The sequence below is a fragment of the Ramlibacter sp. WS9 genome (assembly GCF_003797765.1).
In the GTDB taxonomy this organism is placed as follows: domain Bacteria; phylum Pseudomonadota; class Gammaproteobacteria; order Burkholderiales; family Burkholderiaceae_C; genus Ramlibacter.
Genome location: NZ_RKMB01000005.1, coordinates 111633 through 167785 on the forward strand (window position 1 = coordinate 111633; position 56153 = coordinate 167785).

A 56153-nucleotide genomic window follows, 5' to 3' on the forward strand; every position below is an offset into this window, starting at 1 on the left:
CTGTGCATCGCCCGCGGCATCGCCATCAAACCCGAGGTGTTGCTGCTGGACGAGCCGTGTTCCGCGCTCGACCCGATCTCCACTGCCAAGATTGAGGAGCTGATCGCGGAGCTCAAGGCCGACTACACGGTGGTGATCGTCACCCACAACATGCAGCAGGCCGCCCGTTGCAGCGACTACACGGCCTACATGTACCTGGGCGACCTGGTGGAAGTGGGCGAGACCGAACAGATCTTCTTCAAGCCCAAGCGCAAAGAGACGGAAGACTACATTACCGGCCGCTTCGGCTAAGCCCGACTAGGAAACGAGATGCCAGACAAACACCTTTCCTCCCAGTTCGACAGCGAAATGAACGCGGTGTCTTCGCGCGTCATGGAACTGGGCGGCCTGGTCGAATCGCAGTTGCGCCATGCCATGTACGCGTTGTCGCAGTTCAGTCCCGAATCGGCCGCCAAGGTGGTCGAGATAGAGGCAATGGTCAATGCGATGGAAGTCGAGATCGACCGCGACATCTCCTCCATCATCGGCCGCCGCCAGCCGACGGCGCGTGACCTGCGCCTGCTGATGGCGATGTCCAAGACCACGGCCAACCTCGAGCGCGTCGGCGACGAGACGCGCAAGATCGCCCGCATGGTGCTGTCCATCATCGAGAAGAGCGGTACCGTCCGGGCGCTGCCCGCCTCCGAACTGCGGGTCGCGGCCGAGCTGGCCACCGGCCTGCTGCGCAAGGCGCTGGACGCCTTCGCCCGCCTGGACACCGCCACCGCCGTCGCCATCCTCAAGGAAGACGACCTCATCGACCGCGAATTCGATGGCTTCGTGCGCAAGCTCATCACTTACATGATGGAAGACCCGCGCACCATTTCCGCCAGCCTGGACCTGCTGTTCCTGGCCAAGGCCATCGAGCGCATCGGGGACCACGCCAAGAACATCGCCGAATTCATCATCTACATCGTCAAGGGTGAGGACGTGCGCCATACTTCGATGGAAGAGATCGAATCCGCAGTCAAGTGATGCAGCCCCCACGCTCCGCACTACGTGTCGTCGCTGCCCCCCGAGGGGGCTGGCCTCCCTTGGGGCGGCCCAGCGGGAGTCCGGCATGAAGAACCAGCCACGCGTCCTGATTGTCGAAGACGAACCGTCGATCGCCGAGCTGATCGCGGTGAACCTGCGCCACAACGGCTTCCAGCCGGTCTGGGCCGAGGACGGCACGGCTGCGCAGCGGGAGTTGGACGCGGTGCTGCCCGACGTGATCCTGCTGGACTGGATGCTGCCCGGCCAGAGCGGCCTGGCGCTGGCGCGCAAATGGCGCGCCGATGCGCGCGCCAAGGCCATCCCCATCCTCATGCTCACCGCACGCGGCGATGAGCCCGACAAGGTCGCCGGCCTCGATGCCGGTGCCGACGACTACATCACCAAGCCCTTTTCCACGCAGGAACTGCTGGCGCGCATCCGCGCCGTGCTGCGGCGGCGCGCGCCGGAGCAGAGCCATGAGACGGTGACGATCAGCGGCCTGGCCCTCGACGCCGCCACGCACCGCGTCACTTGGAAAGACAAGGCGCTGAAGATCGGCCCCACCGAGTTCAAGCTGCTCCACTACCTGATGAAGCACCCGGAACGCGTGCACAGCCGTTCGCAGCTCCTGGACAAGGTCTGGGGCGACCACGTCTTCATCGAAGAGCGCACGGTCGACGTCCACGTCAAGCGCCTTCGCGAATCGCTAGGCCCGGCGGGTGCGATGGTCGAGACCGTGCGCGGTGCGGGCTATCGCCTCACGGGGCAGGTGTCCACGGCCAGCGCCGCCTGAAAGGCCCGGCCGCGCGGCCCGGACGCACAATCACCTCATGTTCCTGCGAATAGGTATCTTTTTCGCCTGCCAGCTGGCGGGTGCGGCAGTGGGCTGGTGGTTCGGCGCAGAGCGCGGGGCTGTTGCCGGCATCGCTGCGGGCGGCTTGGCCTGGTTTGCCGTGGACCTGTTGCGCGGCTTGCGGGTGGTGCGGTGGCTGCGCCGCGGCTCGCCCGCACCTGCGCCGGAAATGCTGGGTCCTTGGGGTGAAGCGGTGGACCGCATGCGCCGGGGCTTGCGTGCGCGCGACCAGCAGGTCGAAGACGCCCAGCAGCGCCTGCAGGACTTCCTGGCGGCGATCCAGGCCTCGCCCAACGGCGTGGTGTTGCTGGACGCCCAGGGCCGCATCGAATGGAGCAACCAGACGGCGTCGCAGCACCTGGGCATCGATCCGCAGCGTGACATGCTGCAGCTGATCGGAAACCTGGTGCGAGATCCGGCCTTCACCGTCTACTACGCCGGGAACGATTTCTCGCATGAGATCACCATCCAGGGCCGGGACAGCACGCCGTCACGGCCGATGCGCATCTCGGTGCACCTGCATCCCTACGGACAGGGCCGGCGCCTGCTGCTGTCGCGCGACATCACCGGCGTCGAGCAGGCCGAGGCGATGCGCCGCGACTTCGTGGCCAACGTTTCGCACGAGATCCGTACGCCGCTCACGGTGCTCACTGGGTTCATCGAGACCTTGCAAAACCTGCCGCTGCCGGAAGAAGACCGCGCCCGCTACCTCGGGTTGATGGCGCAGCAGGCCCAGCGCATGCAGACGCTGGTGAATGACCTGTTGACGCTCTCGCGCCTGGAAGGCAGTCCGCTGCCGGGCGCGGGCGAATGGACGTCGCTGCCCCTGTTGATGACGCAATGCGAAGAGGAAGCCCGTGCGCTGTCCGGCTTGCTGGGCAAGGCGCAGCAACTGCGCTTTGGCGACGCACCTGCGCTGGAAATCGGCGGGGCGGGCAGCGAGCTGCTCAGTGCCATGTCCAACCTCGTGAGCAACGCCGTGCGGTACACGCCCGCCAGCGGTTCGATCCAGGTCCAGTGGCGCTCCCTGGAGGGTGGACGCGGCGAGTTCTCGGTGCGCGACAGCGGCCCAGGCGTGGCGCCGGAACATATCTCACGGCTGACCGAGCGCTTCTACCGGGTCGACCGCAGCCGCTCGCGCGAAACGGGCGGCACGGGCCTGGGGCTGGCGATCGTCAAGCACGTCGTGCAGCGCCATGGCGCTGAGCTGAAGATCGACAGCACGCCCGGCGTGGGCTCGACGTTCGCGATCCAGTTCCCTACTAGCCGGCTGCGTACGGCAAAGGCGGGCGCCACGCATGCACAGCACGCCACAGAATCAGCGGCAGCACGCTAGCCAGCAGCACCAACGCCAGGGCGCCCATGATCCAGAACGCTGCCGGGGAGTTCATCGGCGCAAAGGGGCCGATGCCGCGATACGCGAGCAGGTAGCCGCCGCCCAGGCCCGCGCCCCACAGCAACACGCAGTACGCGATCAGCGGCGCGACCGCCACGCGATAGCAGCGCAGCACGAAAACGCAAACCCCTTGGACGGCGTCACCGACGTGGTACAGCGCAACCCAACCCAGCAAGCCTCCGGCAACGGCCACGACTTCCGGGTTGCCGGCGTACACGGCGGCGATCTCATGGCGCGCCAGGCCGAGCAGTACGCAGATGCCCAGGGCGGCCGCCAGGGCGAGCTTGAAGCCGCTGCGGATCGAATGCCGGGCCTTGCGGGCATCGCCGGCGCCCAGCCAAAAGCTTACCCGGGCAGAAGTTGCGATGGCGATCGACAGCGGCGACATGAAGAAGACAGCGGCGAGGTTGGCGGCGATCTGGTGCGCGGCCGATGCCAGCGCGCCCTGGCGGGCGATGAAGAGCGCCATCAGGGTGAACGACGTCACCTCGACCATCACGGCCAGCCCCGCAGGCACGCCCAGGCGCAGGTGGTGGCCGATCACGCGCCAATTCGGCGGCTCGATGCGCCGCCACAGCGCGAACGGCGCGTACAGCGGCTGCGTGCGCAGCAGCCAGAAGGCCCCGCCGACGAGCAGGTAGTTGACGACGACAGTGGCCCAGGCACAGCCCACGGCGCCATGCGCGTCCAGCCCGAGCCCGCCAAAGCAGAACCAGATCGAGAGCGGTACCTTGAGGCCGAGCGCCGCGATCTGCAGCCACGTGACCAGCAATGGCTTGTGCAGCGCCTGGTTGAGCGAGCTGTACATGCGAAACAGCAGCGTGGCAGGCAGCGCCAGGGCCAGCGCCGCAAGGTAGGCCTGCACGTCGCCTCGCATGGCAGGGGGAACGTCGGTCCAGTGGAGCAGGGGCGCCGAGAGGAAAAGGCCCAGGAAACCGGCGACGGTGGCCAGCGCGAACAGGTAAAGCGACTGGCGCACCGATTGGCCCAGGTCCTCGTGGCGTCCCGCACCGTACAGCTCGGCCCACGCGGGCAGCAGCACCTGCATCACGCCGATCAACGCCACGAACACGCTGATGAACACGGCCGAGCCCACCGACAGGGCGGCCAGCGCCTCGGGCGAGTAACGGCCGGCGACGATGGTGTCGGTCACGCCGAATGCCATCACGGCGAGCTGGCCGACCAGCACGGTGCCCGCGTGGCGCGCCAGGGTGCGCAGCTCGGTCACTTGGTGGCGGCTCTCCGATAGAGGAGTACGTTGTCGTGCGCGTCGACGGGGCGCCGGACGGTGGCGACAAGCTGCCAGCGGTGCATGTCCAGCGCCACCGGCATGGCCGCTTGCAGGTCGACAGTGGCGATCAGCCAGGGGCAGGCGGGCTGCTTGGAAGCCTTCCGCAGGTCCATGTTGCCGTGGTAGCGGAAAGCCGCCGCTTGCGCGCGGCTGAGGCCGAACGCCTCGACGCAGCCCGGCTGGTCGATGCGCATCGCCACACCCCGCACCACGGTGGTGTAGCTGCGCGCGAAGTCCAGCACCGGCAGCCACAGCGTCATCAGCAGCAGCCAGCAGAGCGCGGCACCGCTGGCGGGCAGCACGAGGCTTTTCCAGATCACCTGGCGGTGCCGGCCCGTGCGCCACTTCACCAGCCACGCCCAGGCCAGCGTCGCGGCCAGCGCCGCGAGGAACGCCACCAGCGAAAAGCTGGGCTCGAAGCCCGGCGCGAGCTTGGCCACGTTGGCCGCGGGCTTGGCGGGCACGCCGGTCTGCAGCGAGATCCAGATCACCCAGATGACGAAGGCGCAGCCACTGAAGAACAGCAGCGTGAACCAGTCGATCAGCGCGCTCGCGCTGCGGCTGAAAGTAGGAAGCGCGAAGGCGGCGAGTGTCGCCAGCGCCGGCAGCCCGAGCAGCAGTGACCGGTCGGAAGACGGCGTGACGAAGGTGGTCACCACGGACACCAGCACGAACCAAAGGGGCAGGGCGACGTGGCGGCTCGCCAGCTGGCGGCGCCAGCGCCACAGCGTCCACAGCGCCAACGGCCAGACGGGCCAGGTGAACCACAGAAGCAGGCGGCCCAGCGCTCGTGCGTCGCGTGACAGGCCGTCCGGGCTCAGGCGCCACTGCCACAGGCCCAGCCACCAGCTGAGTGCGGCGGTGGCGAGCAGGGCGGCCGCGAGCAGCGCGGCGACCTTCCAGGGCGGGAGCAGGCGCGACTCGGTGTCGACGTCCCGGTCCCGGTCGAAGAAGCCGAGCACCAGTCCGCCACCCGCGAACAGCACCGCCATCGACGGCGCGCCGCTCAGTGCCAATCCTGCAAGGCCGCCGAAGAGGCAGGGTATGGCGATGCCCGGACGCCGGGGCAATGCCGCGATCGCAAAGAAGCTGACCGACGTGAAAGCCACCTGGGCCAGCGCGGGCGTGGTTTCGTGCGAGAGCTGGGCCAGGCCCAGTGTGGCGATCAGCGCCAGCAGGCCGCCGTCAGCCATGGCCCGCGCGTAGTCGGGGGGGCTGGCCTCGCCGCCGAAGGCGAAAGGCACGGGCTGCGCCTGCGGGCTGCGTGCCAGGGAATAGACGCCGTACCAGGTGGCCAGCAAGGTCATGGCCAGCAGCAGCACGAAGGGCAGGCGGGCCGCGAGATCCGCCGGCAGCCACGACGGCGCGGCCTGGATGGCCCAGGCGCCCAGCCAGTAGGGCAGCAGGGCGTCGAACTCGGGGGGCTGGCCAAGCAGCTGAGGCGCAAGCCAGGAGGCTCCGCCGCTCGCCATTTCGAACATGTAGCCAAAAGCCGCGATGTCCGCGTTCTTCCACGGTTCGCGGCCGATGAAACCGGGCAGCACGTACGCCAGGCAGAACAGCAGCAGCGCAACGCGCGGCAGCCGGCGCACGGCATCCTGGGCAACGATCGCGGGGGTCGGCTGGTTCAAGCGCGTGATTATGAAGGGAACAAAAAAGGCAGCGCGGCGAACCGGGCTGCCTTTTCGGGGGCGGAAAAACCGCCTACTGGGCCGCTTACTTGGCGGCGGCCTTTTCGGCTTCTTCGGCCTTGGCGGCAGCGGACTTGCCGAACTTCTTGAAGAACTTGTCGACACGGCCACCCATGTCGTTCACCGACTTCTGCGTGCCGGTGTAGAAGGGATGCGATTCGCTCGAGGTGTCCAGCTTGAACAGCGGCAGCTCGCGGCCGTCCTCGGTCTTGCCCATTTCCTTCGTCTGCACGCAGGAGCGCGTCACAAACTTGAAACCATTGGACAGGTCCACGAACAGCACGTCGCGGTAGTTGGGGTGAATGCCTTCTTTCATGATCTTCCTTTAGGTCGTGTGCGGGAGCCGGGCCAAACGATCTGGACTACTTTCCGCGAAAAAGCCCACGATTATACTCAATCAGCCCCCACGGCGCATCATGTCGAAGAACTCGACGTTGGACTTGGTGGCCTTCATGGACTTCAGCACCATCTCCATCGCCTCGATCTCGTCCATGTTGTACATGAACTGGCGCAGGATGCGGGTCTTTTGCAGGATCTCGGGGGCGAGCAGCAGCTCTTCGCGGCGGGTGCCCGAGCGGTTGAGCTGGATCGAGGGGAACACGCGCTTTTCGTAGAGGCGGCGGTCCAGGTGGATTTCAGAGTTGCCGGTGCCCTTGAACTCTTCGAAGATCACTTCGTCCATGCGCGAGCCGGTGTCGATCAGCGCCGTGGCGATGATGGTCAGCGAGCCGCCTTCTTCGACATTGCGAGCCGCACCCAGGAAACGCTTGGGGCGCTGCAGCGCATTGGAATCAACACCGCCGGTCAGCACCTTGCCCGATGAGGGCACGACGTTGTTGTAGGCGCGGGCGAGGCGGGTGATCGAGTCCAGCAGGATCACCACGTCCTTCTTCAGTTCGACCAGGCGCTTGGCGCGCTCGATCACCATTTCGGCCACGTGCACGTGGCGGGCGGCCGGCTCGTCGAAGGTGGAGGCGATGACTTCGCCCTTCACCGAGCGCTGCATTTCGGTCACTTCTTCCGGCCGCTCGTCGACCAGCAGAACCATCATGTGGCTGTCGGGGTAGTTGGCCGCGATGGCGTGCGCCATGTGCTGCATCATCACCGTCTTGCCGCTCTTGGGCGGCGCCACCAGCAGGGCGCGCTGGCCCTTGCCGATGGGGGCGATGATGTCGATGATGCGGCCGGTGACGTTCTCTTCGCCCTTGAAGCCGTCGCGCTCGAGGCGCATCTGCTCCTTGGGAAACAGCGGCGTCAGGTTCTCGAACATCACCTTGTGCTTGTTCTGCTCCGGTGGGCCGTCGTTGACCTTGTCGAGCTTGGTGAGCGCAAAGTAGCGCTCGCCGTCCTTGGGCGTGCGCACTTCGCCTTCGATCATGTCGCCCGTGTGCAGGTTGAACCGGCGCACTTGGGAAGGCGAGATGTAGATGTCGTCAGTGCTGGCAGTGAAGCTCGTGTCCGGACTGCGCAGGAATCCGAAGCCGTCGGGCAGGATCTCCAGCACGCCATCGGCAAACACCTGCTCGCCGGCACGGGCGCGCTTCTTGATGATGGCGAACATCAGCTCCTGCTTGCGCATGCGGCCGGTGTTTTCGATCTCAAGCTCTTCAGCCTGCTTCAGGACTTCAGAGACGTGCAATGCCTTGAGTTCGTTTAAGTGCATGGAGGTACTCCTTGGCGGAGTTCTTGTTGGATCTGGGGGAGGTAGGCACAAGGCGTGGATGCCTCTGGCCGGGGAACTCGAACCGGCCCGCCTTTGTGTGGCGGGCCGGTGAACTGAGGGAGATTATGCAGGAAAAACCGGGGAACATGTCATTGCGGGTCGGAGCCCGCAATGACAACCTTACGCCAGTTGCTGGTCGATGAAAGCCGTCAACTGAGCCTTGCTCATCGCGCCGACCTTGGTGGCGGCGAGTTCGCCGTTCTTGAACAGCATCAGCGTGGGGATGCCACGGATGCCGAACTTCGCGGGGATGTCGCGGTTTTCGTCGACGTTCATCTTGGCGATCTGCAGCTTGTCCTGGTAGGTGGCCGAGACTTCGTCGAGGATGGGCGCGATCATCTTGCAGGGGCCGCACCATTCCGCCCAATAGTCGACCAGCACCGGCTTGTCCGCTTGCAGGACATCCGCTTCGAAGGTTGCGTCGGAAATGTGCTTGATCAGGTCGCTGGCCATGGTTTGAGTTCCTTTGGGCTGGGGGCGGTGCCGCGGCAAGGTGCTGCGGCTGTGCAAGTACAGTGAGGGAATTGTGACAGAAACCAAGCCCCCTCGCCCCGTATGGACGGCTCCCCGCACGCTATGGTTGCGATAGCGCAAACCCATCACGCCACCAGCGCCATGCGAGCATTGATGAGCCGCGTGCGCGAACTCATGGCTGCGCGCTGCGCGCATCCCGCACGCACTATCGTGCTGCTGCCGTACTTCCAGCTCTTACCGGTCGCTCGCGGTTTCTGGGCCGAGCAGGTGCCCAGCGGGTTTTCGCCGCGCTTCGAGACGACGCAGAGCTGGGCCGGCGAAGCGGGCTTCGAACACGGCGCGAACGACATCTCTTTCGACCGCGGGCGCGACCTGCTGACGGCGCGCACGTGGCTGGAACATGCGGGGCTCGGCGCGCGCGCCGACCTGCTTGCCGCCCGCGTGGTGGAAGCCGCGTCGCAATTGGCGGAGGTGGCGGCCGGCGTGCCTGCGGAACAGCGCGCGGCGTGGGCTGACGAGGCGCGCGCCGCCGTCGCAAGCGGGCTCGATGCCCAGGTCCTGCAGCTGGAGGCGGCCGTGGCGCGCGTGGCGCTCGAATGGGCTGCTGCTTCGTCATACGCCGGTGACGCGCTGTTGGCACCATCGCTTTCCGACGACATCGATCTTCTGGTAGTGGTCGAAGGCTTGCGCAATGAGCCGTTGGTGGAGACGCTCAAGTCGCGGCTCGGGGTCAAGGCCGTATCGCTGCCGTTGGACATCCCGGGCGATGCCGGCGAGGTCAGCGTCTACGAGGCGGCTGACCCGGCGACCGAAGCGGAGATGGCGGCGGCCTGCGTGCTGCGGCACGTGGACGCCGGCCGCATGCCGGTCGCGCTGGCGGCCATCGATCGCGTGCTCACGCGCCGAGTCCGCGCGATGCTTGACGCGCGCAAGGTGGCGATCCGCGACGAGACCGGCTGGAAACTGTCCACCACGCGGGCAGCGGCCGACGTGATGTTGGCTCTGCGTGGCAGCGCATGGAACGCGAGTGCCGACAGCGTGATCGACTGGCTGAAGAACGCGCCCGATGCGCCTTCATGGACCGTGCTGGCGCTGGAACGCCGTGTGCGCCGGGCCGGCGTTCGTGAGTGGCGAACCTTGCGGCGCGAGGACCTGGCCGACGGCCAGCACGAGTTGCTGGACAAGGCCAACCGCTGGCGCGAAGAGCTCCAGGCCGTTCGGCTGCTGCCGCAATGGCTTGCGTCCTTGCGTGCCGTGCTGCAGTCGGCCGGCCAGTGGCCCGGTTTGGAGAGGGACGCTGCCGGCGCAAAGGTGCTGGTGGCCCTGTACCTCGACGAGGAAGCGCACGGCGAGCTGGGCGAGTTGCCGCAAGCCCGCCGGCGCTTCAGCCTGGCCGAATTCACCGCCTGGGCCAACGAGGCGCTGGAGGCCGCGAGCTTCGTGCCCGAGCCGTCCCAAGAGGAACAGGTCGTCATCCTCCCGTTCAACCAACTGCTGGGCCGGCCTTTCGCCGCACTGGTTATGGCGGGCTGCGACGAAGTGCGCCTGCCGCCGTCCCCAGAGCCCCCCGGCCTTTGGACCGCGGCGCAGCGCGAGCGGCTGGGGCTGCCGTCGCGCGAAACCCTCGAAGCAGAACTGCGCGCCGGGTGGCGGCACGCCCTGCAGACGCCGACGTGCGACCTGCTGTTGCGCCGCAGTGACGAAAGCGGCGAGCCACTCCTGCCCAGCGCCCTGGTGCAGGTGCTGCAGCTGGAAGGCCGGGTGCGGCCCGGCCTCGATCCGCGCGAAGAGCGCGAGCTGGAGACGCTGCCCACGCCCAAGCCCCTTCCCGTCGGCCGGCTCCTGCCGTTGCCGCAGCTGTCGGCCAGTGCGTACGAAGACCTTCGCCGCTGCCCTTACCGCTTCTTCGCGCTGCGCCAATTGGGTTTGCAGGAGGCCGACGAGATCGACACCGAACTGGACAAGCGCGACTTCGGAAATTGGCTGCACCAGGTTCTGCGTGCCTTCCACGAGTCCCTGGCCGCGAGCTGGGAACCGCATGGCCCGGCGCGAACGCGGTTGCTCGACATCACGGCCGATGAAGTGACGCGGGCGCAGCGCTTCGACGAAGGCGAGTTCTTGCCGTTCGCGGCCGCATGGCCCCAGGTGCGCGACGGCTACCTCACATGGCTGCAGGCGCACGAGGCCAAGGAAGGCGCCGTGTTCCAGAAGGCCGAGAGCGAGCACGAGATCCAGCTGGGCGACATCAAGCTGGTCGGGCGGATCGACCGCATCGACCGGCTGGCCGACGGCCGTGCGATGGTGATGGACTACAAGACCGAGGCGCGCGCCACGAGCGCGGATCGCGTCAAGCAACCGGTCGAAGACACGCAGCTCGCCTTCTATGCCACGCTACTGCATGACGACACCTTGCGCGCCGCGTACATCAACGTGGGCGAGCGCGGCAAGACGGAGACCGTGGAGCAAGTCCATGTGGTTGAAGCGCGCGACCTGCTGGTGCAAGGCATCCTCGACGAGCTGGCGCGCGTGTCCAGTGGCGAGACGCTGCCGGCGCTCGGTGAAGGCAAGGCGTGCGATTTTTGCGCGGCGCGTGGCCTGTGCCGCAGGGATTTCTGGTCATGAACGCGCCCGCAGTATTGGCTTACGAACACAACGGCGGACGCGTCAGCCGCGAGCGCTTCTACGCCATCGCGTGCGACCCGCGCCGCAGTGTGGCGGTGGAGGCATGTGCCGGCGCGGGCAAGACCTGGATGCTGGTGTCTCGCATCTTGCGGGCACTGCTGGCGGGCGCCAAGCCGCACGAAATCCTCGCGATCACATTCACCAAGAAGGCGGCGGGCGAGATGCGGCAGCGCCTGCACGACTGGCTCGCGGCATTCGCGCATGCCAGCGCGGAAGATCTCGTGCGCGAGCTGGTGATGCGCGGCATCACGGACCCCACCGGCGCACAGGTCGAAGCGCTGAAGGGTCTCTATGCGGGCGTGCTTGCATCGGGCAGGCCGGTGCAGATCCGCACCTTCCACAGCTGGTTCGCCGCGTTGCTGCGCAACGCGCCCCTGGCCGTGCTGGAGGAACTGCGGCTGCCGGCCCACTATGAGCTGCTCGAAGACGACAGCGAGGCCATCGACATGGTGTGGCGGCGGTTTCATGCGGTCGTGGCTGCGCAGCCCGCCGCGCGCGTCGACTTCGAAGCGTCCGTTGCCGCCCATGGTCGCTTCCAGACACAGAAGGCGCTGCTGGCGGCGCTGGCCAAACGCGTCGAGTTTGCACTGGCCGACACGCACGGCGTCATCGAAGGCTCGATCAAGCCGTTCGGCGAGCAGTTTCCCGAGTTCGGCGGGCTGGGCGAGCCCTGCGACGCGTTGACCCGGCTGGCCGGCGTGCAGGCGCAGTTGGCCGATGCCGCGCGTTCGCTGGGTGCGGCGAGCGCACCGACGTTCTCCGCGAAAGGCGTTCAGCTGGAGATGGCACTGGCCGCTGGAGACCTGCAGTCGGCCTTCGATGCGCTGCTTACGCAAAAGGGCGAACCGCGCAAATTCAGCGAGAAGCTGCAAGGGCTGGACCACGTCCGCGCGGCGCAGGAACTGGTGCTGCGGCTTTCGGCTGCGTGCGCGCAACACGACGCCTGGTTGCATCACCATCGCATGGCACGGCTGGCGCGCATCCTGATCGAGCAGTTTGCCGACCTGAAGCGCGAACGCGGTTGGGTCGACATGAACGACGTCGAACGCGCCGCGCAATTCATGCTGGCCGACCCGGTGCTTTCGGGCTGGGTGCAGGAGCGGCTCGACGCGCGCGTCAAGCACCTGCTGATCGACGAGTTCCAGGACACGAACCCGTTGCAATGGCAAGCCCTCAACGCATGGCTGAGCGGTTATGCCGGTGCCGGAGGCGACGCGCCCGGCGTCTTCGTCGTCGGCGACCCGAAGCAGAGCATCTATCGCTTCCGCCGCGCCGAGCCGCAGGTGTTCCGCGCCGCGCAGCAGTTCGTGGTCGAGGGGCTGGGCGGCGACCTGCTGAGTTGCGATCACACCCACCGCAATGCGCCGCGGGTGATCGACGTCGTCAATCAGGTGATGAGTGCGGCGCAGGAGGCTGCGCAGTACGAGGGCTTCCGTCCGCACACGACGCAATCGGCCGAAGTGGGCGCAGTCGCGAGCCTGCCACCCATCGAACGGATGGCGCGGGCGGTGCCGAACGGCGGCTCCGAGGACGAACCCTTGTCCTGGCGCGACAGCCTCACCGTTCCGCGCGAGTTGCCGGAAGAAAAGCTTGTGGCGCTGGAATGCCGGCAGGCGGCCGCATGGGTCGCCAGCGAACTCCAGGCCGGCCGCGAACCGCGCGACATCATGGTGCTGGCCCGCAAGCGCGACCGGCTCGCCGCGATGGAAGACGAATTGCGCGCGCTGCACATCCCGGCCCAGCAGCCCGAGAAAACCGACCTGTGCGAGGCGCCAGAGGTGCAGGACATCGTCGCGCTGCTGGACGTGCTGGTGTCGCCCACCCACGACCTGTCCCTTGCGCGTGCGCTCAAGTCGCCGCTGTTCGGGCTGGGTGACGAGGTGCTGGTAGGCCTTGCGGTGCTTGCGCGGGAAGCCCGCGACGGCAAGCGGCCGACGAGCTGGTTCGAGCTGGTCCAGCAGAAGCCTGATTTGGCACCGGGGTTGGCTGACGCCGCCGCCAAGTTGGCGAAGTGGAAGAAGCTGCTCGACCGGTTGCCCCCCCACGACGTGCTGGACGCGATCTTTCACGAGGGCGAGGTGCTGGCCCGGTATGCGGCCGCCGCGCCGGCGCCCCTGCGGGGCACGGTGTTGTCACGCCTGCGTGCGCTGTTGGGTGCGGCCTTGCAGGTCGACGGGGCGCGCTATTCGACGCCCTACGGTTTCGTGCGTGCGTTGAAGGCCGGCGGCATCCAGGCCCCGGCGTTGTCCGAGGCCCAGGCCGTGCGCTTGCTCACGGTGCACGGTGCCAAAGGCCTCGAAGCGCCGGTGGTGTTGATGCTGGACACGGACGGCGCGCCGGCACGGGCAGAAACCATGGGCGTGGTGGTCGAGTGGCCGGGCGAAGCGCCCGCGCCCTGGCGCTTCGCCTTCATCGCCAGCGAAACGCGCCCGCCGCCCTGCAGCGCCGAAGCGCTGGAAGTGGAAAAGACCGCCCGTCAGCGCGAAGAACTCAACGCGCTGTACGTGGCGATGACGCGGGCTCGCTATTGCCTGGTGATTTCATCGGTGCAGCCGTACATCGCCAGCGAGATGAGTTGGTGGCAGCGCCTGTTGCCATTTGCCGCGACGCTGGGCGCGGCACCTCCCGTGTCGCAAGCCGGCCCTCTGGCGCAACGCGTTGGCGAGCGTTTCCTGTTGCCAGAACTGCCCGTGTTGAACCAGAAGCCGCCGCCAGCCGCCTTGAAGCCACCTGGAATGCAAGGCGCGCCGGATACGGATGAAACGCGCTTCGGCAAAGCCCTGCACCGCCTGCTCGAGCGCTGGGCCACCGGGGCGGTCACGCCTGCCGCCATCCGCCGTGTGGCTCGTGAGTTCGCGTTGGACGAGTCGGTGGCCGCGCAAGCTGCTGCGATGGCGCAGCGTATCCGCGCTGGGGAGGGCGCGTGGGCGTGGGATCGTTCGGCCATCGACTGGCAGGCCAACGAAGTTCCGTTGCACCATGAAGGCGAGCTGCTGCGAATCGACAGGCTCGTGCGGCGCGCCGGATCCGGCGAATGGTGGGTGCTCGACTACAAGTCGAACTCGCGGCCGCAGGCGGACGCCATACTCGTGGACAAGATGAATCTCTATCGAACAGCCGTGGCCAAAGCGTATCCCGGCGCCGTGGTCAAGGCGGCATTTCTCACTGGTGAAGGACGAATGGTGGCAGTCGAATGAATCGTGTTGCAGTGATCGGTGCCGGGCCGGCCGGATTGATGGCCGCCGAAGTGTTGTCGCAGGCGGGGCGCGAAGTGCACGTCTACGATGCCATGCCATCGGCGGGGCGCAAGTTCCTGCTGGCGGGCAAGGGCGGCTTGAACCTCACGCACTCGGAGCCTTTCGAGCCTTTTGCTTCGCGCTATGGTGCGCGTCGCGCGCAGGTCGAGCCGTTGCTGAAGGAGTTCGATGCGCAGGCGCTCCGGACCTGGGCGCAAGGGCTCGGTATCGAGACCTTCGTCGGCACTTCAGGCCGCGTCTTTCCGTCGGAAATGAAGGCCGCGCCGCTGCTCCGCACGTGGCTGCATCGGCTGCGCGCTGCGGGCGTGCAGTTCCACATGCGCCATCGGTTTCGCGGCTGGAACGATGAAGGTGCGCTGCGCTTCGATTCGCCTCAGGGCGAAACGACCGCGCAGGCGGATGCAACGCTCCTCGCGCTCGGTGGCGCGAGCTGGGCACGGCTGGGTTCCGATGGGGCATGGGTGCCGCTGCTGGAGGAACGCGGAGTCGCCGTGGCGCCACTCGCGCCTTCGAACTGCGGCTTCGATGTGCGCGGCGGTTGGAGCGAATACTTCGCGTCACGCTACGCCGGCCAGCCTTTCAAGTCCGTCGCGATCCGCTTCGGGGGGTTCTACCGGCAGGGCGAGTTCGTCGCCACCGCCGGCGGCATCGAAGGCAGCCTGGTCTATGCCGTCTCGGCGCCGTTGCGCGACGAGATACAGGCCCACGGGTCCGCCACATTCGAGTTGGATTTGCTGCCTGCGAAAACGGCAGAGCAGGTTCGTTGCGAAGTCACGCACCCCCGCGGTTCCCGGTCGCTGTCGAACCACCTGAAGAGCCGGTTGAACCTGGACGGCATCAAGCTCGCGTTGCTGCATGAACTTCTCACCAAGGAAGAGGTGCATGACAGCGCGCGCCTGGCTGCTGCCATCAAGGGCCTGCCTGTCACCGTCACGGCGACCCGGCCGCTCGACGAAGCGATCAGCACCGCGGGCGGTGTGCGCTTCGATGCACTCGACGGCAACCTGATGCTGCGCGCGATGCCGGGCGTTTTCTGCGCGGGCGAAATGCTCGACTGGGAAGCGCCGACGGGTGGTTACTTGCTGACGGCCTGCTTCGCCACCGGCGGCGCCGCGGCGCAAGGCGTGCTTGCGTGGAGCGGCGCCGCCGCAACGGATCAGAACTTGGAGCGGTAGTACACCATCGGTTTGCCACCGCTGCGCTTCAAGGTGACGCGGGCGCCGCTTTCCAGCTGCAGGCCGACGAAACCGCGCTCCGCGACGAAGCCGTTTTGCGGCACGCCGCCGCCCAGCCGCATTTCCACCCGTGCGCCGTAGCTGGGTTCCCGCGTCTGCACCAGGGTCAACGCGTCCGCGGGTACCAGCCGGCGCCACGCCGTCACGTCGACGCGGTAATCGCTGTCGAGCGTGTAGCGCCAATGCAGGCCCAGGTCCACGCTGTTGGGCGAAAAGCCGGGCCGGGGTGCGAAGGGCGCAAGGACAGGCCCGTCGAGACTCACCATCCCCACCGACAAGCCCAGCGCAGAGCGACGTGGAGGCAGCCACGTCATGTCGATGCGCGAGGTGCGCGTCGCGCCGTCGGTGTTGTCGAAGCGGGGCAGGGACGAGGACGACACTTCGAGCTGCGGCCGGTTGCGGTCTGCAACTGCCGTGATGTCGGCCTGCGCGGGGACCACGTCAGGCGAGTCGGCCTCCGCCGCGAACGCCGAACAGGCTGCCAGTGAAATCAACGCAAGCGCCGCCACCGCCAGCCGGGATATGGCAACTTCGTTCGACGGACCGCACGCGGCGACGGTGCTCATGGCTCACCTCCAACGATGAACTCACTTTAGGTCCCGCAAAAGGAGGAGTGTGTCGGACGTAGCCGAACGTTACGGTCAGCCGCCGCGAGGCGGTGTGGTCAGGCAACCCAGGGCAAGGCATACCGCTCAAGTAACATGGGCTGCACATCAAGAAGAACGGACCATGGTTCACGTAGCCTATTGCATCGACAAAAACTATCAGCAGCACTTCGGCGCTTCCGCGACATCGCTCTTGCTCAACTTTGCCGGCGACGGATCGGAACTGACGATCCACGTTGTCACCGACGAAGCCGACCCTGTTTTTCGCGCCAGGCTCGATCGACTGAGGTCTGTATTCAAGGCGCGGCTCGAGTTGTACCTGGTGGACTCACAGGCGCTCCAGGCCATGGCTCCGCTGAAAGGCACCAGTGCCGCCCACGTCAGCACAGCCACCTACTTCCGCTTCCTTCTCCCGCGCATCCTGCCCGAGACGGTGAAGAAGCTGCTCTACCTGGACGCCGACACGATTGTTCCGTCAGACATCGGCGAATTGTTCAAGACCGACATGGCGGGCGCCGCGGTGGCCGGGGTATCCGACTATTCCGCGAAGACCATGGCGGCCAAGCAGAACGTCGAGCGATACATCAACTCCGGCGTGATCCTGCTGGATGTGGAGCAGTGGCGGCGAGAAGATCATGGCGCACGCTGCCTTGCGTTTGCATCGGAGAACAAGGCGAAACTCATCTTTGGCGATCAGTGCACGATCAATCTGCTCTTTCAGGACCGCCTGCGGCTGCTGGACGCCCGGTGGAATTGTTATGTGACCCCGACGGCGAGAGCGCTGCCTGAGAACCCGGGCGTATTTCATTTCATTACAGGCGACAAGCCCTGGCACGCCTGGTATGAAAACGACCTGGGTAAGGCCTATTGGAGATATCTCGACGTGTCGCCTTGGGCAGGTGCCCGGCCGGTCCAACCCACGACGGTCGACAAGGCGCATCGACTGGCGCGCCTGTTGCACCGGCAGAACAAGACGGCTGAATCGATGCGTGTTTATGACAGCATCATCGTCAACACGCGAGAGCGCAATCCAAGACCGGGTGCGTGAGTTGATGCGCGCTGAGTTCCTGGTGGTGGGGTCCGGCCTCAGCGGCGCGACCATTGCGCGCATGCTGGCGGATGCCGGGCGAGACGTCCTGGTCCTGGAGCGGCGGCCTCATGTGGGGGGCAATGTGCATGATCATGTTCACCCCAGCGGCATCCGCGTCCACACCTACGGCCCCCACTACTTCCGGACCAACGACGCGGACCTCTGGACCTTCGTGAACCGCTTTTCCCGGTTTCACCCGTTTGAAGCCGTGGTGAAGTCGCAGGTGGAAGGCGGCCTCGAGAACTGGCCCATTGCCGCCAGCTACATTCGCCGGGAGATCGGAACGGAGTGGGAGCCGGGTTTCCGCGGGAAGCCCGCCAACTTCGAGGAAGCATCCCTTGCCCTGATGCCCCGTGTCATCTACGAAGCGTTCGTCAAAGGCTACACGGAGAAACAGTGGGGCTGTGCGGCCACGGCGCTTTCCGCAACGCTGGCGCGCCGGTTCGACGTGCGTGAAGACGACGAACCCCGCCTGATGCGCCACAAGTACCAGGGCATCCCACACGAAGGCTATGCGCATTTCATGGAGAACTTGTTGGACGGCATCCCCCTCTTGAAGGATGTCGATTATTTGCAGGACCGCGAGGCTTTCCGGGCCGGCCGGTGCGTTGTCTTCACCGGGCCGATCGACGAGTACTTCGGATTCGACCTGGGCCGCCTCGGCTACCGGGGCCAGCGCCGCGAACATCAGTACCTGCCCGACGTGGACTGGGCACAGCCCTGCGGCCAGGTCAACAACCCGGGTCTCGCCAGCGGTGCGCACATTCGCACGCTCGAGTGGAAGTACATGATGCCGCTGGAAGAGGCGGCCCGGCTGCGCGGCACCGTTCTCACCCGCGAGTTTCCGTTCACGCCCGAAAATCCGGGTGAATTCGAATACCCGTTCCCGGACGCCGCCAACGCCATGCTCTACGAGGCCTACCGGCAACGGGCGGAAGCGATCCCGCAGCTGCTGGTCTGCGGACGCTTGGGCGAATACCGCTACTACGACATGGACCAGGCGATTGCCCGCGCGATGCTGCACGGCAAAAGGCTGATGAAGGGACTTGGTGGTGGCTACGGCCCCAATGTCGGCGTATAGGTCCACACCCAGTTGCCGGCACCCTTGATCGAAAAGCTCTTTCTGTCCGGCGCAACCGCAATGGGCCCGCCCGGCACGATCGGCATGGCGAGCGCTTCCGGTCCGACTCCGGCCACCCATAGCAGCACATCCTCTTTGCCACCGGGAATGGCCCGCATGGAGCAACTGGCCGGATAGTTGGAAACGCTTGCCGCGGGGAATGTCCGTGTTCCCTTGATCTGGACCTGCTCACTGGAACTCAGGGAATGCGACACGGTCTGGAAGTGCTCGTACCCGTCCTTCAGCTGCGGCGGGGGACAGTTGGTCTTGTCCGACTTGATGTTGCTGAGATCAGACTTCGCGTCTGCGACCGTGACCGTTCCGACAATCGCGCCTTTTTTGTTGTCCCAGGTGAACTCCACCGTGACGCGGTCGAGTACGTCCGCATTGCCCGGATAGTCACCCCGAACGACGGCCGCGCGTGCGTTGTGCACACCTTCCACGCGGTATTTGACGAACGTGGCTGTGGCCCATTTTTGCGCGACGACCAAGTCCATCGCATTCGAATGCAAGGGGAGCAAGCCGAGAAGTGCGGCCGTCCATGAAAGCGGTTTCCGCATAAGTTGTAGCCTCCTCGCAGAAAGTAGGCCACAAAGCTCAAACTGGCACAACGACGATTCTTGTGCGATCTGTCGGTTCGAGGGCAAGAGCTACCTGCTCATGGAGGCGGCGCAGCGCCTGGAGGTCAATGTGGAGGCAAGCGACTGATCCCGGGCTTGCACTGCCGCGCTCAGCTTCGTCTCCCTCACCACTGCCTGCGGCACCGCCGCTCGCGGCCATTGTTCACGGGTTTTTACGCCTACCCGGACAACGACGGGCCGCTAAAGTGAAAGGGCTGTCCGAGCTTCACGCGGGCAGAGATCAAGGCGCATCATGAAACGTCGTCGTCTGATATTTGCTGCGTTCTCCGTCGTTGCACTCGCGTCATCATTTGTCGTTTCCGCACAACCCAGCCCGGAGGAGAAACAACTCCGCGATCGTCTGCTTGCCTATCAGCAGGCTTGGAATCGCCACGACCTCGCGGCGTGGTCGTCCTTCCTCAGTGATGACATCTGGTTCACCCAAGCCTTGGATTTCTACGGTCGCCAGAAAGGGCGTGAGAGCGCGGAGACTCTGTTCAAGTCCAACTTCGCCGACTCGGAGCTGACGCAGGACGTGAAGAAAGTACGCATGATGCCGGACGGCACCGCAACGGTGGCCATGCGAGAGGTCGTCGCGCACTTGCCAAAGACTGACGGCAAGTACAAGGCCGTTTTCGAGAGTGAGCCTGTCATCGGCAGATGGAGAAAAGACGCAGGCGTGTGGAAGATGTTCTTCTTTACCTCGCACAAGGGTTGGGCGCTCGATGAACTGAAGAAGGACGGGGTGGAGTAACCCGGTTCACTTCCGGCGCCCTGATCGGGTCGTCGCTTCTTGTCGGCCAGAGGACGCCAAGTCCTTGATCCGAAACGCTTCTGTCGAATGAGGTTGACGAGCCTTACCGCTGCCAACCTCTGCAGGAATCCCAATGAAATCAACGGCTTAGCTGATCAGGAAAACTCCAGGTGATACAAGCCGGTGACACAGCCGAATCATAGCCGACCCGCGCTCCTCTAGGCCGCATGGCCACTCCCACTCGCCATGAAAGCAGTTCCGGCTCCTCGCTGTATGCTGATGGCAAATTGGAGGCACGATGGCCATTGAGCAAAGGCAAGTCAACGGAATAACGGGACTGGTTCAAGAAGTTCTCGCGATAGCCAATGGGCAACCCCCAGGGGGCTTTCTTTGGTTCCGGGGCATCAGTTGCGGCACGCACACGCTGATCCCTAAGATCATGCGCGACGGCAAGCCCATGGAGCAGGTATTCGAGCGAGAAATGCGTCTGCTGACCCGTTTCAGGCAGCGCAGCATGGCTTACTGGCCCGCAGGGTATCCCCAGAATGATTGGGAACATCTCTTTGCGATGCAGCATTTCGGCATGCCGACGCGGCTGCTCGACTGGAGTGAGAACCTTTTTGTAGCGGCGCACTTTGCTCTCGAGTCCGCACCGCAGCACGCGCACGAGGGCGGCTGCGTGCCGGTCGTGTGGTGTGTAGACCCTGGCGAATGGAATCGCTCTACCCCTGTCCTGTCTGAATATGGGGAGTCCATTCAAGTGCTGACGACGGCGGATGATGAGCTCGACGCCTATAGACCGGAAACGAACAAGCGGCGGAAAAGATCCCCTATTGCGATGTTCGGTGCGCACAACTCGGCACGCATTGTGGCTCAGCGCGGCACCTTCATGGTGTGGGGTAGCGACACCCGGCCCCTAGAGGAAATTGGACATGAACAGACTGCGCGCCTGTGGCGCATCGAGGTGCAGGGCCAACGTGCCGATCTCAGCAAATCGCTGACCCAGTTGGGCTTCAGCGAGACGATGGTGTTCCCGGAGCTTCCTTCTCTAAGCTCCGAGCTCAGCCGTACAGAAGGATGGAGAACATGACCGTGCCCGCCCCCAACGACCTCGAAGTACAGCTTGAAGAAGCTAGGCGCTCGATAGCGTCCGATGGCTACCCCATGAGCATCGGTGAGCTCACCAATCTATATCGAGACAAGGAACTGCGAATTCGACCTGAGTACCAGAGACTTTTCCGATGGACCAATACACAAAAATCTCGCCTCATTGAAAGCCTACTGCTGGGCATTCCGCTGCCGTCAATCTTCGTCGCTCAAACTGAAAGCGGGACTTGGGAACTGGTCGATGGGCTTCAGCGCGTTTCAACCATCTTGGAGCTTCAGGGGGAGTTGTTGGACAAGGACGGCAATAAGGTTGCACCCCTAATCTTGACCAAAACAAAGTATCTGCCGGCCCTAGAGGAACGGGTTTGGGATGTCCCGAACCCAGAAATCAGCTTGACGGAAGCGCAGCGGCTCGACATCAAGCGTTCAAAAATTGACGTCAAGATCATCAAGCGAGACTCATCCCCTGAAGCGAAATTTGACCTTTTCCAGCGCCTGAATAGCTATGGTTCTACGTTGACTCCGCAAGAGACTCGCTCAGCATTGATGGTTGCGGTATCCCCCGATTTTTATAGTTGGTTCGAAGCCTTAGCCCAGTATCCCAGTTTCGTATCGACGACTAGCCTCAATGAGCGGTTGATCGAAGAGCGCTTTGATCTCGAGCTTGTAGTGCGCTTTCTCCTGCTTCACGCGAGGCCAGCCGACCAAATAACGCTGGGAGCCTTGAGAGACTTCTCTCAGGTCTTAGACGATGGAGCTATTCACTTGGCGGGAATCTATCCTGGCGGCGCTGCTCAACTTGAGGCGACGTTCAAGCAGACATTCGATTTCATCGCCGCAAGCGGGGGCGAAAAAATATTCAGGAAATGGGACACTGAAAAACAGGAGTTCAAGGGGTCATTTCTGGGCACCGCGTTTGAAGTATTTGCGCTCGGGATCGGATTTCACATTGCGCAGGGAACGCCTTTCGATGGTGACCTGCTTTCAGTCGTGAAGAGCTTTTGGGCACAGCCGCAGATGCAGGGCGGATTCGCGACAGGACGATCTACAGAGCGCCGATTGGTTGAGTTTGTGCCAATGGGACGCGCACTTCTGGCGGCGAAATGAGTAGTTGGGGGCTGGGCCTCTACGGCGCCCTGCGGAATTTCGCGCGCATCATTTGCAACAATGTTGTACTGGAGCTGAAAGATGATTCTCCACAAGGAAAGTTGTTGGGGATTCAGGTTGACATGCAGTACGAGAAGTAGCGTCACGTTGCTGAGAGGAGGGCAGTTGATGAAGATCGCTCTGATTGTGGTTGCCGCGCTCGGGTGCGCTGCCACTGTGAACGCTGCCGATTTCCAGATCAAGAGCCGCTCACTGGGGCAATCACCCGTAGCTGCCTGTGACGGAGCGCCGATCAGGAAGCTGAAAGACCCGCTCGACGCGATGGGGCTGCGGGACGTAGCGTTCCCAGCAAGCGCATGTGACGTGAATCTGCCTACCGTGGCTGGACTGAAACCGACAGGTCCCGCCAAACTCCTTTTCTGGAAGGACAGCGCGGCAAACCGCTGTCCTCGGTGATGTAATCCGGCAATCCGTCCGGGGGGTCCCATGATTCAGATTGAGGAGTTTGTGGACGAGAGGCAGAAGAGTTGGTGCATTCACTGCGGCGACTACATCGTGGGGCTCACTACGAACTGGGACCACGCGCCTACGGAGTCCCTCTTGGACGAGCCGATACCTCCGGGCCTGCCGAAGGTCCGAGTGTGCAAGCCGTGCAACGAGGGCTTCTCGTCAGACGAGGAGTATTTCCGCACCTTCTTGAGCTGCGTTTTGTCTGGTACCACGGCGCCAGAAGGTCAGAAAAATTCAAAAGTCCGGCGTGCGCTCGCCCGACGCCCTGCACTCGGCGTGGAGATTGAAGCAGGCAAGCGCGAGTTCAGCACGCTTGGGGGCGGGAAGATGATCATTTGGCAGCCCGATGCGCCCAGGGTGGAGCGCGTCGTGATGAAGAACGCCCGAGGCCATGCGTTTTACGAGATGGGAGAACCCATGCTTGAAAAGCCGGACCATGTGTGGGTAATGCCGCTGGTCTCGCTCTCGCGTGAGGAAGTGGACGAGTTCGAGAACGTCGCGACCTCGGGTTGGGCGGAGGTGGGAAGCCGAATGATGGTGCGTCAGATTACCGGAGCCGACCTGGACGATGGATGGGTGGTCGTCCAAGACAATGTATACCGTTACGCGGTTCTCCAGCGGGGTGGGCTGACGGTACGGTCCGTGATTCGGAATTATCTGGCCACCGAAGTTCATTGGAATTGATGGCGATGCTTGAACTGCCTGCAGACACACTTGAGGAAGTCCGAAGGCTGTCTGCTGCCGGTGATGCCGATGCAAAGCGGGGGCAGTTGTCGGAAGCGGTCGCCAAGTACTGGGCCGCGTGGGACCTGCTGCCGGAACCTCGGACCGAATGGGAAGCAGCCACTTGGCTTCTTGCTGCGATTGGCGATGCGAATTTCAGGAGCGGGGATTTCGCTGTTGGGCGAGACAACCTCTCCAAGGCCATGCGCTGCCCCAGTGGGAGCGGCAACGCGTTTTTGCATGCTCGCCTGGGGCAGTGCCAGTTTGAATTGGGCGCGCACGATTCGGCGGCAGAAGAGTTGATGCGGGCGTACATGGCCGCTGGGAGCGAAATCTTCGCGGAGGAACATCCGAAGTACCTGCGCTTCCTCGGCAGCAGAGCAAAGGGGGTTCAGTCTCCAAAGAAGGCGTGGGAGTTCTGGAAGTGAGACGCTCCGCAACGGGCCGAGCGCCACTCCAGCCCGAGAACCCCCGCAGTGTTCCCTTCAGGATTTCGGCAGATCATCTTCCGGTAGCATCTCACTGATGCAAACCTCACCATGGCGATCTAAGGGCTTTAAGGCCAGGATGGTGACGTTTGGAAGCCAGCCAGAATCGACCACCCTGTAACCGCTGTCACATGCCTCAGCCCAAGACGCTCCGTCGCATCGCCGCAATGGCATTGATGCTGCCAGCCTCCGTGGCTGCAATATCGTTCGTGGCCCCCTACCTGATTCCAGCATGCGAGCCGCAGCTGTACGGCGTAGGTGTGTGCATGCTGGGTTCTGTGAACGACGCGGTTGCCATCGTTCTTGGCATCTTCGGCGGTATCTACATCGCCGCAGTGCTCGGAATCTTCGTTTCAGGGCCGCTGTACGCCCTGGCATGGTGGCTCGATCTGCAGCGTAAACCGCGTGGTGCTTAACGTGCCGAAGTTGGACACAGTAGCCCAGTGGTACATACCCCGAGCATCCGTAGGGAACCCGAGGGTGGTCGTGTCGCTGCCTTGCTGCGGGAACATGACATGCCGATGAAAGTCGTGTACCGACTGGCAGACGAACTTGCCAGTGACCCCAAGCAGGTAGCCTTGGCGCAACAACTCACGCTTGATGCGTCTCGCCCTTACATGGGCCTCAAGGGAACACACGGGCTGTTCGGGTCCGAAGAATGGTGGAAGAGCGTGGAGCGCGGCTTGATTCAGAAGTGGAGGGTCTCAGGAATCATCCGTCGCGCCTTCGTGGCCGGACAAGACCCGGAGGAGCCAATCAACGCGGTGGACATCCAGCTTGAAAGTGGCGAGATGGTCACCGAGGGCATTTACGCGACGGACAGCAGGGACCAAGCGCTCTTTGCAGTGGGGCACCAAATGGACATCGTCTATGTGCTTGACGAACTGAAGGCACCAGTGCGGGGTGACGGGAGGTCGCACGCCGACATACCGCTTGAAGTATCCGTCTCCTCTGAGCCTGTCGAACAGCCTCGCGTTCGCGACCGGTTGGCGCGTTGGTTGCCGACGCTTCGTCGCGGCAGTCGATAGCGCCAGCGCACATCACATGGTCATCACTCTCGATGCCCCCGAAGATTCCCTGTGGGAGTCTCGCGGGGTCGTGGGGGGCATTGGCACGTAGACGCTGTGGAAGCCAAGCACATCACGTTCGCTCTCCTCGTTCTTGTGGCGGTCGCGGTCTACGTTTGGGATCGCCTCATCGACCGCAAAGCGAGGGCCGTCAGAACTTCTTGGAATTGCATCCGTTGCGGGGTCCAATTGGGTCCCATGGAATCGACGGAGATCCGTGTTGCGGGAGGGCCGCACATGGCAACCACAGCGCGAGCCTGCACGAGGTGTGCGAAGCGAGACGCTCGCGTCTGGTGGGCTGGTTTGGCGGGCATTGTCCTTGCCATCATCGCGACGGCGTATCTGCTGTGGTCGAGATGAGGTCCAGCATGTTCTTCACTGCCGGTCTCATCGGCACTCTTGTCCACCCATCCCCCGCCGTGGCCCATGAAGTGGTCCTGAAGTGGCCTTGCGGGGTCGTGCGGAGCATCCACGATATGCGGCGCACATGATCGGAGTAGAGGCAGTCTCCGGGGGCCTGATTGGGTTTCTTGTGCTCTGCGCTGTGGCTCTCACCGCGCTCAGCGCATTGGCAGGGGGAACTGTGCTTGCCGTGCGGGGTCGGAAGGGCAAAGCATGGATATTCTTGATCGCGGGAGGGGTAGGCCTTGCGGCGGTTGTGAGCGTGCTGTGGCGTGCGACGCCGTCGTCCCTAGACTCGCACTCCTTAGACCTACGGCCCTCGTTTCAATCAGCCCTGAAACTCGCACCGGCCCGTTGCCAAGCAGTCGCTGAGGAAGATTGGTGCTTTGTCGAACAAAGTGTGCGGCGACTCGAAGTAGTGATGCCTGATGGACAACGTCGGACCTTCAGCGCGAGCAGCATCTACGCAGCATTTCGCGGCGGAACACTGAATCGGATTGCATTCATGTTGAGCCCGCATCGGCCGCAAAGTCAGCTTGCGTCGATTCTGGACGCTGAAGCGCAAGCAGTGGATCGTCGGCAATTGTCGGGGGGACTTACCGAGATGCTCCGGCGCGTGGCTGGGAACGAACTCGTTCGTCATGACCAGCACGCCTCGTTCGTTCACCCGACCTACACCGTGCATGTCTGGCTTCTCCCGCGACAATCTAAGGACGACACCTATGGGGCGTGGTACGAGGTGTTGGTTCAGCCGATGTCCAAGTGATCGCGACCGTTACCCAGCGTCTTCGCTCGGCAATCCAGGCACGAACGACACTCTGTGTCAGGGATGATGATCTGGACGTACCAACGACTGCCTCGAAGGTTCAGTCCTTCAACCTTTGCCATGTCTTTTCCTCGATCTGAAGTTGAACGAGGTGACACAGGCAAGTGATACAAAAGGCGTTGGTAAGCCTTTGATTTCGCCCAAGTTGTTGATTCACTTGGGGATTCAAGAAGAAGGTTGACGAGCCTTACCCCCGGCACTGAGTCCACAGTTAGGGCTGCTTGGTTCCCCACCTGACCCGGTTGGCCGCTTCCCCATGCGGGGAGGCCCGTCAAACCGTATTGTAGGCGGTGCGCGATGCCCCTCGGGTGTCGCGGGGTGGTCCATGCGCAACCCGTAGAATCCGCCGCATGTCCTATGTCGTGCTCGCCCGCAAATACCGGCCCAAGACCTTCACGGAAATGGTCGGCCAGGAGCACGTGGTGCAGGCGCTGTCGAATGCGCTGACCCAGCAGCGGCTGCACCATGCGTACCTGTTCACGGGCACGCGGGGCGTCGGCAAGACGACCGTGTCGCGCCTGCTCGCCAAATCGCTCAACTGCCAGGGGCCGGACGGGCAGGGCGGCATCACTGCCGCGCCCTGTGGTGTGTGCCAGGCCTGTGTCGACATCGACAGCGGGCGCTTCGTCGATTACACCGAGCTGGACGCGGCGTCGAACCGCGGCGTGGACGAGGTGCAGTCGCTGCTCGAACAAGCCGTCTACAAGCCGGTGCAGGGCCGCTTCAAGGTCTTCATGATCGACGAAGTGCACATGCTCACCGGGCACGCGTTCAACGCGATGCTCAAGACGCTGGAAGAGCCGCCGGAATACCTCAAGTTCGTGCTGGCCACCACCGATCCGCAAAAGGTGCCGGTGACGGTGCTGTCGCGCTGCCTTCAATTCAACTTGCGTCCGATGGCGCCGGAGACGGTGCAGGAACACCTGGTCCGCGTGCTCGCGGCGGAAGGCGTGCCTGCCGAAGCGCCGGCACTGCGTTTGCTCTCGCGCGCCGCGCGCGGTTCCATGCGCGACGGCTTGTCTCTGGCGGACCAGGCCATTGCCTTCGGCGCCGGCAAGCTGGAAGAAGCAGCGGTGCGGCAGATGCTGGGCAGCGTCGATCGCAGCCACGTGTTCCGCCTGATCGATGCGCTGGCGCAGGGCGACGGCAAGACCGTGGTCGAGGTGTCCGACGCGCTGCGCCTGCACGGGCTGAGTGCGGCGTCGACGCTGGAAGAGATGAGCGCGGTGCTGCAGCGGATGGCGGTGATCCAGGCCGTGCCGTCGGCCGCGGACATGACGGACCCTGAAGGCGCCGAAATCGCACGCCTGGCGCAGGCGATGCCCGCCGACGAGACGCAGCTGCTCTACAGCATGTGCCTTCATGGGCGTGCGGAACTGGGCCTCGCGCCCGACGAGTACGCCGCGCTTACGATGGTTCTGCTGAGGTTGCTGGCGTTCAAGCCAGGTTCTGCGGTTCGCCACGGCGATCAGCAGGAAAAAAAAACTCTGATTGAAGCGCGCGCAACCGAAAGAGCGCCGCCGGTGGCCTCACAAGTCGCCTCACCACTCCCTGCCCAAGTCGCACCGCTGCAGGCGCCCGCACCGGCGCGCACGGCTGTCCCCGCCGTGGGCGCGCCGCCGGGCCGTGTGCTTCCGGTGGTCGAACCCGCACCCGCCCGGCCGGCGCAGCGGCCGCCCGTTCCATCCAACGGCCGCCCGGGGAGCGAAGTGGTGGGCGTGCCCGTGCGCCAGCAGGCCGAGTCGTTCCGCGAGAACCCGGCTTCGGCGCTGACGCTGGTGCCGACGGAAGAAGGCGACTTCTGGTACGCCACGGTGAGCGACCTGGTCGCGCGTGAAGCCATCATGGCGCTCGTGCGCGAGCTTGGGCTGCAGTCGCAGCTGGTGGGCCGCGACGAGGGCCACTGGATGCTGCGCGTGGAACGCGAGTCCCTCAACCAGCCGGCCAGCCGCGAGAGGCTGCAGAACGCGCTGCTGGCGGCCGGCCACGCGGTCAAGCTCAGCGTCGAGGTGGGCACCGTCACCGACAGCCCGGCGCGCCGCAATGCCGCAGCCGCCGCCGAAAAACAGCGGGCCGCCGAGGAGATCATCCTCGCCGACCCATTCGTTCAGGACATGATGCGTGACTTTGGCGCGAAAATCGTGCCTGGAAGCATCAAGCCCGTATCGAGTAAGTGAAACAACCTTGGGGACAGACCTTTAGCTCTGTCCCCAACTGACTAGGAGAAGACATGTTCAACAAAGGACAACTCGCCGGCCTCATGAAGCAGGCGCAGGCCATGCAGGACAACCTCAAGAAGGCGCAGGACGAACTGGCCAACGTCGAGGTCACCGGCGAATCCGGCGCCGGCCTGGTCAAGGTCACCATGACCTGCAAGCACGACGTGAAGCGCATCACCATCGACCCGAGCCTGCTCGCCGACGACAAGGACATGCTGGAAGACCTGGTCGCTGCCGCCTTCAACGCCGCGGTGCGCAAGGCCGAGGAAACCTCGCAGGAAAAGATGGGCAAGCTCACGGCCGGCATGCCGGGCCTGCCCGGCGGGATGAAGTTCCCCTTCTAGCGTGGCTGACACCAACACCCTCAACGCCCTGATCGAGGCGCTCCGCCGCCTGCCTGGCGTGGGGGTGAAGTCGGCTTCGCGCATGGCGTTCCACCTGTTGCAGCACGACCGCCCCGGCGCGCAGGTGCTGGCGCAGGCGCTGGAGCGCGCCGCGACGCAAATCCGCCATTGCACGCAGTGCCACACGTTCACGGAGAACGAGGTGTGCTCGACTTGCCTGGACCCGCGGCGCGACCGCAGCAAGCTGTGCGTGGTGGAGACGCCGGCCGACCAGGCGGCGCTGGAACGCACGGCCGCTTTCAAAGGCCTCTACTTCGTGCTGATGGGCAAGCTGAGCCCGCTCGACGGCATCGGTCCCAAGGACATTGGCCTCGCCAAGCTGTTCGCGAGGGCGACGGACGGTGTGGTACAGGAAGTGATTCTCGCGACCAACTTCACCGCCGAAGGCGAGGCAACGGCGCACGTGATCGGCGACGCGCTCAAAGAGCGTGGGTTGAACGTGACGCGCCTCGCGCGCGGCGTGCCGGCGGGCAGCGAACTGGAATACGTGGATTTGGGGACCATCGCGCACGCGCTGGTAGACCGGAGATAAGAGGAGGAGTTGACGATGCAATTCGCACGGTTCACCGTGGCGTACTGGTGCGTGCTGATCGCCGCGCTGCTGCCTTTCGCATGTGCCTGGCTGGCCAAGTCGCAGGGGTTCGGCAAGCCCAGGCGTGAAGGCGGCTTCGACAACCATGATCCGCGTGGCTGGCTGGCACGCCAGACCGACTGGCAAGCCCGCGCCAATGCGGCGCAGGCCAACAGCTTCGAAGCGCTGCCGTTCTTCATCGGCGCCGTCGTCATTGCCCACCAGTTGCAGGCGCCGCAGGCGCTCCTGGACATCCTCGCAGTGCTCTTCATCACGCTGCGGATCATCTACATCGCGATGTACGTGGCCGGTTTGCCGACCATTCGCTCCGCGATCTGGTCGCTTGCACTGGTGGTGAACATCGGCATCTTGTTCTGCGGTTACCGCTGACGAAACAACTTACGTGGAAACCCGCACGGGATGTTCCCGATGCGGCATTGCACCATGGTGACTAACCTCACTGGCAAGCCCAGAGAGGTTTCATCTTTCCCCATGACGAATAACAACATCAGCCGCCGGACGCTCATGTCCGCCGCCGCACTGGCTGCGGCATCTCTTGGCGCGCCTGCATTGCGCGCCCAACCCAAGCTGGAGAAAAAGCAGGTTTCCATCGCTGTAGGCGGCAAGGCTGCCTTCTACTACCTGCCGCTGACCATCGCGGAGCAATTGGGGTATTTCAAGGCCGAAGGCCTGGATGTCGAGATTTCCGATTTCGCCGGCGGTGCGCGGGCGCTCCAGGCCCTGGTGGGCGGCTCGGCTGACGTGGTGAATGGTGCGTACGAGCACACCATCAACATGCAGAGCAAGAACCAGCACATCCAGTCGTTCGTGCTGATGGGCCGGGCACCGCAGATCGCAATGGGTGTGTCGACCAAGGCCATGCCCAACTACAAGTCGCTGGCGGACTTGCGCGGCAAGAGGATCGGCGTGTCGGCACCAGGCTCATCGACCAACATGGTGGCCAACCTCGTGCTGTCACGCGCGGGTATCAAGGCCAGTGACGTGAGCTACGTGGGCGTGGGGACGGCAGCCGGCGCGCTGGCCGCGCTGCGCTCGGGCCAGATCGACGCGATGAGCAACACCGATCCGGTGATGACCATGCTCGAACAAAAGGGCGACGTGAAGATCATCAGCGATACGCGCACGCTCAAGGGCACGCAGGAAGTGTTCGGCGGGCCGATGCCGGCCGCGTGCTTCTACAGCCACAGCGACTTCGTGCAGAAGAACCCAGGCACCTGCCAGGCCATGGCCAATGCCATCGTTCATGCGCTCAAGTGGCTGCAGACGGCCGGCCCCAGCGACATCATCAAGACCGTGCCCGAAGGCTACCTGCTCGGTGACCGCGCGCTGTACCTGGCTTCCTTCAACAAGGTGCGCGAGGCCATCGCGCTCGACGGCATGCTGCCGGAAGAAGGCGCCAAGACGGCGCTGAAGGCGCTGGCCAGCTTCGAGCCCTCGATCAAGCCCGAGAAGATCGAACTGGGCAGGACGTACACCAACGAGTTCGCGCGGCGCGCCAAGGACAAGTTCAAGGCGTAGGCCGCGCGCATGTCGCCCTACGCGCTCGAGCTCGATCGAATCACGGTCACCTTCCATTCGCCGGACGCACCGGCGCAGCGCTACACCGCCGTGTCGGACACCACGCTGAAGGTGCGCGCCGGCGAATTCGTTTCGGTCGTCGGCCCGACGGGCTGCGGCAAGTCCACCTTGCTCAACATCGCTGCCGGCCTGCTCGAAGCCTCTTCCGGCGAAACCAGGGTTTTCGGTGAGCCGCTGCGGGGCATCAACCGCCGTGCCGGCTACATGTTCCAGACCGAGGCGTTGATGCCTTGGCGAAGCGCTTTGGACAACGTCATGGTGGGCCTGCAGTACCGGGGCGTTGCCGACGCCGAAGCACGGGCGCAGGCCAATGCGTGGCTCGAGCGTGTGGGCCTGGCGGGTTTTGGCGACCGCTATCCGCACCAGCTCTCCGGCGGCATGCGTAAACGCACGGCGCTGGCCCAGACGCTCGCGCTGGATCCGGACATCATCCTCATGGACGAACCCTTTAGCGCGCTGGACATCCAGACCCGGCAGCTGATGGAAAACGAAGTGCTGGAGATCTGGGCGGTGAAGAAAAGTGCCGTGCTGTTCATCACCCACGACCTGGACGAAGCCATCGCGATGAGCGACCGCGTGGTGGTGCTTTCGGCAGGGCCCGCGACGCATCCGATCGGCGAGTTCGAGATCGATCTGCCGCGCCCACGCGACGTGGCCGAAGTGCGGACCTTGCCTCGCTTCGTCGAGCTGCACCGGCAGATCTGGGGGGTGCTGCGAGACGAGGTGCTCAAGGGCTATGCGCAGCAGCTGAAGAAGGCGGCATGACAGTGTGGAACGTGATCCGGCCGTCCGCGAAAACGCTGCGCTACTGGCAGGTTGGCCTCTTCGTGGTGTTCATGCTGGTGTGGCAGCTGGTCTCCCGCAACGAGCAATACGCCTTCTTCCTGGGCGAGCCCATCAAGGTAGCAGGGCGCATCTGGTCCTGGTTCCTGCCACTCGCGGTCGATGCCAATGCGCTGTTTCCGGAAGGGCTGCCGGGGCGTGCGGACATCTACAAGCACCTGGGGGTGACGCTGCTCGAAACCGGGCTGGCCTTTGTCATCGGCACGGTGCTGGGCCTGGTCTTCGGGCTGTGGCTGGCGCTCGCACCCACGGCCAGTGCGATCCTCGATCCGTACATCAAGGCCGCCAACTCGATGCCGCGCGTGATCCTGGCGCCGATCTTCGCGCTGTGGTTCGGGCTGGGCATCTGGAGCAAGGTGGCGCTGGCGGTGACGCTGGTGTTCTTCATCGTTTTCTTCAACGTCTACCAGGGCGTGAAGGAGGTGAGCCCGGTGGTGCTGGCCAATGCGCGCATGCTGGGCGCCAACCAGAAGCAGCTGCTGCGCACGGTGTACCTGCCCAGCGCGACCAGCTGGGTGTTCTCCAGCCTGCACACCTCGGTGGGGCTGGCTTTCGTCGGTGCTGTGGTGGGCGAATACCTGGGCTCGGCGCGCGGCGTCGGCTACCTCATCCTCCAGGCCGAAGGCACGTTCGACGTCAACACGGTTTTCGCGGGCATCGTCGTGCTCACCGCCTTCGCGCTTGTGCTCGACGGTTTGGTCGGCCGCATCGAGAAGCGGCTGATGAAGTGGCAGCCGCGCCAGGGCGAAACGGAAAAGCTCTGACAACAAAAAGCCCGGCAGGGCCGGGCCTTTTGCCGAGCGCTAGACGCTATCAGTTGCGGCGGCGATCATCAGGGAAGGCGTCGCGGTGGTTGCGGACGCCGTCGCCGTCGCGGTCGCGGTCATCCATGTTGCGGATGCCGTCCCGGTCCAGATCGCCGTAAGGGCCGAAGCGGTTGCGGGCGTACTGGTCGTTGCGATTGGGCCGGTCGTCATAGGCGTTCGGGATGCCGTCGCCGTCCTTGTCACGGTCGTAGCGGTTGGCGATGCCATCGCGGTCACGGTCGCCGCCAGGGCCGCGCCGTTCCCAGTTGTTGCCCACCAGGGCCCACTGGCCGTCGCCGCGCTGCACCCAGCGGGGTTCGCGGTATTCGTAGCCGGTGCGGGCCGCCAGCCAATGGCCCTGGATCCACACGTACTGGCCGTTGCGCCACTCATGGTGGCCCGGCGCCCAGACGTAGCCGTGCCGCGGCGCGGGTGCGGCTTCATACACGGGTGCAGGCGGCGCCACGGAAACGATCGCGGTGTATTGGGCATTGGCGGCGGTCGGCAGCAAGCTCATCAACGAGCCGGCGGCGACGACAGCGCCCAGAAGGGTTTTCTTGAACATGGTCTCTCCTTTCGGGAAGGTGTGACCGTACTTTGCGCCCAATGCCGGGCTCAGCCCATCGGAGAGGGGAGCCAGTCCCCGTCGGAGCAGTCCTGCGCGGCTGAAGTGACGTTTCGTGGCTCAGCAGCAGCGCCACGAGACACCGCCGCAGTCGCGCTCAGCACCTCTCCAGCGCTTCTTTTCAGCGCTTTTTCTTGGCGCCCGCGTGCGGCCGGGTACCGGCACGTGCGCCGGACTTCTTCGCGGCGGACCGGATGCTCGCCGGCTTGGCGCCGGCTCGGGGCGTGCCGCGCGCAACGCTTCTCATCGGCAAATAGACCACTACTTGCTGGCCGGCCTTGAAAGCCGCTGTCGCGCCGACGCTGTTCCACTCCGCGACCTGGCTGGGGTTCAGGCGGTAGCGCTTGGCCACCGTGGCTACCGTGTCTCGCTTGCCGGCCCGCACCGTCGTTTTGCGGGTGACGCTTTCCGGCTGCAGGCTGAGCTGGCCATTGTCGGCCACCTGGCTCGTCACGTCGTCCTGCATCTTGGCCGAGCGTGGAACGATCAGCACCGAGCCGGCCTTGATCAGCATGCGCGGCGGGATGGTGTTGACGCTGCGCAAATCGGCCTCGTTCATGCCGACGCGGCGCGCGACCTCGGCCACGCTCATGGTCGAAGGCGCGCTCCAGGCTGTCCAGCTGGCGTACTGGCCGGCGTTGTACGCCTCGAAGTTGCGCTGGAACACCGTTGCGTTGTCCCACGGCAGCAGGATCTGGGGCGTGCCGGCCGCCAGGATCACCGGCCGGTGCATCGACGGATTGAGCGCCTTGAAGTCTTCGACGGACACGTCCGCCAAGCGGGCTGCCAGTGCAACGTCCATGTCGCGCGTCACCGTGACCGTCTGGAAGTACGGGTGGTTGCCGATCAGCGGCAGTTCCGCCTTGAAGGTCTCCGGCCGCGCGACGATGTTCTTCACCGCCTGCAGCTTTGGCACGTACATGCGTGTCTCGTTGGGCATGTTCAGGTCGAGATAAGTCGTGCCCAACCCGCTGCGCTGGTTGCGCGCGATGGCGCGGCCCACGCTGCCTTCGCCCCAGTTGTATGCGGCGAGCGCCAGATGCCAGTCGCCGAACATGCCGTGCAGCTTCTGCAGGTAGTCCAGCGCGGCGCGTGTCGAGGCCAGAACGTCGCGGCGATCGTCGCGGAACACGTTCTGCTTGAGTTCGAAGTACTGCCCCGTTGCGGGCATGAATTGCCACATCCCGGCGGCTCGGGCGCTGGAGACTGCTTGCGGGTTGAACGCGCTCTCGATGAAGGGCAGCAGCGCCAGCTCGGTCGGCATGTTGCGGCGTTCGAGTTCTTCGACGATGTGGAAGAGGTACTTGCGCGAGCGCTCGGTCATGCGCTGGATGTACTCGGGCCGCGTCGAATACCACTGCTCCTGCTGGCGCACCAGGTCGCTCTCGAGGTTGGGCATGGCAAAGCCGCGGCGGATACGGTCCCACAGTTCGACAGGCGGCTGCAACTGGGCCACGCCGCGCGAGGCCGCTTCGCTGGCCGTGATCGGCTGAAGGGGACCGGAGGGGATGACCGCGGCCGCGGGCGGCTGGGCAGGCTTCGGGGCTTCGGCGGACTTGACAGGTGCCTGGCCGGCGGCTTGTTCGGCCGGCGGCGTGGCGCAGCCGGCGAGCCACAGAAGGGCCGAAAGTGCCGCGATGTGGGACAGCTTCATCTGAATTCGTTCTTCCATTGTCGGATGGCCGCGAAAACCGCGACTTCATCCTCGGGTGTCGCGGCATCGAAGGCACGCGCGGCCTGGACCACGCCGGGAAGGCGCGTGCGCAGGAAGGGATTGATCAGCTTTTCCTGCGCGATGGTCGAGGGCAGGGTGGGCAGGTCTCGCTCGCGCAGTTCTTGGCAGCGCTGACTGTAATTGATCAGCTCGGCGTTGCCGGGTTCCACGGCCCGTGCAAAGTTCAGGTTGCTCAATGTGTACTCATGTGTACAGCAGACCCGCGTATCGCCGGGCAAGGCCGCGAGTTTGTCGAGCGATGACAGCATTTGCGCGGGCGTTCCCTCGAACAGCCGCCCGCATCCACCCGAAAAGAGCGTGTCCCCGCAAAAAAGCAGCGGGTGGCCGCTAACTGGAGTGCAGTAATACGCGATGTGGCCGGACGTGTGGCCGGGCACGTCGATCACCTCGAACCGCAAACCCAGGACGGTGACGGCGTCGCGTTCCAGCAGGCGCGTCAGCGGCTCGGGAATGCGCTCGCGCGCCGGGCCGTAGACCTTGGCGCCGGTGGCATCGCGCAGCTGGTCGACGCCGCCGATGTGGTCGGGGTGGTGGTGCGTGACTAGAATCGCTTCCAGTTGCAGTCCGTCACGCTGCAGGAATTCAAGCACGGGCTGTGCGTCGCCGGGGTCCACGACCACGGCGCGGTGCCCGTCGTGCAACACCCAGAGGTAATTGTCTTGGAAGGCCGGCAGCGGGATTAACTTCATGAGCGACCCGATTATAGGAATGCGCCAATGGTTCGAGACCCCGCCCGGCCGCTACCTCCTGGCGTGGGAGCGGGCCGAATTCGACCGTGCCGTGGGCGACATCTTTGGCTACCATGCCCTGCAGCTGGGCCTGCCCGAGCTCGACACGCTGCAGGCCAACCGCATGCCGCACAAGTGGCTGGCGTTGCGCGAGTCCCGTCCTGCTGATGGGCAGGGCGGGGCCAAGCCCGCGCTGATCACGGATTTCGCCGCGCTGCCGTTCCAGGAAAACAGCCTCGATCTGGTCGTGCTGCCGCATTCGCTGGAACTCAACACCGACCCGCACGCCACACTGCGCGAGGTCGAGCGCGTTCTCGTGCCCGAAGGCAAGGTGGTGATCTGCTGCCTCAACCCGGCCAGCCTGTGGGGCCTGCGCCAGCGCCGCGCGCACCTCTACCAGCGACTCGGATTTGGCGAGCTGTACCTGCCCGATGCCGGCGAATTCATTGGCTACTGGCGGCTGCGCGATTGGCTGCGGCTGCTGAGTTTCGAGGTCGAATCGGGCAACTTCGGTTGCTACCGGCCGGCCATGAAGGCCGAAAAATGGCTTGACCGCTGGGAATGGATGGACAGGATGGGCGCGCGCTGGTGGCCGATCTTCGGGGCCGTCTATTTCATCGTCGCAGTCAAGCGAGTGCGCGGCATCAAGCTGATCGGCCCAAAATGGAAAGCCGCGCCGGGCATCGCCACCGCGCCGGTTCCCCTGGCCAATCGCGGCCACCCCACTTACATGGAAATGGAAAAAGATTCGTGAACCCAATCGTGATCTACACCGACGGCGCTTGCAAGGGCAACCCGGGGCCGGGCGGATGGGGCGCCTTGCTCCAGTCCGGCGGCACAGAAAAGGAATTGTTCGGCGGCGAGCGCGAAACCACCAACAACCGCATGGAGTTGATGGCCGTCATCGAGGCGCTGCGTGCGCTCAAGCGTCCCTGCGCCGTGACGCTGAACGTCGACAGCCAGTACGTCCTCAAGGGCATGACCGAGTGGCTCCCGGGCTGGAAAGCCAAGGGTTGGAAAACCTCGACCAAGCAGCCGGTGAAGAACGTGGACCTGTGGCAGGCGCTCGACGAGTTGGTCAACCGCAGTGGCCACAAGATCGAATGGCGCTGGGTGCGCGGGCACAACGGCGACGTGGGCAATGAGCGGGCCGACGTGCTGGCCAACAAGGGGGTGGACGTGGCGATGGGGCGCCTCGCGCCGCCAGTGTAAAGACGGCGTAAAAGCAGGCACTGCGCCACGGCACGCGCCTCGGATCAGGGCCAACGCGCATTCCGGGGCGGCCCTTCGCTGCTACATTGGCAAGTTGGGTTTTCGCGCAACAATCAGTAACGGCTGACCCGCGCCATTTGTCAGGTCTCCTTATCTACATGGCATCCAAAGCAATCTACACCGTGGTCGCCGTTGTCGGCATCGCAGCCGCCTCCGGCCTCGCCTGGTGGTACCAGAACAAGCCCGCCGCACCCAAGACGGACGTCGTTCAGGGCGGCAGCAGGCCTGCGGCCGGAGCCGCCAGTGGCCCGGCGCGGCCACCCGCGGTGGAAGTGGCCCGCGTCGAAGTCGTCAAGCTCACCGACGACGCGCAAGCGGTCGGCAGCCTGCGGTCCCGCCAGAGCGTGGTGCTGCGGCCGGAGGTCAGTGGACGCATCACGCAGCTGAATTTTTCCGATGGTGCCCGCGTGCGGCGCGGGCAATTGCTGGTGCAGCTCGACGATCAGCTGCCGGTGGCCCAGATGCAGCAGGCGCGCGCCGAGCTGTCCATCGCACAGGCCAACCACAAGCGCAACCAGGATCTGGTGGCGCAAGGCTTCATCAGCCAGCGTTCGGTCGACGAAAGCTCGGCCAACCTCCAGGTGGCGCAGGCCAAGCTGGAACTCGCGCGGGCCACCGCGGCGCGGCTGCGCATCGTGGCGCCTTTCGACGGCATCGCCGGCATCCGCAACATCAGCGTAGGCGACTATTTGAAAGACGGCGCCGACATCGTCAACATCGAGGACATGGACGCGATCTTCGTGGATTTCCGGCTGCCCGAGCGCTTCCAGACCAAGGTCCAGCGCGGCCAGACGGCGCTGGTCGATCTGGACGCGCTGCCGGGCCGCAAATACAACGCGATCGTGCAGGCCATCGACCCGCTGGTCGACGCCAACGGCCGCTCGGTGGGCATCCGCGCCTGCATCGACAACCGCACGCTGCAGCTGCGCCCCGGGATGTTCGCCCGCATCACGGCCGTGTTCGGCGAGCGCGACAACGCGAAGGTCATTCCCGAAGAGGCAATCGTGCCGCAGGCGGGCCGCCAGTTCGTCATCAAGCTGGTGGATGGCCCGGACCAGGACACCAAGATCGCCCAGCGTGTCGAGGTGAAGGTCGGCATCCGCCGGCCCGGCCGTGTCGAGATCATCGACGGCCTGCAGCCCGGCGACGTGGTGGTCACGGCCGGCCAGCAAAGGGTGCAGAAGGACGGCATGCCTGTGCGCGTGCTCGACCTCAATCGACCGGCGGGTGGTGCGCCCGCGGCCAACAATACCGCCGGTTCGGCCCCCGCGGTCGCGCGACCGGCCAGCGCCCCGGCGGCTGCGTCTTCGGCGGCTGTCGCCGCTGGCCCGGGAATTCCGGCGCGGCTGCCTGCTCCAAGGCTGGATGGGCCCAATCCCTGCACGGTGGCCCTGAGCGGTGCCGGCCGTCCGGCCGCCGCGACCCGCTAGGCGCGGTGCGACTGGAGAATCGATGCAACTGCCTGAAATAGCGATCCGCCGGCCGGTGTTCGCCACCGTGCTGTCGCTGCTGGTGCTGCTGATCGGCATGGTGAGCTTCAACCGGCTTTCCGTGCGCGAATACCCGAAGATCGACGAGCCCGTCGTGACGGTGAGCGTGCGGTACCCGGGCGCTTCGGCCGAGGTGATCGAGACGCAGGTCACCAAGCCGTTGGAAGACTCCATCGCCGGCATCGACGCGGTCGACGTGATCACATCGATCAGCCGGGCCGAGCAGAGCCAGATCTCCGTCAAGTTCCGCCTGGAGAAGGACGCTGACGCGGCCGCCGCCGAAGTGCGGGACCGCACTTCGCGCGTACGCAACCGCTTGCCCCAGGCCATCGACGAACCGGTCATCGCCAAGGTCGAGGCCGACGCTTTCCCGGTAATCTGGCTGGCCTTCACCAGCGACACCCTCAATCCGCTGCAGATCAACGACCTGGTCAACCGCATCGTCAAGTCGCGCCTGCAGACAGTGACCGGCGTGGCCGATGTGCGCATCTTCGGCGAGCGCAAGTACGCCATGCGCGTCTGGCTCGACCCGGACAAGCTGGCCGGCTTTCGCCTGACCACGCAGGACGTGGAAGATGCGATCCGCCGCAGCAATCTGGAGCTGCCGGCCGGCCGCATCGAATCACAGCAGCGTGAGTTCAGCGTGACGTCGCAGACCGACCTGGTGCGACCCGCGCAGTTCGCCGAGATCGTCATCAAGAACGTCAACGGCTTCCCGGTCAAGGTGCGCGACGTGGCGCGGGTGCAGGAAGGCGCGGCCGACGAGCGCAGCTCGGTGCGCTTGAACGGCCGGCAGGCGATCTCGGCCGGCGTCATCCGTCAGGCCACCGCCAACCCACTGACGCTGTCGCAGGGCGTGCGCGAGATGCTGCCCAAGCTCAAGGCCGACTTGCCGCCGGACGTGAACATCGAGATCGCCAACGACAACTCGCTTTTCATCGACCGCTCGGTGAAGAACGTGTTCCGCACCATCATCGAAGCTATCGTGCTGGTTGCGTTGGTGATCTTCGTTTTCCTGCGGACGGTGCGCGCCTCCATCATCCCCATCGTCACCATTCCCGTCAGCCTGATCGGCACGTTCGCGCTGATGGCGCTGTTCGGCTTCACCATCAACACGCTCACGCTGCTGGCCCTGGTGCTGGCCATCGGCCTGGTGGTGGACGACGCCATCGTGATGCTGGAGAACATCTTCCGCCACATCGAGGAAGGGCTGGACCCGTTCTCGGCGTCGATCAAGGGCGCGCGGGAAATCGGCTTTGCCGTGATCACGATGACTTTGACGCTGGTGGCGGTGTATGCGCCGCTGGCTTTCACGCCGGGCCGCACCGGGCGGCTGTTCGTGGAGTTCGCGCTGGCGCTGGCCGGGGCGGTGCTGGTGTCGGGCTTCGTGGCCCTGACGCTGACGCCGATGATGTGTTCGAAGCTGCTCAAGCACAACCCCAACCCCACATGGTTCGACAGCCACATGGAGCGTTGGCTCACGGCGCTGGGCGATGGCTATGCGCGGTTGCTGCGGTGGGTGCTGCTGACGCGCTGGCAGCCGCAGCCGGGCCGCCCGGCTTTCATGGGCACGTTGCTGCAGGCGCGTTGGCTGGTCATCGGCGTCATGCTGCTGAGCGCGCTGGGCATCGCGGTGGTGTGGCCAACCATGAAGCAGGAGCTTTCACCGCTGGAAGACCGGGGTACGATCCTGGCCACGGTGAACGCGCCGGACGGCTCGACCCTGGAATACACGAACCGCTACGCCCGCGAATTGGAGAAGATCGGCCAGGCCTATCCGGAGTTCGACCGCATCTTCGCCAACGTCGGCAACCCCACGGTGTCGCAGGCCAGCGTGGTGTACCGCACGGTGGACTGGGAAGACCGCAAGCGCACCACGCTGGACCTCGCGCGCGAGATGGGCCCGAAGTTCAACCTGCTGCCGGGCGTCAACGCCTTCCCGATCACGCCGCCGTCCCTCGGTCAGGGTTTTCGCGAGCGGCCGCTGAACTTCGTCATCCAGACGTCCGACAGCTACGAGAACCTGAACCGCGTGGTGCGCCAGATGCTCGACGAGATCGCGAAGAATCCCGGCATCGTCTCGCCCGACGTCGACCTGCGCCTGAACAAGCCCGAGCTGCGCATCGAGGTGGACCGCGCCAAGGCGGCCGACATGGGTGTCAGCGTCGAAGTGGTCGCCAAGGCGCTCGAGACCATGCTGGGCGGGCGGCAAGTCACCCGCTACAAGCGTGACGCCGAACAGTACGACGTGATCGTGCAGACCGAGGCGCGCGGCCGCACGACGCCGGAGGACATCGACAGCATCAACGTGCGTGGGCGCGGCGAAACGATGGTGCCGCTCTCCGCGCTGGTGAAGGTGAAGGAAAGCGTGAGCCCGCGCGAGCTGAACCACTTCGGCCAACGCCGATCGGTGTCGATCACCGCCAACCTGGCGCCGGAGTACTCGTTGGGCCAGGCCTTGACGTTCATGGACCAGACGGCGGCCAAGGTGCTCAAGCCCGGCTACACCACCGAGCTGAACGGAACCTCGCGCGAGTTCAAGTCGTCGCAAGGCGCGCTGGCCATCGTGTTCGTGCTGGCGCTGCTGTTCATCTTCCTGGTGTTGGCGGCGCAGTTCGAGAGCTTTGTCGATCCGTTCGTCATCATGCTGTCGGTGCCGCTGTCGATGATCGGCGCGTTGCTGGCACTGAAGTGGTCGGGCGGGTCGCTCAACGTCTATTCGCAGATCGGCCTCATCACGCTGGTCGGCCTCATCACCAAGCACGGCATCCTGATCGTGGAGTTCGCGAACCAGCTGCGCGAGCAGGGGCTTGATCTGGTCGACGCCATCGTCAAGGCCGCGTCGCAACGCCTGCGGCCGATCTTGATGACCACGGGCGCGATGGTGCTGGGCGCGCTGCCCCTTGCCACCGCCACCGGCGCCGGCGCCGAGAGCCGCATCCAGATCGGCTGGGTCATCGTCGGCGGCATGTCGTTGGGCACGCTGCTCACGGTGTTCGTGGTGCCGACCATGTACATGCTGTTCGCGCGGCACAAGGTGCCGGGCGCCAACAAGGCAGAGACCGACGATGAGATTCACCCGCATACCGGCGAGTTGGTCGCGAAGTAGCCCCGGCTTTCATGGCGCACTCGTCAAGTCCGGGATGACGATTCAAACATGCCCACCGTCGAGTTCGCTCCGGCACTGACGCGCCACGTTCCCTGCCCGCCGCAAAGCGTCGCGGCAACCACCCTGCGCGCCGCCCTCGACAGCGCCTTGCTCGCTGCACCGGCCCTGCGAAGCTACGTGCTTGACGAACAGGGGGCCGTGCGCAAACATGTGGCCGTCTTCGTCAACGCGCGGATGATCGCCAGCCGTTCCCAGCTGGACATTCCCCTGGCCGCGCAAGACAAGGTGATGGTGATCCAGGCCCTGACCGGAGGTTGAGATGCAGACACTGTGGGTTGGCACGCGCAAGGGCCTTTTCAGAGTGCGCCAGGACGACGCAGGCTGGCACATCGGGGCGCCGAGCTTTCCGGGCGAACCGGTCAGCCAGTTTGCCGCCAGCCCGCACGATGGCGCGTGCTACGCGGCGCTGCGGCTCGGCCACTTTGGCGTGAAGCTCTGGAAGAGCGTGGACGGTGGAAGCGAGTGGAAGGAGATCGCGGCACCGGCCTTTCCGCCCAAGCCCACCGAAGGGCCGTGGAAAGACGACGAGACGCCGTGGACCGTCGACCAGGTGTGGGCGCTGGAAGCGGCGCCCGATGGGCGCCTGTGGGCGGGGTGCCTGCCTGCGGGCTTGTTCAGCTCGCGCGACGGCGGCGCCAGCTGGCAGCTGGTCAGCAGCCTGTGGGAGCGGCCCGAACGCAGGGAATGGTTCGGCGGCGGCTACGACTGGGCGGGCATCCATTCCGTCCTGGTCGATCCCCGCGATGCGAACCACGTGACCGTCGCGATCTCATGCGGCGGCGTCTGGCAAAGCCGTGACGGCGGCGCGAGCTGGACCAATACCTCCGCGGGCATGGTGGCGGACTTCATGCCGCCCGAGCGCCGTGAAGACCCGAACATCCAGGACGCGCATCGCGTGGTGCAGTGCATGGCAAATCCCGACGTGCTGTGGTGCCAGCACCATGGCGGCATCTTCCGGTCGGCCAACGGCGGGCTGAAGTGGGACGCGATCGCCGATCCGCGGCCCAGCGGCTTCGGCTTCGCGGTGGCCGCGCATCCGCTCGATGCGCAACGCGCCTGGTTCGTCCCCGCGCACTCGGACGCACAGCGCGTGGCTCCTGGCGGCCGCATGGTCGTCACCCAAACCCGTGACGGCGGTGCCACGTTCTCCGTTCACGGCGATGGGCTGCCGCAACAGGATGCCTACCACCTGGTCTATCGCCATTCGCTGGCTGTGAGCAGGGACGGCCGCACGCTGGCAATGGGCTCGACGACCGGCGGCCTGTGGGTGAGCGACGACGCGGGCGACACATGGCAGTGCCTGTCGCGCGACCTGCCGCCGATCGCGGTGGTGCGCCTCGATTGATCGCTAGATCGCGCCCTCGAACATCATCACATCCACCTCGTCGCCCGGCGCGACGTTGCCCTGCGCGTGGTGCAGCACGATCAGGCCGTTGGCCTGCACCATGGAACTGAGCACGCCGGACCCCTGGTTGCCGGTGATTCTCACACTCAAAGACCCATCGTCCGCCCGGCTCACGATGCCGCGCTGGTATTCGGTGCGGCCCGCTTTCTTGCGGATCGGCTCGGCGCTGCGCGCCTTGAGCAGGGGTGGGGCGGCTTCGGTGCTGCCCATCATGCGCAACAGGGCAGGGCGCACGAACGCCAGGAAGGTCACCATCACCGCCACCGGGTTGCCCGGCAGGCCGAACAGCACGGCTTCGCCAATGCGCCCCACGGCCATGGGCCGCCCCGGCCGCATCGCGATCTTCCAGAAGGCGACGTCGCCCAGCTTCTTCATCATGGCTTTGGTGTAGTCGGCTTCGCCCACGCTGACGCCGCCGCTCGTGATGATGGCGTCGGCTCGCGCCGCGGCGGCGCGAAAGGCGGCTTCCAGCGAGGCAGGGTCGTCGCGCACGACGCCCATGTCGATGACTTCGCAGCCCAGGCGCGTGAGCAGGCCAAACACGGTGTAGCGATTGCTGTCGTACACGGCGCCTTCGCGCGGCGCTTCGCCCAGGCTCAGGATCTCATCGCCCGTCGAAAAATAGGCCACACGCAGCCGGCGATACACGGGGATGGTTTGCAGGCCCAGGCTCGCCAGCAGCCCGCACGCCGCGGGCCCCAGGCGGGTGCCTTGCGCCAACGCGGGCCGGCCCTCGTGCAGGTCCTCGCCTTTGTGGCGGCGGTTGTCGCCGGGCTGGAGAATGTCTGGCGGAATGACGATGCGGTTCTCACCATCCGCTTTCGTGAATTCCTGCGGTACCACCGTGTCGAGTCCGGCCGGCATGATCGCGCCCGTCATGATCTTCACGCATTGCCCCGGCGCGACGCTGCCCTGCCAGGCCTTGCCCGCCAGCGCCGTGCCCACCACTTGCAGCGTGAGCGGTCGCCCGGCTTGCAACTGCGCGCCATCGAAGGCGAAGCCGTCCATCGCCGAGTTGTCGTGCGGTGGCACGCTCACGGGCGAGATGATGTCCTGGGCAGTCACGCGGCCCAGCGTGTCGAAGATGCCCGCTTGCTCGATGGCGGTGACGGGCTCCACCAGCCTGGCAAGGAAATCGTTGACGGCGGCAGCGCTCAAGGCCTGCGGGTCATAACCCTGCAGTTGCGAAGCGATCTCGTCCAGCGTCTTCATCGGCCCTGTTCGAGTTGGTGCAGCTCGGCGAGCGTGTTGGCATTGAAGAAAGCCTGTGCGCCGTCGCCCGGCAAGTCGAAGGGGACGATGGCCGTTTTGTGCTGGCCCGTCCACGCGTCGATCTTGCGCCCGCCGCCCTGGGTGAAGCGCACCAGGCTCTCCAGCAGCTCCAGGCGCAGCAGGCAGAACACGGGCTGCGTGCGGATCTGGCCGTCTTCTTCTCGCGCGGCGGCCATTGCAATTTCGGCATCCTGCTCGTGCGCCGCCTGGGCGAGGCGCGCGACCAGGTCGTCCGGGAACAGCGGCGTGTCGCATGGCACGGTGACGAGCCATGGCGTTTCGCAGCGCTCCAGCGCGGTGAGGAAGCCTGCCAGGGGGCCGGCATAGTCGGACAGCACGTCCGGCCAGACCGGCACGCCGAAGCTCTCGTAGGCGCCCAGGTTGCGGTTGGCGTTGATCATCGCCTCGCCGACCTGGGGCGACAGGCGCATCAGCGTGTGCAGCGCAAGCGGCATGCCGTTGAAATTCTGCAGGCCCTTGTCGACCCCGCCCATGCGCGAGCCGCGGCCGCCGGCCAGGATCACTCCCGTAATGTCAGACACTGCTATCACTCAACCCCCGATGTAGCTCATCTCCACGCGGCGCTTGCCGGCGCCCGTGTCCGGCGCCATGGTGCTGCGCAGTTGCGAATAGCGATCGTCGCGTCCGTGCCAGATATGGCCGATGGCCGATGCGAGGTCTTCATCCGTCGCACCCCCGCGCAGCAGGGATTTGAGATCGTGGCCTTTCGTCGCGAACAGGCACAGGTACAGCTGCCCTTCGGTCGACAGGCGCGCGCGGTTGCAATCGCCGCAGAAGGCCTGCGTCACGCTGCTGATCACACCGATCTCGCCCGCATGCGCCGCGTGCTTTCCATTTGCGTCCGCGTAGCCCCAGCGTTCGGCCGTTTCGCCGGGCGCGCTCGGCTCCAACTGCACCAGCGGCAGCTCGGCGTGGATCAGCTTGACCACGTCTGCGGAAGGCAGCACTTCGTCCATGCGCCAGCCGTTCGTCGCGCCTACGTCCATGTATTCGATGAAGCGCAGCACATGTCCCGAATTCTTGAAGTGCCGGGCCATCGGCAGGATTTCGTGGTCGTTGGTGCCGCGCTTGACCACCATGTTGATCTTGATCGGGCCCAGGCCCGCGTCCTTCGCCGCCGCGATGCCTTCCAACACTTCGGCCACCGGAAAGTCCACGTCGTTCATCGAACGGAATACGGCGTCGTCCAGGCCATCCAGGCTCACCGTCACGCGCTGCAAACCGGCGGCCTTCAGCGACTTGGCCTTGCGCGCCAGCAGCGAGCCGTTGGTGGTGAGCGTGATGTCGAGCGGCTCGCCGTCGACGGTCTTCAGTGCGGCCAGTTGCTCGATCAGGATCTCGATGTTCTTGCGCAGCAGCGGTTCGCCGCCGGTCAGCCGGATCTTTCGCACGCCGTGGGCGACAAACTGCCTGGCCAGCCGCGTGATCTCTTCGAACGACAGCAAGGCCGAATGCGGCAGGTAGGGGTAGTCCTTGTCGAACACTTCCTTGGGCATGCAGTAGCTGCAGCGGAAGTTGCACCGGTCCGTGACGCTGATGCGCAGGTCGCGCAAGGGGCGGCCCAGCGTGTCGGACAGCAGGCCGGTGGCGGTGAGGGGTTGCGCGGGCACGCGCGCGGCCAGCGCGGCAAAGCGCTGGTCGATGAGCGGGATCACGCGTTCGGCCATGCCGCTATTGTCGCCGGGAGCCTGGAATAACCCTACACGCAGCGGGCGCCGTCCACCTCGATGCAGACGCCGGAGATGAAGGCGGCTTCGTCACTGGACAGGTAGAGCGCGGCATTGGCCACGTCGAGTGCAGTGGAAAAACGCCCCAAGGGGATGGACGCGAGGAATTTTGCACGCCGCGCCTCGTCGACCGGGCCACCGGCGAACTCGGCCGACAGGCCGGTATCCGGGTTGAACACCGGGTTGATGCAGTTGACGCGGATGTTGTCCGGGCCGAACTCAGCGGCCAGCGACTTGCTGGTGGTAATGACGGCCCCTTTCGATCCGTTGTACCAGGTCAAACCCGGCCGCGGCCGTACACCGGCGGTAGAAGCGATGTTGATGAAGCTGCCGCCCTTGTTGGCGCGGAAAGCCGGCACGGCGTGGATGGTGGACAGGTAGATGCTCTTCATGTTCACCGCGAAGCACTTGTCGAACTCTTCCTCGCTCACTTCCAGTGCGGGGCGGTTGCGGTGGGTCCAGCCCGCGTTGTTGACCATCACATCCAGCTTGCCGTGGCGTGACACGGCGGCGTCCACCAATGCCTTGACGTCGGCCGACTTCGTCACATCCGCCGCGAAGAACGACGCCTTGCCGCCTGCGGCCTTGATCTCAGCCACCACCTTCTCGCCCAAAGCGGCGTTGATGTCGTTGACGATTACGCTCGCGCCTTCGGCCGCCAGGCGCTTGGCAATTCCTTCGCCGATGCCGCCGCCGGAGCCGGTGACGATGATGGATTTGTTCTGGACTCTCATAGTCGTCTTCCTCGTACTGCGTGTGGGGATGGGATTCGGATGGGATTCAGCCGTGCTTGATCGCCACGGTCTTGAGGGTGGTGAAGCCGTACAGCGCCTCGAAACCCTTCTCGCGGCCGTAGCCCGATGACTTGACGCCGCCGAAAGGCAGCTCGACGCCGCCGCCCGCGCCGTAGTTGTTGATGAACACCTGGCCGCTCCTCACGCGCTTGGCCATGCGCAACTGCCGGCCGCCGTCTCGCGTCCAGACGCCTGCCACCAGGCCGAACTGCGTGGCGTTGGCCAGTTCCACAGCCTGGTCCTCGTCGCGGAAACTCATGGCGGCCAGAACCGGGCCGAACACTTCTTCCTGCGCCAGGCGGTGATTGACCGGCACGTCGCGCAGCAGCGTCGGTGCCTGGTAATAGCCGGTCTCAGGCGCTTCGTCCACGACCTGGCCCTGCGCGACCGTCGCGATGCCGGCGACATGCGCGTCCGACAGGAAATCCCACACGCGCTGCTGTTGCGTGGCGCGGATCAGCGGGCCGACGTCCAGGTCCATCACGGCCGGGCCGACGCGCAGATTCTCGAAGGTCTGGCCCAGACGCTCCAGCAGCGGTTCGTAGATCGATTGCTGCACCAGCAGGCGCGAGCCGGCCGAGCAGGTCTGGCCCGCGTTCTGCACGATGGCGTTGATCACCATCGGCAAGGCCGCGTCAAGGTCCGCGTCCTCGAAGATGATCTGCGGGCTCTTGCCGCCCAGCTCGAGCGTGACGGGGCAATGGCGTTCCGCCGCGACCTGCTGGATCAGCGTGCCCACCTTGGGGCTGCCGGTGAAGCTGATGTGGTCGATGCCTTCATGGCGAGCCAGCGCGTCCCCCACTTCATGGCCGAAACCGGTGACGATGTTGATCGCGCCCGCCGGAAAGCCCACTTCCGCGGCGAGCTGCGCCACGCGGATCAACGACAGGCAAGCGTCTTCCGACGGCTTGACCACGCACACGTTGCCCGCCGCGAGTGCTCCACCGACGCTGCGCCCGAAAATCTGCATCGGGTAGTTCCAGGGAATGATGTGCCCCGTCACGCCGTGCGGCTCGCGCCAGGTGAACACGCTGTAGCCATCCAGGTAGGGCAGGGTCTCGCCGTGCAACTTGTCGCACGCGCCGGCGTAGAACTCGAAGTAGCGCACCAGCGCCACGGCGTCCGCGCGCGCCTGTTTGGTCGGCTTGCCGCAGTCGCGCTGCTCGAGTGCGGCCAGTTCTTCCGCGTGGTCGGCAATCTTGTTCGACAGGCGCATGAGCAGGCGCCCGCGTTCGGCCGCGCTCAGCTTGCTCCAGACGCTCTCGTAGCACTGGCGCGCGGCGCGCACAGCTGCCGCTATGTCGTCGGCGTCGCCGCGCTGCAATTCATCGAAGGGCTGGCCGTCCGACGGGTCGATCACGGGGATCGTACGGCCCGAGCCGGTGGGCCGTGCCGCATTGGCGATGTAGTGGTATTGCATGCCAACATTCTGCTTGAAAGGCCACGCCCCGTTTACGATGCGGGCCATGCTTAAGAAAGTACTCCTTGGCCTGCTCGCTCTGCTGGTTTTCGCGGTGGGAGCCCTGGCGTGGATCGTCAATCGTCACCCCTCGATGGTCCCTTACGAGACCTTGGGGTGGAAGCAGGACGCCAGGCCGGCGGCGCCCCCCGTCTCCGTCAAGGTCAGCTTCCTTGGCGTCGCGACGGTCTTGCTGGACGACGGTGAGACCGCCATCATGACCGACGGTTTTTTCTCACGCCCCGGCAAGCTGCAGGTGTTTGCAGGCAAGGTGCAGCCCGACCTCGACGCGATCGGCAAGGGCCTGCAGCGCGCCGGCGTGAAGAAGCTCGCGGCGATCATCCCCGTGCATTCGCACTACGACCACGTGATGGACGCGCCCGAGGTGGCGCGCCGCACCGGCGCGCTGCTGCTGGGCTCGGAGTCCACCGCCAACGTCGGGCGCGGTTGGGGCCTGCCGGCGGCGCAGATCGCCGTCGCAAAGATGAATGAGCCGATGCGCTTCGGCCGCTTCACGGTGACGCTGTTTCCGTCGCGCCATGCGCCTACGGGATTTACCGGCGGCGTGATCGACAAGCCGCTGGTGCCGCCGGTTCGAGCCTTTGACTACAAGGAGGGCCAGAGTTACGCGATCCTGGTGCAGCACGAGGGCAAGTCGCTGCTGATCAGCGGCAGCGCGGGCTTCGAGCCCGGCGCACTGGCCAAGGTGCGAGCCGATGTGGTGATGCTGGGCATCGGCACGCTGGGCATGCGCGACGCGGCTTATCGCGATGCGTACTGGCGTGAGGTGGTCGCGGGCGTGAAGGCCAGGCGCGTGATTCCGATCCACTGGGACGACTTATGGATCCCGTCGGACGGGCCCATGCAGCCCATGCCCATACCGCTCGACCGGTTCGACGAATCGATGGCCTTCCTGCGCGAGCGCGGCACCCGCGATAACGTCGAGATCAGCCTGCCGGCCCAGTGGCTGCCGATGGACGTATGGCAGGAGCCGCCTTCTCGCTGATTGCGTCGGTCAGGCCGGCGTGCCTACCGGCGTGTAGCGGTCGCTGTGATCGATGAGCCAGCGCTCGGACCGGCTGCTGTCCTGCTGGCTGGGGTGGAAGTCTTCGCGCAGGTACTCGCGCCAGGGCTTGTAGGTTTCGCGGATCAGGCCGCGCTTGCCGAACAGATAGGAGACCGCGCTCCTCCACGTGCTCCACTTCCACAGCGTGCCGTCGTTCTTCAGGTTCACCATCGTCTGGCGCAGGGTTCCGCGCAGGAAGACGATGGTGATCCGCTTGAACCACTTGATGCGCCAGTCGTGGTTGCCACCCAGCGCCTGGTAGATGTCGAAGGCGGTGCTCTTGTGTTCGGACTCCTCGGCGCTGTGCCACAGCCACAGCGTCACCAGCCGCGGATCTTGCGTGCCCAGCAGGTCCGGGTTGCGCAGCATCCAGTCGGCCATGATGGCGGTGAAGTGCTCGTTCGCGGCCGTGGCCGCGACATGGTGCCTCGGATCGATGCCGTCCAGCAGTTTTTGCTGTTCACGCAACTGGGGCTCCCATTCGTTCACCAGGCCGAGCTTCTCTAGGTGGGCGTTATACAGGCTGTGCAGCCTGCGGTGCGTGGCTTCCTGGCCCACGAAACCCTGCACTTCGTCGCGAAACTGCGCCTGCTTGTCGGCGGGCAAGGCCTTGAAGCCGTTGCGCACGGAATCGATGAAGAACTGCTCGCCCACGGGGAAGCTCATCGAGAGTGCATTGAACAACGCCGTGCGGAAGGCGTCGCCACCGCACCAGTGGCGGGCGATGGGCGCTTCCATGTCGATCAGCAGGCGGCGCACGACGAGGTCGGTCATTCAGAAACTCCTGGGTGGATGGTACGGGTACGTCTTGGTACCGACGGCTATATGATGGAGTGATGCGTTGGTACTGTCAAGTACCAGCGCTCCCAGGCGCGAAAATCGCGCCATGGTCGAAATGGAAACCGAAACTGAAACCGAAGCCCAAGTTCACGAGCACCGCCACCGGCTGCTCGAAGGCATGGCGCACGCCGTGGCTGCCAAGGGCTATGCGGATACCACCATCGCAGACATCGTCCGCGAGGCCAGCGTGTCGCGCCGCACGTTCTACGAGCATTTCTCGACCAAGTCCGAATGCCTGATTGCGCTGTACGGGGCCGCGAGCCACAACGCACTCAAGGTGCTGCGAGATTCCATCGACCCCGCGCACGAATGGCAGGCGCAGATCGGGCACGCGCTGACCGCATACCTCGGATGCATGGCGCAGAACCCGGTGCTGATGCGCACGCTGTTCATCGAGATTCTGGGCTTGGGCACCGAAGGGTTGCAGGCGCGCCGGCGCGTGAATCGCGAGATCGCCGACTTCATACTCACCGTCGTCAACGCCAAAGGCAGCCGGCAGGAAGGCGAGCCGCTCACCGACGATATGGCGATGGCGATCGTGGGCGGCATCAACGAAATGATCCTGCAATACATCGAGCAGGACCGGGTGGCCAGTCTGCAAGATTTGGTGGCGCCGTCCAGCGCGCTCGTGCGCGCGGTCACTCGGGCTTAAGTCTCTTCGCTTGCCTGCTCACCAGACCGTCAGGGGCGGCAAGCCGCTGGCATTGGCACTGAATTCAAAGGCGTTGCCCTGGAAGACGAAGCCGGGGACGTTGATCTTGCACCAGACAGCGCCCGCATAGGGCGCGCTGCCCGGCCTCAGCTGCATCTGGATGCGCACATCCTGCGCCAATGAATCCTGCGTTTGCAGCGACAACGGCAGGTAATAGTTGTTGCCGTGAAAATCGGTTTTCCGGCTGCGGATTTCGCACAGCAAGGTCGCAAAGTTGCCGCTGTCGCTGTACACCAGCAGAAAAATAAACTGGTAGTCGGCGCTGGCCTGCCATACCAGCCGTACCGTGGTCCCCGGCGCCGTTTGCTGTACCGGTAGGGCGGATGCCGGATAGATGTTGACCATGCCCGGGCCCCCGGGGCACAGGGTGCTGATCGCCACCTGCGTTGCGGGCGAAGTGCTTTGCAACGCGATGGAGGCATCGCCCACCGGTATGCTGCTGGCGGCAGGGATATTGACCGGCGGCGGGACCTGTTGCGTCAAGGTGGACCGGCTGGCAGCGCCGAAGCCATCGCAATGAAACACGTAGCCACCCGGCTGTGTGATCACGTGCCAATCCGCCATATCCACGCCGCGCGAGGGCACGAGCTGCAGCTGAATCAGCTTCTTGCCCGGCAGCTGGGGAGGCTTTGGCAGCCGGTCCGGGGCATCGTCCGAGCCTTCCCGCGACTCCACTTCCCAAGTCAACCCCGCCAGCTCGAACATGCCCGCGCCGTCGTATGCGGCCTGTTGTTGCTGCGCCTCCGGAGCGCTGCCCACCAGCACCCCGCCCGGGCCGGCAGCGCTGGCGGTGGAATCCACGCCCGACGCCAGTTCCTTCATCACCAGCCGAAGGCCGGTGTTCGCCTGGAGGGCAACCCCTCCTTGCTGCACCAGCACGAAGCTGTAGTCGGCTTCGGCGCTGGAAGGGGAGACTCCCGCAACGGTGCCAAAGACAAACACCCAATCGAGCCATTGCGGGTCACTGGCGACGCGTTGCAGCGCTGTGAGGAGCTTCTCCACGTCGTCCGGCTGATAGGCACCCGTTGAACCGCAAAAAAAGCCCGCCGGTGCCATGAAGACCTTGAGCGTGTCCGCAGGTGGGGGCGGAGACTGCCGGGACACCGCATCCCGCGCAGCCTGCATCGCGCGCTGCATCAGGTCGCAGCGCGCCTCGATGTCGAGCTGCGGATTGCTCAGCCCGAGATAAGTCCTCGACCCATCGGGGTTCGATGCCGGTGCAGTGTCGAGCACGTAGCCTATGAACTGAACGTTGCTGTATGCCATGGGGGTTCCTCTCCTGTGTATTTGAGTCGCAGTATCGCACTGGGCTTTCCAGCCAAGACAGCGAGTGGCGGACGAAAAAAAGCCCGCGATCGCGGGCTTTTTTCTGGATTGCGGTTCAAGGCCGCAATGACAGCCTTACTTGGTCGCCGAAGCCGGCGCAGCCGGCGCCGTGACCGCCGCCGGAGCTTCCATCTTCGGCGCAGCCGTCGCTTCGCCGCCGTGGAACTTCACCACCAGCGGCACGATGAGCAGCGCCACGATGTTGATGATCTTGATCAGCGGGTTCACGGCCGGGCCGGCCGTGTCCTTGTACGGGTCGCCCACGGTGTCGCCGGTCACGGCGGCCTTGTGCGTGTCTCCGCCCTTCTTGTGCGTGACGCCGTCCTTGTCGACGAAGTTGTCCTCGATCAGTTTCTTCGCGTTGTCCCAGGCGCCGCCGCCCGTACACATGGAGATGGCGACGAACAGGCCCGTCACGATCGTGCCCATCAACAGGCCGCCCAGAGCCTTCGGGCCGAGCGCGAGGCCGACAACGATCGGCACCACCACCGGCAGCAGCGACGGAATCATCATTTCCTTGATGGCCGCTTTGGTCAGCATGTCCACGGCCACGCCGTATTCCGGCTTGGCCGTGCCTTCCATGATGCCCTTGATCTCGCGGAACTGGCGGCGCACTTCGACCACGACGGCACCGGCGGCGCGGCCCACGGCCTCCATCGCCATGGCGCCGAACAGGTAGGGGATCAGGCCGCCGATGAACAGGCCGACGATGACCATCGGGTCCGACAGGTCGAAGCTGATCGACTGGCCGTAGCTTTCCAGCTTGTGCGTGTAGTCGGCGAACAGCACGAGCGCCGCGAGACCGGCGGAGCCGATCGCGTAGCCCTTGGTCACGGCCTTGGTGGTGTTGCCCACGGCGTCCAGCGGGTCGGTGACGTCGCGCACGGAAGAGGGCAGGTCGGCCATTTCGGCGATACCGCCGGCGTTGTCGGTGATCGGGCCGTAGGCGTCGAGCGCCACCACGATGCCCGCCATGCTCAGCATGGAGGTCGCGGCGATGGCGATGCCGAACAGGCCTGCCAGCTTGTACGACAGCAGGATCGCGATACACACGCAGATCACCGGCCAGGCCGTGGAACGCATCGACACGCCCAGGCCGGCGATGATGTTGGTGCCGTGACCGGTGGTCGAAGCCTGCGCGATGTGGCGCACCGGCGAGTACTGCGTGCCGGTGTAGAACTCGGTGATCCAGACCAGCGCCCCGGTCAGCACCAGGCCGACGGCGCAGGCGCCGAACAGGCGCATCTGCGTGCCGGTGGCGGTGATGGCGTTGTCGGGCATCAGCCAGGTCGTGACGAAGTAGAAGGCGATCAGCGACAGGATGCCGGCGACGGCCAGGCCCTTGTACAGGGCGGGCATCACGTTGACCATGCCGGTCTTGGCCTTAACGAAGAAGCAGCCGATGATCGAGGCGATGATCGACACGCCGCCCAGCGCCAGCGGATACAGCACGGCGCTGGTGGCCGCGCCCTTGACCAGCAGAGCGCCCAGCACCATGGTGGCGATCAGCGTCACGGCGTAGGTCTCGAACAGGTCGGCCGCCATACCGGCGCAGTCGCCGACGTTGTCACCGACGTTGTCGGCGATCACGGCCGGATTGCGCGGATCATCTTCGGGGATGCCGGCTTCCACCTTGCCCACCAGGTCGGCGCCGACGTCAGCGCCCTTGGTGAAGATGCCGCCGCCCAGCCGCGCGAAGATCGAGATGAGCGAGGAGCCGAAGGCAAAGCCGATCAGCGGGTTCAGCAGCTTGGCCAGGTCCTTGTCCGGCGTCATGTTGCCGTTGCCGACCAGGAACCAGTAGAAGGCCGTGACGCCCAGCAGGCCCAGGCCCACCACCAGCATGCCGGTGATGGCGCCGCCGCGGAAGGCGACGTCCAGTGCGGGGCCGATGCCCTTGGTGGCCGCCTGCGCGGTGCGCACGTTGGCGCGGACCGACACGTTCATGCCGATGAAGCCGCAAGCCCCAGAAAGCACTGCGCCGATGATGAAGCCAACCGCGGTTTGCGTGTCGAGGAAGACGCCGATGAGGATCGCGAGGACCACGCCGACGATGGCGATGGTTTTGTACTGGCGCGCCAGGTAAGCCGCCGCGCCGGCCTGGATGGCCGCCGCGATCTCCTGCATGCGGGCATTGCCCGCGTCCTGCGAAAGAATCCACCCTCGAGCCCAGAAGCCATAAGCGACGGCCGCAAAGCCGCACACGAGCGCCAATATCAGCGCCGAATTGCCTGTCATTTGGTTTTCTCCTACGTTGTTTCGCTGTGAGTAACGTGCTTAGAGGCGCCACGCGAGCGGTGCCTCCGCTGCGTTGCTTCCTCGCAAGCCCCCCGAGAACCGGGGCGGAGACGATTGGCCAACCGGCGGAATATAAGCGCAAACCTGTGACGGATTTGCGTCGGGCCGAGGAAAGCAAGGCTGACGAAAGTAAAATCAGGGTTAATCCTAGGCTTTGTTATCCCTGCATTCACCCAAAAGAAAACCATGTCCCTCGATCAAGTCTCCCCCGGCAAGAACGTTCCCGACGCCTTCAACGTGATCATCGAGATCCCGATGAACGCCGATCCCGTGAAGTACGAAGTGGACAAGGAAACCGGCGCCATCTTCGTGGACCGCTTCATGAGCACGTCCATGCACTACCCCACCAACTACGGCTACGTGCCCAAGACCATCAGTGGCGACGGCGACCCGTGCGACGTGCTGGTGATCACGCCCGTCCCGCTCATCCCCGGCGTGGTGGTGACCTGCCGCCCGATCGGCATCCTGAAGATGGAAGACGAAGCGGGCCAGGACGGCAAGATCCTCGCCGTGCCGGTCGACAAGATTTTGTCGATCTACACCCAGTGGCAAAAGCCGGAAGACCTGAACCCGTTGCGCCTGAAGACCATCTCCCACTTCTTCGAGCACTACAAGGACCTGGAACCCGGCAAGTGGGTGAAGATCCTCGGCTGGGAAGGCGCTGACGCGGCGCGCCAGGAAATCCTGGAAGGCATCGAGAACTACAAGAAACAGAACGGCTGAGTTTGCGAGGGGAGGCCCTCAGCCGCCTGACGCTTCTGTCTCGGCTTCTTCATACTCGTAGTAGGGCTTGATCTCGCGGTTGAGGTACGCCCCGATCGATTCCGCGCCGCGCAGAGCGTGGAATTCATGGGGCGGCACGCGGAAGTAGTTGTAGAGCTTGCCGTTGTTGAATCTCACCTGCAGCACCCATTCGCGCTCGTCGTAGCCGATGCTGCGCACGGCCTCCGACTTCACGTGGTCGCGGTGGAGGGACTTGTCGTAATGCATGGGCAAATTGGGCCGCAGAGGTGCCGGCCACGGCGTCGGCGCCGGCTGTCAACGCGTGTCGGTTGAATCCTGCGCCGGGCTGCGGCTCGGCAGCTAGGACCAGATGCGGTAGACCCAGTAGCTCTCGTCATCCCTGATGCGCCGCGCCAGTTCGGTCGGCGTCATGCCAGTGACGGCACGCACCTCGCGGCACAGATGGGCCTGGTCCGCAAAGCCGCCCTCGGCCGCCGCCTCGGCCCAGGAGACAGTGCCGGCTTCCATGCTGGCTCGCGTCTCGAGAAAGGAGCGCTCCGCACGGTGAAAGCGGCGCAGGCCGCGCAGCGGCTGGCCAGCCCAGACCTTGATCCGCCGCTCGACGTTGCGCGCGCTGCGGCCCCACCCCGACGCCGCCACGTGCATGGCCAGGCTGTTGACCCAGTCACCGAGCCTGCTGCCCGGCGCTGCGCCGGCGGCGCGCGCAGCTTGCCAGCGTGGACCGAGGAAGTTGCTGAGCAGTTCCACCCGCGCTTCGTCGCCGGGCGCTTCCATCACCTGCCGGGACAGCGCTTGCCACGGGCTTGCAGCCACGGTTTCCAGCGCCACGAAGCGGTCGGTGTATTGCGACATGTCCAGACCGGTCAGCGCATGCAGGGCCTGGGGGAAAAACAGCACGATGAAGACATGCACCGGGCCGGGGTTGTAGCTGACGCGCGGCCGGGTCCGCGGTCCGCCGAGCGCCACGGGCGGGAACGCGGCCGCACCGTCGGG

53 protein-coding genes and 1 other RNA gene (2 of these 54 cut by a window edge) are annotated in these 56153 nt (G+C 65.1%); 33 read left to right on the forward strand and 21 right to left on the reverse strand.

Annotated elements, in window-relative coordinates; genetic code table 11:
• The 4 genes from pstB to phoR form a co-directional block, all read left to right on the forward strand.
• A protein-coding gene (gene pstB / locus EEB15_RS10495) for a phosphate ABC transporter ATP-binding protein PstB (RefSeq protein ID WP_199236503.1) crosses the window boundary here: on the forward strand, positions 1 to 291 show its end. Its footprint begins 495 nt before the window's first position; only the last 291 of its 786 coding nucleotides appear in the window; the start codon falls outside the window, past its left edge; its stop codon occupies positions 289 to 291.
• A gap of 18 nt (positions 292 to 309) precedes the next feature.
• Entirely contained in the window at positions 310 to 1014 is a 705-nt protein-coding gene (gene phoU / locus EEB15_RS10500) for a phosphate signaling complex protein PhoU (RefSeq protein ID WP_141509796.1), read from the forward strand.
• Positions 1015 to 1099: 85 nt separating this feature from the next.
• The gene (gene phoB, locus EEB15_RS10505) at positions 1100 to 1807 is read left to right on the forward strand and encodes a phosphate regulon transcriptional regulator PhoB (protein WP_141509797.1); all 708 of its coding nucleotides are present in this window, start codon (positions 1100 to 1102) and stop codon (positions 1805 to 1807) included.
• 37 nt (positions 1808 to 1844) lie between these two features.
• On the forward strand, positions 1845 to 3203 hold the full coding sequence (phoR, locus tag EEB15_RS10510; RefSeq protein WP_141509798.1) for a phosphate regulon sensor histidine kinase PhoR: 1359 nt from the start codon (positions 1845 to 1847) through the stop codon (positions 3201 to 3203).
• Here the strand turns inward: phoR and EEB15_RS10515 are convergent.
• From EEB15_RS10515 to trxA, 5 genes are all read right to left on the reverse strand, one after another.
• Complete coding sequence (locus EEB15_RS10515; RefSeq protein ID WP_141509799.1) at positions 3130 to 4491, reverse strand: MATE family efflux transporter; 1362 nt, start codon at positions 4489 to 4491, stop codon at positions 3130 to 3132. The genes phoR and EEB15_RS10515 overlap by 74 nt on opposite strands.
• Complete coding sequence (locus tag EEB15_RS10520; protein ID WP_141509800.1) at positions 4488 to 6185, reverse strand: hypothetical protein; 1698 nt, start codon at positions 6183 to 6185, stop codon at positions 4488 to 4490. Before EEB15_RS10520 ends, EEB15_RS10515 begins: the two co-directional genes overlap by 4 nt.
• An 85-nt stretch (positions 6186 to 6270) precedes the next feature.
• Positions 6271 to 6561 (reverse strand): type B 50S ribosomal protein L31, encoded by a 291-nt coding sequence (locus EEB15_RS10525; RefSeq protein WP_141509801.1) that lies wholly within the window; start codon positions 6559 to 6561, stop codon positions 6271 to 6273.
• A gap of 81 nt (positions 6562 to 6642) precedes the next feature.
• Positions 6643 to 7908: a transcription termination factor Rho gene (gene rho, locus EEB15_RS10530; protein WP_141509802.1), complete on the reverse strand. Its 1266-nt coding sequence runs from the start codon at positions 7906 to 7908 to the stop codon at positions 6643 to 6645.
• Between the two features lie 180 nt (positions 7909 to 8088).
• Entirely contained in the window at positions 8089 to 8421 is a 333-nt protein-coding gene (gene trxA, locus EEB15_RS10535) for a thioredoxin TrxA (RefSeq protein WP_141509803.1), read from the reverse strand.
• A gap of 162 nt (positions 8422 to 8583) precedes the next feature.
• Between trxA and EEB15_RS10540 the strand changes: the two genes are divergently transcribed.
• Genes EEB15_RS10540 through EEB15_RS10550 form a run of 3 tightly spaced genes read left to right on the forward strand, consistent with a single transcriptional unit; the run spans position 8584 to position 15556 of the window.
• Positions 8584 to 11064, forward strand: coding sequence for a PD-(D/E)XK nuclease family protein (locus EEB15_RS10540; protein WP_233259448.1), 2481 nt, complete (start codon positions 8584 to 8586; stop codon positions 11062 to 11064).
• On the forward strand, positions 11061 to 14321 hold the full coding sequence (locus EEB15_RS10545) for an exodeoxyribonuclease V subunit beta (protein WP_141509804.1): 3261 nt from the start codon (positions 11061 to 11063) through the stop codon (positions 14319 to 14321). Before EEB15_RS10540 ends, EEB15_RS10545 begins: the two co-directional genes overlap by 4 nt.
• Entirely contained in the window at positions 14318 to 15556 is a 1239-nt protein-coding gene (locus EEB15_RS10550; protein ID WP_141509805.1) for a TIGR03862 family flavoprotein, read from the forward strand. The genes EEB15_RS10545 and EEB15_RS10550 overlap by 4 nt, the downstream gene beginning before the upstream one ends.
• On the opposite strand, the gene EEB15_RS10555 is transcribed toward EEB15_RS10550, so the two are convergent.
• A complete protein-coding gene (locus EEB15_RS10555) occupies positions 15538 to 16182 on the reverse strand; it encodes a hypothetical protein (protein ID WP_141509806.1) in 645 nt (214 codons plus the stop codon). The two genes, EEB15_RS10550 and EEB15_RS10555, sit on opposite strands and share 19 nt — an antisense overlap.
• A gap of 163 nt (positions 16183 to 16345) precedes the next feature.
• Here EEB15_RS10555 and EEB15_RS10560 point away from each other — a divergent pair, with 163 nt between their 5' ends.
• Complete coding sequence (locus tag EEB15_RS10560) at positions 16346 to 17269, forward strand: glycosyltransferase family 8 protein (protein ID WP_141509807.1); 924 nt, start codon at positions 16346 to 16348, stop codon at positions 17267 to 17269.
• A 4-nt stretch (positions 17270 to 17273) separates the two neighbouring features.
• Positions 17274 to 18392, forward strand: coding sequence for an FAD-dependent oxidoreductase (locus EEB15_RS10565; RefSeq protein WP_158290061.1), 1119 nt, complete (start codon positions 17274 to 17276; stop codon positions 18390 to 18392).
• Here the strand turns inward: EEB15_RS10565 and EEB15_RS10570 are convergent.
• Positions 18368 to 18928, reverse strand: a complete 561-nt coding sequence (locus tag EEB15_RS10570; RefSeq protein WP_141509809.1) for a hypothetical protein — start codon at positions 18926 to 18928, stop codon at positions 18368 to 18370. The two genes, EEB15_RS10565 and EEB15_RS10570, sit on opposite strands and share 25 nt — an antisense overlap.
• Before the next feature lie 376 nt (positions 18929 to 19304).
• Between EEB15_RS10570 and EEB15_RS10575 the strand changes: the two genes are divergently transcribed.
• From EEB15_RS10575 to EEB15_RS10610, 8 genes are all read left to right on the forward strand, one after another.
• Positions 19305 to 19805, forward strand: coding sequence for a nuclear transport factor 2 family protein (locus EEB15_RS10575; protein WP_141509810.1), 501 nt, complete (start codon positions 19305 to 19307; stop codon positions 19803 to 19805).
• A 298-nt stretch (positions 19806 to 20103) separates the two neighbouring features.
• Complete coding sequence (locus tag EEB15_RS10580; RefSeq protein ID WP_141509811.1) at positions 20104 to 20895, forward strand: FRG domain-containing protein; 792 nt, start codon at positions 20104 to 20106, stop codon at positions 20893 to 20895.
• A complete protein-coding gene (locus EEB15_RS10585) occupies positions 20892 to 22019 on the forward strand; it encodes a DUF262 domain-containing protein (protein WP_158290062.1) in 1128 nt (375 codons plus the stop codon). The genes EEB15_RS10580 and EEB15_RS10585 overlap by 4 nt, the downstream gene beginning before the upstream one ends.
• A 168-nt stretch (positions 22020 to 22187) precedes the next feature.
• Positions 22188 to 22475, forward strand: coding sequence for a hypothetical protein (locus EEB15_RS10590; RefSeq protein WP_141509813.1), 288 nt, complete (start codon positions 22188 to 22190; stop codon positions 22473 to 22475).
• Positions 22476 to 22505: 30 nt separating this feature from the next.
• A complete protein-coding gene (locus tag EEB15_RS10595) occupies positions 22506 to 23213 on the forward strand; it encodes a hypothetical protein (RefSeq protein ID WP_158290063.1) in 708 nt (235 codons plus the stop codon).
• The gene (locus EEB15_RS10600) at positions 23213 to 23680 is read left to right on the forward strand and encodes a tetratricopeptide repeat protein (RefSeq protein WP_233259449.1); all 468 of its coding nucleotides are present in this window, start codon (positions 23213 to 23215) and stop codon (positions 23678 to 23680) included. Before EEB15_RS10595 ends, EEB15_RS10600 begins: the two co-directional genes overlap by 1 nt.
• A gap of 227 nt (positions 23681 to 23907) precedes the next feature.
• Positions 23908 to 24156 (forward strand): hypothetical protein, encoded by a 249-nt coding sequence (locus tag EEB15_RS10605; protein WP_141509816.1) that lies wholly within the window; start codon positions 23908 to 23910, stop codon positions 24154 to 24156.
• Positions 24157 to 24255: 99 nt separating this feature from the next.
• Positions 24256 to 24768, forward strand: coding sequence for a hypothetical protein (locus tag EEB15_RS10610; RefSeq protein ID WP_199236504.1), 513 nt, complete (start codon positions 24256 to 24258; stop codon positions 24766 to 24768).
• A 1443-nt stretch (positions 24769 to 26211) separates the two neighbouring features.
• Here the strand turns inward: EEB15_RS10610 and ffs are convergent.
• Positions 26212 to 26308, reverse strand: an RNA gene (ffs, locus tag EEB15_RS10615) — signal recognition particle sRNA small type.
• A 77-nt stretch (positions 26309 to 26385) separates the two neighbouring features.
• Between ffs and dnaX the strand changes: the two genes are divergently transcribed.
• The 7 genes from dnaX (at position 26386) to EEB15_RS10650 (ending at position 32435) form a co-directional block, all read left to right on the forward strand.
• The gene (gene dnaX / locus EEB15_RS10620; protein ID WP_141509817.1) at positions 26386 to 28212 is read left to right on the forward strand and encodes a DNA polymerase III subunit gamma/tau; all 1827 of its coding nucleotides are present in this window, start codon (positions 26386 to 26388) and stop codon (positions 28210 to 28212) included.
• A 53-nt stretch (positions 28213 to 28265) separates the two neighbouring features.
• Positions 28266 to 28598: a YbaB/EbfC family nucleoid-associated protein gene (locus EEB15_RS10625; RefSeq protein ID WP_141509818.1), complete on the forward strand. Its 333-nt coding sequence runs from the start codon at positions 28266 to 28268 to the stop codon at positions 28596 to 28598.
• 1 nt (position 28599) lies between these two features.
• Positions 28600 to 29190 carry a recombination mediator RecR gene (gene recR / locus EEB15_RS10630; protein ID WP_141509819.1) on the forward strand — a complete coding sequence of 197 codons (591 nt, stop codon included), beginning with the start codon at positions 28600 to 28602 and terminating at the stop codon, positions 29188 to 29190.
• A 15-nt stretch (positions 29191 to 29205) separates the two neighbouring features.
• Positions 29206 to 29619, forward strand: a complete 414-nt coding sequence (locus tag EEB15_RS10635) for an MAPEG family protein (protein WP_141509820.1) — start codon at positions 29206 to 29208, stop codon at positions 29617 to 29619.
• A 102-nt stretch (positions 29620 to 29721) separates the two neighbouring features.
• On the forward strand, positions 29722 to 30768 hold the full coding sequence (locus EEB15_RS10640) for an ABC transporter substrate-binding protein (protein ID WP_141509821.1): 1047 nt from the start codon (positions 29722 to 29724) through the stop codon (positions 30766 to 30768).
• A 9-nt stretch (positions 30769 to 30777) separates the two neighbouring features.
• Positions 30778 to 31593: an ABC transporter ATP-binding protein gene (locus EEB15_RS10645; RefSeq protein ID WP_141509822.1), complete on the forward strand. Its 816-nt coding sequence runs from the start codon at positions 30778 to 30780 to the stop codon at positions 31591 to 31593.
• Positions 31590 to 32435 carry an ABC transporter permease gene (locus EEB15_RS10650; protein ID WP_370283501.1) on the forward strand — a complete coding sequence of 282 codons (846 nt, stop codon included), beginning with the start codon at positions 31590 to 31592 and terminating at the stop codon, positions 32433 to 32435. Before EEB15_RS10645 ends, EEB15_RS10650 begins: the two co-directional genes overlap by 4 nt.
• A 49-nt stretch (positions 32436 to 32484) precedes the next feature.
• Here EEB15_RS10650 and EEB15_RS10655 read toward each other — a convergent pair whose 3' ends face one another.
• The 3 genes from EEB15_RS10655 to gloB form a co-directional block, all read right to left on the reverse strand.
• Positions 32485 to 33042: a YXWGXW repeat-containing protein gene (locus tag EEB15_RS10655; RefSeq protein ID WP_141509823.1), complete on the reverse strand. Its 558-nt coding sequence runs from the start codon at positions 33040 to 33042 to the stop codon at positions 32485 to 32487.
• Positions 33043 to 33223: 181 nt separating this feature from the next.
• Positions 33224 to 34756 carry a transglycosylase SLT domain-containing protein gene (locus EEB15_RS10660; protein WP_141509824.1) on the reverse strand — a complete coding sequence of 511 codons (1533 nt, stop codon included), beginning with the start codon at positions 34754 to 34756 and terminating at the stop codon, positions 33224 to 33226.
• Positions 34753 to 35526, reverse strand: coding sequence for a hydroxyacylglutathione hydrolase (gene gloB / locus EEB15_RS10665; protein ID WP_141509825.1), 774 nt, complete (start codon positions 35524 to 35526; stop codon positions 34753 to 34755). Before gloB ends, EEB15_RS10660 begins: the two co-directional genes overlap by 4 nt.
• Here gloB and EEB15_RS10670 point away from each other — a divergent pair.
• From EEB15_RS10670 to EEB15_RS10695, 6 genes are all read left to right on the forward strand, one after another.
• On the forward strand, positions 35525 to 36319 hold the full coding sequence (locus EEB15_RS10670) for a class I SAM-dependent methyltransferase (protein ID WP_233259450.1): 795 nt from the start codon (positions 35525 to 35527) through the stop codon (positions 36317 to 36319). The genes gloB and EEB15_RS10670 overlap by 2 nt on opposite strands.
• Entirely contained in the window at positions 36316 to 36777 is a 462-nt protein-coding gene (gene rnhA / locus EEB15_RS10675) for a ribonuclease HI (protein ID WP_141509826.1), read from the forward strand. Before EEB15_RS10670 ends, rnhA begins: the two co-directional genes overlap by 4 nt.
• Before the next feature lie 158 nt (positions 36778 to 36935).
• The gene (locus tag EEB15_RS10680; protein ID WP_141509827.1) at positions 36936 to 38267 is read left to right on the forward strand and encodes an efflux RND transporter periplasmic adaptor subunit; all 1332 of its coding nucleotides are present in this window, start codon (positions 36936 to 36938) and stop codon (positions 38265 to 38267) included.
• 22 nt (positions 38268 to 38289) lie between these two features.
• Positions 38290 to 41436, forward strand: coding sequence for an efflux RND transporter permease subunit (locus EEB15_RS10685; RefSeq protein WP_141509828.1), 3147 nt, complete (start codon positions 38290 to 38292; stop codon positions 41434 to 41436).
• A gap of 48 nt (positions 41437 to 41484) precedes the next feature.
• Entirely contained in the window at positions 41485 to 41754 is a 270-nt protein-coding gene (locus EEB15_RS10690) for a MoaD/ThiS family protein (RefSeq protein WP_141509829.1), read from the forward strand.
• A gap of 1 nt (position 41755) precedes the next feature.
• On the forward strand, positions 41756 to 42841 hold the full coding sequence (locus tag EEB15_RS10695; RefSeq protein ID WP_141509830.1) for an exo-alpha-sialidase: 1086 nt from the start codon (positions 41756 to 41758) through the stop codon (positions 42839 to 42841).
• Positions 42842 to 42844: 3 nt separating this feature from the next.
• Here the strand turns inward: EEB15_RS10695 and glp are convergent, their stop codons facing one another.
• The 5 genes from glp to EEB15_RS10720 are packed head-to-tail and all read right to left on the reverse strand — an operon-like array spanning position 42845 to position 48135.
• Complete coding sequence (gene glp / locus EEB15_RS10700) at positions 42845 to 44113, reverse strand: gephyrin-like molybdotransferase Glp (RefSeq protein WP_141509831.1); 1269 nt, start codon at positions 44111 to 44113, stop codon at positions 42845 to 42847.
• Complete coding sequence (gene mobA, locus EEB15_RS10705; RefSeq protein WP_141509832.1) at positions 44110 to 44724, reverse strand: molybdenum cofactor guanylyltransferase MobA; 615 nt, start codon at positions 44722 to 44724, stop codon at positions 44110 to 44112. The genes glp and mobA overlap by 4 nt, the downstream gene beginning before the upstream one ends.
• Positions 44725 to 45861, reverse strand: coding sequence for a GTP 3',8-cyclase MoaA (gene moaA, locus EEB15_RS10710; RefSeq protein WP_141509833.1), 1137 nt, complete (start codon positions 45859 to 45861; stop codon positions 44725 to 44727).
• A gap of 32 nt (positions 45862 to 45893) precedes the next feature.
• Positions 45894 to 46655: an SDR family oxidoreductase gene (locus EEB15_RS10715; RefSeq protein ID WP_141509834.1), complete on the reverse strand. Its 762-nt coding sequence runs from the start codon at positions 46653 to 46655 to the stop codon at positions 45894 to 45896.
• Between the two features lie 46 nt (positions 46656 to 46701).
• Positions 46702 to 48135, reverse strand: a complete 1434-nt coding sequence (locus tag EEB15_RS10720) for an aldehyde dehydrogenase family protein (RefSeq protein WP_141509835.1) — start codon at positions 48133 to 48135, stop codon at positions 46702 to 46704.
• A gap of 46 nt (positions 48136 to 48181) precedes the next feature.
• Between EEB15_RS10720 and EEB15_RS10725 the strand changes: the two genes are divergently transcribed.
• Positions 48182 to 49180: an MBL fold metallo-hydrolase gene (locus EEB15_RS10725; protein ID WP_158290064.1), complete on the forward strand. Its 999-nt coding sequence runs from the start codon at positions 48182 to 48184 to the stop codon at positions 49178 to 49180.
• Positions 49181 to 49189: 9 nt separating this feature from the next.
• Here the strand turns inward: EEB15_RS10725 and EEB15_RS10730 are convergent, their stop codons facing one another.
• A complete protein-coding gene (locus EEB15_RS10730; protein WP_141509837.1) occupies positions 49190 to 50014 on the reverse strand; it encodes a metal-dependent hydrolase in 825 nt (274 codons plus the stop codon).
• 112 nt (positions 50015 to 50126) lie between these two features.
• On the opposite strand from EEB15_RS10730, the gene EEB15_RS10735 reads away from it, so the two are divergent.
• Positions 50127 to 50732: a TetR/AcrR family transcriptional regulator gene (locus EEB15_RS10735; protein WP_233259451.1), complete on the forward strand. Its 606-nt coding sequence runs from the start codon at positions 50127 to 50129 to the stop codon at positions 50730 to 50732.
• An 18-nt stretch (positions 50733 to 50750) separates the two neighbouring features.
• Here the strand turns inward: EEB15_RS10735 and EEB15_RS10740 are convergent, their stop codons facing one another.
• Entirely contained in the window at positions 50751 to 52058 is a 1308-nt protein-coding gene (locus EEB15_RS10740; RefSeq protein ID WP_141509838.1) for a hypothetical protein, read from the reverse strand.
• Positions 52059 to 52193: 135 nt separating this feature from the next.
• Complete coding sequence (locus EEB15_RS10745; RefSeq protein WP_141509839.1) at positions 52194 to 54356, reverse strand: sodium-translocating pyrophosphatase; 2163 nt, start codon at positions 54354 to 54356, stop codon at positions 52194 to 52196.
• Positions 54357 to 54602: 246 nt separating this feature from the next.
• Here EEB15_RS10745 and ppa point away from each other — a divergent pair, with 246 nt between their 5' ends.
• Complete coding sequence (gene ppa / locus EEB15_RS10750) at positions 54603 to 55139, forward strand: inorganic diphosphatase (RefSeq protein WP_141509840.1); 537 nt, start codon at positions 54603 to 54605, stop codon at positions 55137 to 55139.
• Positions 55140 to 55157: 18 nt separating this feature from the next.
• Here ppa and EEB15_RS10755 read toward each other — a convergent pair whose 3' ends face one another.
• Positions 55158 to 55406, reverse strand: coding sequence for a KTSC domain-containing protein (locus EEB15_RS10755; protein ID WP_141509841.1), 249 nt, complete (start codon positions 55404 to 55406; stop codon positions 55158 to 55160).
• 93 nt (positions 55407 to 55499) lie between these two features.
• Positions 55500 to 56153 carry the 3' portion of a DUF6597 domain-containing transcriptional factor gene (locus EEB15_RS10760; protein WP_141509842.1) on the reverse strand. It continues 198 nt past the right edge of the window, so 654 of the gene's 852 nt are visible here — the last part of the coding sequence; its start codon lies off the right edge, out of view — the gene reads right to left on this strand; it ends in the stop codon at positions 55500 to 55502.

Coding starts and splice junctions, on each gene's coding strand:
- EEB15_RS10720 (WP_141509835.1), bottom strand. CDS start 48,135: ATGCAATACCACTACATCGCCAATGCGGCACGGCCCACCGGCTCGGGC.
- ppa (WP_141509840.1), top strand. CDS start 54,603: ATGTCCCTCGATCAAGTCTCCCCCGGCAAGAACGTTCCCGACGCCTTC.
- moaA (WP_141509833.1), bottom strand. CDS start 45,861: ATGGCCGAACGCGTGATCCCGCTCATCGACCAGCGCTTTGCCGCGCTG.
- EEB15_RS10555 (WP_141509806.1), bottom strand. CDS start 16,182: ATGAGCACCGTCGCCGCGTGCGGTCCGTCGAACGAAGTTGCCATATCC.
- phoB (WP_141509797.1), top strand. CDS start 1,100: ATGAAGAACCAGCCACGCGTCCTGATTGTCGAAGACGAACCGTCGATC.
- EEB15_RS10645 (WP_141509822.1), top strand. CDS start 30,778: ATGTCGCCCTACGCGCTCGAGCTCGATCGAATCACGGTCACCTTCCAT.
- EEB15_RS10690 (WP_141509829.1), top strand. CDS start 41,485: ATGCCCACCGTCGAGTTCGCTCCGGCACTGACGCGCCACGTTCCCTGC.
- rho (WP_141509802.1), bottom strand. CDS start 7,908: ATGCACTTAAACGAACTCAAGGCATTGCACGTCTCTGAAGTCCTGAAG.
- EEB15_RS10715 (WP_141509834.1), bottom strand. CDS start 46,655: ATGAGAGTCCAGAACAAATCCATCATCGTCACCGGCTCCGGCGGCGGC.
- EEB15_RS10670 (WP_233259450.1), top strand. CDS start 35,525: ATGAGCGACCCGATTATAGGAATGCGCCAATGGTTCGAGACCCCGCCC.
- EEB15_RS10580 (WP_141509811.1), top strand. CDS start 20,104: ATGGCCATTGAGCAAAGGCAAGTCAACGGAATAACGGGACTGGTTCAA.
- EEB15_RS10680 (WP_141509827.1), top strand. CDS start 36,936: ATGGCATCCAAAGCAATCTACACCGTGGTCGCCGTTGTCGGCATCGCA.
- EEB15_RS10600 (WP_233259449.1), top strand. CDS start 23,213: ATGGCGATGCTTGAACTGCCTGCAGACACACTTGAGGAAGTCCGAAGG.
- phoR (WP_141509798.1), top strand. CDS start 1,845: ATGTTCCTGCGAATAGGTATCTTTTTCGCCTGCCAGCTGGCGGGTGCG.
- EEB15_RS10560 (WP_141509807.1), top strand. CDS start 16,346: ATGGTTCACGTAGCCTATTGCATCGACAAAAACTATCAGCAGCACTTC.
- EEB15_RS10735 (WP_233259451.1), top strand. CDS start 50,127: ATGGTCGAAATGGAAACCGAAACTGAAACCGAAGCCCAAGTTCACGAG.
- EEB15_RS10595 (WP_158290063.1), top strand. CDS start 22,506: ATGATTCAGATTGAGGAGTTTGTGGACGAGAGGCAGAAGAGTTGGTGC.
- EEB15_RS10550 (WP_141509805.1), top strand. CDS start 14,318: ATGAATCGTGTTGCAGTGATCGGTGCCGGGCCGGCCGGATTGATGGCC.
- EEB15_RS10640 (WP_141509821.1), top strand. CDS start 29,722: ATGACGAATAACAACATCAGCCGCCGGACGCTCATGTCCGCCGCCGCA.
- EEB15_RS10650 (WP_370283501.1), top strand. CDS start 31,590: ATGACAGTGTGGAACGTGATCCGGCCGTCCGCGAAAACGCTGCGCTAC.
- EEB15_RS10590 (WP_141509813.1), top strand. CDS start 22,188: ATGAAGATCGCTCTGATTGTGGTTGCCGCGCTCGGGTGCGCTGCCACT.
- EEB15_RS10605 (WP_141509816.1), top strand. CDS start 23,908: ATGGCATTGATGCTGCCAGCCTCCGTGGCTGCAATATCGTTCGTGGCC.
- EEB15_RS10730 (WP_141509837.1), bottom strand. CDS start 50,014: ATGACCGACCTCGTCGTGCGCCGCCTGCTGATCGACATGGAAGCGCCC.
- EEB15_RS10540 (WP_233259448.1), top strand. CDS start 8,584: ATGCGAGCATTGATGAGCCGCGTGCGCGAACTCATGGCTGCGCGCTGC.
- phoU (WP_141509796.1), top strand. CDS start 310: ATGCCAGACAAACACCTTTCCTCCCAGTTCGACAGCGAAATGAACGCG.
- EEB15_RS10755 (WP_141509841.1), bottom strand. CDS start 55,406: ATGCATTACGACAAGTCCCTCCACCGCGACCACGTGAAGTCGGAGGCC.
- EEB15_RS10575 (WP_141509810.1), top strand. CDS start 19,305: ATGAAACGTCGTCGTCTGATATTTGCTGCGTTCTCCGTCGTTGCACTC.
- EEB15_RS10685 (WP_141509828.1), top strand. CDS start 38,290: ATGCAACTGCCTGAAATAGCGATCCGCCGGCCGGTGTTCGCCACCGTG.
- EEB15_RS10660 (WP_141509824.1), bottom strand. CDS start 34,756: ATGAAGCTGTCCCACATCGCGGCACTTTCGGCCCTTCTGTGGCTCGCC.
- EEB15_RS10570 (WP_141509809.1), bottom strand. CDS start 18,928: ATGGACTTGGTCGTCGCGCAAAAATGGGCCACAGCCACGTTCGTCAAA.
- EEB15_RS10545 (WP_141509804.1), top strand. CDS start 11,061: ATGAACGCGCCCGCAGTATTGGCTTACGAACACAACGGCGGACGCGTC.
- EEB15_RS10655 (WP_141509823.1), bottom strand. CDS start 33,042: ATGTTCAAGAAAACCCTTCTGGGCGCTGTCGTCGCCGCCGGCTCGTTG.
- dnaX (WP_141509817.1), top strand. CDS start 26,386: ATGTCCTATGTCGTGCTCGCCCGCAAATACCGGCCCAAGACCTTCACG.
- glp (WP_141509831.1), bottom strand. CDS start 44,113: ATGAAGACGCTGGACGAGATCGCTTCGCAACTGCAGGGTTATGACCCG.
- EEB15_RS10745 (WP_141509839.1), bottom strand. CDS start 54,356: ATGACAGGCAATTCGGCGCTGATATTGGCGCTCGTGTGCGGCTTTGCG.
- EEB15_RS10585 (WP_158290062.1), top strand. CDS start 20,892: ATGACCGTGCCCGCCCCCAACGACCTCGAAGTACAGCTTGAAGAAGCT.
- EEB15_RS10725 (WP_158290064.1), top strand. CDS start 48,182: ATGCTTAAGAAAGTACTCCTTGGCCTGCTCGCTCTGCTGGTTTTCGCG.
- EEB15_RS10525 (WP_141509801.1), bottom strand. CDS start 6,561: ATGAAAGAAGGCATTCACCCCAACTACCGCGACGTGCTGTTCGTGGAC.
- EEB15_RS10565 (WP_158290061.1), top strand. CDS start 17,274: ATGCGCGCTGAGTTCCTGGTGGTGGGGTCCGGCCTCAGCGGCGCGACC.
- gloB (WP_141509825.1), bottom strand. CDS start 35,526: ATGAAGTTAATCCCGCTGCCGGCCTTCCAAGACAATTACCTCTGGGTG.
- EEB15_RS10635 (WP_141509820.1), top strand. CDS start 29,206: ATGCAATTCGCACGGTTCACCGTGGCGTACTGGTGCGTGCTGATCGCC.
- EEB15_RS10695 (WP_141509830.1), top strand. CDS start 41,756: ATGCAGACACTGTGGGTTGGCACGCGCAAGGGCCTTTTCAGAGTGCGC.
- EEB15_RS10625 (WP_141509818.1), top strand. CDS start 28,266: ATGTTCAACAAAGGACAACTCGCCGGCCTCATGAAGCAGGCGCAGGCC.
- trxA (WP_141509803.1), bottom strand. CDS start 8,421: ATGGCCAGCGACCTGATCAAGCACATTTCCGACGCAACCTTCGAAGCG.
- EEB15_RS10610 (WP_199236504.1), top strand. CDS start 24,256: ATGCCGATGAAAGTCGTGTACCGACTGGCAGACGAACTTGCCAGTGAC.
- EEB15_RS10740 (WP_141509838.1), bottom strand. CDS start 52,058: ATGGCATACAGCAACGTTCAGTTCATAGGCTACGTGCTCGACACTGCA.